Annotated in this window: 48 protein-coding genes (1 of these 48 cut by a window edge); 29 read left to right on the top strand and 19 right to left on the bottom strand. The window is 48.4% G+C overall.

Features of this window, described 5'->3' with window-relative positions; genetic code table 11:
* The first annotated feature begins 259 nt into the window (after positions 1-259).
* The 10 genes from A3848_RS32760 (at position 260) to A3848_RS03875 (ending at position 14,943) form a co-directional block, all read left to right on the top strand.
* Entirely contained in the window at positions 260-361 is a 102-nt protein-coding gene (locus A3848_RS32760) for a hypothetical protein (RefSeq protein ID WP_256702132.1), read from the top strand.
* Positions 362-400: 39 nt separating this feature from the next.
* The gene (locus A3848_RS03920; RefSeq protein ID WP_178381899.1) at positions 401-1,399 is read left to right on the top strand and encodes a DUF4179 domain-containing protein; all 999 of its coding nucleotides are present in this window, start codon (positions 401-403) and stop codon (positions 1,397-1,399) included.
* A gap of 220 nt (positions 1,400-1,619) precedes the next feature.
* On the top strand, positions 1,620-2,549 hold the full coding sequence (locus A3848_RS03915) for a formylglycine-generating enzyme family protein (RefSeq protein ID WP_483874428.1): 930 nt from the start codon (positions 1,620-1,622) through the stop codon (positions 2,547-2,549).
* Positions 2,550-2,716: 167 nt separating this feature from the next.
* Positions 2,717-4,657 carry a stalk domain-containing protein gene (locus A3848_RS03910; RefSeq protein WP_074083623.1) on the top strand — a complete coding sequence of 647 codons (1,941 nt, stop codon included), beginning with the start codon at positions 2,717-2,719 and terminating at the stop codon, positions 4,655-4,657.
* A gap of 377 nt (positions 4,658-5,034) precedes the next feature.
* A complete protein-coding gene (locus A3848_RS03900; RefSeq protein ID WP_074083621.1) occupies positions 5,035-6,276 on the top strand; it encodes a sugar ABC transporter substrate-binding protein in 1,242 nt (413 codons plus the stop codon).
* Positions 6,277-6,439: 163 nt separating this feature from the next.
* A complete protein-coding gene (locus tag A3848_RS03895; protein ID WP_178381902.1) occupies positions 6,440-7,294 on the top strand; it encodes a carbohydrate ABC transporter permease in 855 nt (284 codons plus the stop codon).
* Between the two features lie 42 nt (positions 7,295-7,336).
* The gene (locus tag A3848_RS03890; protein ID WP_074083620.1) at positions 7,337-8,161 is read left to right on the top strand and encodes a carbohydrate ABC transporter permease; all 825 of its coding nucleotides are present in this window, start codon (positions 7,337-7,339) and stop codon (positions 8,159-8,161) included.
* 43 nt (positions 8,162-8,204) lie between these two features.
* Positions 8,205-9,197 (top strand): LacI family DNA-binding transcriptional regulator, encoded by a 993-nt coding sequence (locus tag A3848_RS03885; RefSeq protein WP_074083619.1) that lies wholly within the window; start codon positions 8,205-8,207, stop codon positions 9,195-9,197.
* A 141-nt stretch (positions 9,198-9,338) separates the two neighbouring features.
* Complete coding sequence (locus tag A3848_RS03880) at positions 9,339-11,504, top strand: glycoside hydrolase family 3 N-terminal domain-containing protein (RefSeq protein ID WP_074083618.1); 2,166 nt, start codon at positions 9,339-9,341, stop codon at positions 11,502-11,504.
* A gap of 52 nt (positions 11,505-11,556) precedes the next feature.
* On the top strand, positions 11,557-14,943 hold the full coding sequence (locus A3848_RS03875; RefSeq protein WP_074083617.1) for a GH36-type glycosyl hydrolase domain-containing protein: 3,387 nt from the start codon (positions 11,557-11,559) through the stop codon (positions 14,941-14,943).
* Positions 14,944-15,100: 157 nt separating this feature from the next.
* Here the strand turns inward: A3848_RS03875 and A3848_RS32110 are convergent, their stop codons facing one another.
* The 4 genes from A3848_RS32110 to A3848_RS03860 form a co-directional block, all read right to left on the bottom strand.
* Positions 15,101-15,238, bottom strand: a complete 138-nt coding sequence (locus tag A3848_RS32110; RefSeq protein ID WP_167374612.1) for a hypothetical protein — start codon at positions 15,236-15,238, stop codon at positions 15,101-15,103.
* Positions 15,238-16,254, bottom strand: coding sequence for a tryptophan--tRNA ligase (gene trpS / locus A3848_RS03870; protein ID WP_074083616.1), 1,017 nt, complete (start codon positions 16,252-16,254; stop codon positions 15,238-15,240). Before trpS ends, A3848_RS32110 begins: the two co-directional genes overlap by 1 nt.
* A 696-nt stretch (positions 16,255-16,950) precedes the next feature.
* Positions 16,951-18,216, bottom strand: a complete 1,266-nt coding sequence (locus tag A3848_RS03865; protein WP_074083615.1) for an MFS transporter — start codon at positions 18,214-18,216, stop codon at positions 16,951-16,953.
* Between the two features lie 49 nt (positions 18,217-18,265).
* Positions 18,266-19,177 (bottom strand): LacI family DNA-binding transcriptional regulator, encoded by a 912-nt coding sequence (locus A3848_RS03860; RefSeq protein ID WP_074083614.1) that lies wholly within the window; start codon positions 19,175-19,177, stop codon positions 18,266-18,268.
* Positions 19,178-19,376: 199 nt separating this feature from the next.
* Between A3848_RS03860 and A3848_RS03855 the strand changes: the two genes are divergently transcribed.
* The 7 genes from A3848_RS03855 to aroA are packed head-to-tail and all read left to right on the top strand — an operon-like array spanning position 19,377 to position 27,958.
* Positions 19,377-20,519: a DUF1611 domain-containing protein gene (locus A3848_RS03855; protein WP_074083613.1), complete on the top strand. Its 1,143-nt coding sequence runs from the start codon at positions 19,377-19,379 to the stop codon at positions 20,517-20,519.
* Positions 20,520-20,539: 20 nt separating this feature from the next.
* Positions 20,540-21,679, top strand: a complete 1,140-nt coding sequence (locus A3848_RS03850) for a DUF1611 domain-containing protein (RefSeq protein ID WP_074083684.1) — start codon at positions 20,540-20,542, stop codon at positions 21,677-21,679.
* A 2-nt stretch (positions 21,680-21,681) separates the two neighbouring features.
* On the top strand, positions 21,682-23,694 hold the full coding sequence (locus A3848_RS03845) for an alpha-amylase family glycosyl hydrolase (protein WP_074083612.1): 2,013 nt from the start codon (positions 21,682-21,684) through the stop codon (positions 23,692-23,694).
* Positions 23,695-23,739: 45 nt separating this feature from the next.
* Positions 23,740-24,174, top strand: coding sequence for a hypothetical protein (locus tag A3848_RS03840; protein WP_074083611.1), 435 nt, complete (start codon positions 23,740-23,742; stop codon positions 24,172-24,174).
* A gap of 21 nt (positions 24,175-24,195) precedes the next feature.
* The gene (locus A3848_RS03835) at positions 24,196-25,374 is read left to right on the top strand and encodes a glycosyltransferase family 4 protein (RefSeq protein WP_074083610.1); all 1,179 of its coding nucleotides are present in this window, start codon (positions 24,196-24,198) and stop codon (positions 25,372-25,374) included.
* 18 nt (positions 25,375-25,392) lie between these two features.
* On the top strand, positions 25,393-26,631 hold the full coding sequence (locus A3848_RS03830) for a Coenzyme F420 hydrogenase/dehydrogenase, beta subunit C-terminal domain (protein WP_074083609.1): 1,239 nt from the start codon (positions 25,393-25,395) through the stop codon (positions 26,629-26,631).
* Positions 26,588-27,958 carry a 3-phosphoshikimate 1-carboxyvinyltransferase gene (gene aroA, locus A3848_RS03825; RefSeq protein ID WP_256702131.1) on the top strand — a complete coding sequence of 457 codons (1,371 nt, stop codon included), beginning with the start codon at positions 26,588-26,590 and terminating at the stop codon, positions 27,956-27,958. The genes A3848_RS03830 and aroA overlap by 44 nt, the downstream gene beginning before the upstream one ends.
* Before the next feature lie 78 nt (positions 27,959-28,036).
* On the opposite strand, the gene A3848_RS03820 is transcribed toward aroA, so the two are convergent.
* The 5 genes from A3848_RS03820 to A3848_RS03800 all read right to left on the bottom strand — a co-directional run bounded on the left by A3848_RS03820 (position 28,037) and on the right by A3848_RS03800 (position 34,368).
* Positions 28,037-29,344 carry a DUF5050 domain-containing protein gene (locus A3848_RS03820; protein WP_074083608.1) on the bottom strand — a complete coding sequence of 436 codons (1,308 nt, stop codon included), beginning with the start codon at positions 29,342-29,344 and terminating at the stop codon, positions 28,037-28,039.
* Positions 29,345-29,561: 217 nt separating this feature from the next.
* On the bottom strand, positions 29,562-30,614 hold the full coding sequence (locus tag A3848_RS03815; protein WP_074083607.1) for a suppressor of fused domain protein: 1,053 nt from the start codon (positions 30,612-30,614) through the stop codon (positions 29,562-29,564).
* Between the two features lie 21 nt (positions 30,615-30,635).
* Positions 30,636-31,775, bottom strand: coding sequence for a toxic anion resistance protein (locus A3848_RS03810; protein ID WP_074083606.1), 1,140 nt, complete (start codon positions 31,773-31,775; stop codon positions 30,636-30,638).
* A gap of 95 nt (positions 31,776-31,870) precedes the next feature.
* Positions 31,871-33,559 (bottom strand): vWA domain-containing protein, encoded by a 1,689-nt coding sequence (locus A3848_RS03805; protein ID WP_074083605.1) that lies wholly within the window; start codon positions 33,557-33,559, stop codon positions 31,871-31,873.
* 14 nt (positions 33,560-33,573) lie between these two features.
* Positions 33,574-34,368, bottom strand: a complete 795-nt coding sequence (locus A3848_RS03800) for a hypothetical protein (RefSeq protein ID WP_256702130.1) — start codon at positions 34,366-34,368, stop codon at positions 33,574-33,576.
* A 319-nt stretch (positions 34,369-34,687) separates the two neighbouring features.
* Here A3848_RS03800 and A3848_RS03795 point away from each other — a divergent pair, with 319 nt between their 5' ends.
* The 4 genes from A3848_RS03795 (at position 34,688) to A3848_RS03780 (ending at position 38,518) form a co-directional block, all read left to right on the top strand.
* A complete protein-coding gene (locus tag A3848_RS03795; RefSeq protein WP_083606630.1) occupies positions 34,688-35,650 on the top strand; it encodes an EamA family transporter in 963 nt (320 codons plus the stop codon).
* 238 nt (positions 35,651-35,888) lie between these two features.
* A complete protein-coding gene (locus A3848_RS32600) occupies positions 35,889-36,668 on the top strand; it encodes a hypothetical protein (RefSeq protein ID WP_083606629.1) in 780 nt (259 codons plus the stop codon).
* 379 nt (positions 36,669-37,047) lie between these two features.
* A complete protein-coding gene (locus A3848_RS03785; protein ID WP_074083604.1) occupies positions 37,048-37,782 on the top strand; it encodes a helix-turn-helix transcriptional regulator in 735 nt (244 codons plus the stop codon).
* A gap of 94 nt (positions 37,783-37,876) precedes the next feature.
* Entirely contained in the window at positions 37,877-38,518 is a 642-nt protein-coding gene (locus A3848_RS03780) for a hypothetical protein (RefSeq protein WP_244169657.1), read from the top strand.
* Positions 38,519-38,957: 439 nt separating this feature from the next.
* Here A3848_RS03780 and A3848_RS03775 read toward each other — a convergent pair whose 3' ends face one another.
* On the bottom strand, positions 38,958-39,335 hold the full coding sequence (locus A3848_RS03775) for a PilZ domain-containing protein (RefSeq protein WP_074083603.1): 378 nt from the start codon (positions 39,333-39,335) through the stop codon (positions 38,958-38,960).
* Between the two features lie 242 nt (positions 39,336-39,577).
* Here A3848_RS03775 and A3848_RS03770 point away from each other — a divergent pair, with 242 nt between their 5' ends.
* On the top strand, positions 39,578-41,167 hold the full coding sequence (locus A3848_RS03770) for an ABC transporter substrate-binding protein (protein ID WP_305953379.1): 1,590 nt from the start codon (positions 39,578-39,580) through the stop codon (positions 41,165-41,167).
* A 141-nt stretch (positions 41,168-41,308) separates the two neighbouring features.
* On the opposite strand, the gene A3848_RS03765 is transcribed toward A3848_RS03770, so the two are convergent.
* The 5 genes from A3848_RS03765 to A3848_RS03745 are packed head-to-tail and all read right to left on the bottom strand — an operon-like array spanning position 41,309 to position 45,536.
* A complete protein-coding gene (locus tag A3848_RS03765; RefSeq protein WP_143192330.1) occupies positions 41,309-42,226 on the bottom strand; it encodes an MBL fold metallo-hydrolase in 918 nt (305 codons plus the stop codon).
* A gap of 15 nt (positions 42,227-42,241) precedes the next feature.
* Positions 42,242-43,267: an ABC transporter substrate-binding protein gene (locus A3848_RS03760; RefSeq protein ID WP_074083601.1), complete on the bottom strand. Its 1,026-nt coding sequence runs from the start codon at positions 43,265-43,267 to the stop codon at positions 42,242-42,244.
* Between the two features lie 37 nt (positions 43,268-43,304).
* Positions 43,305-44,069 (bottom strand): ABC transporter permease, encoded by a 765-nt coding sequence (locus tag A3848_RS03755; protein ID WP_256701561.1) that lies wholly within the window; start codon positions 44,067-44,069, stop codon positions 43,305-43,307.
* Positions 44,053-44,841: an ABC transporter ATP-binding protein gene (locus A3848_RS03750; RefSeq protein WP_074083600.1), complete on the bottom strand. Its 789-nt coding sequence runs from the start codon at positions 44,839-44,841 to the stop codon at positions 44,053-44,055. Before A3848_RS03750 ends, A3848_RS03755 begins: the two co-directional genes overlap by 17 nt.
* Positions 44,842-44,870: 29 nt before the next feature.
* A complete protein-coding gene (locus A3848_RS03745; protein ID WP_074083599.1) occupies positions 44,871-45,536 on the bottom strand; it encodes a Crp/Fnr family transcriptional regulator in 666 nt (221 codons plus the stop codon).
* 262 nt (positions 45,537-45,798) lie between these two features.
* Between A3848_RS03745 and A3848_RS03740 the strand changes: the two genes are divergently transcribed.
* The 7 genes from A3848_RS03740 to A3848_RS03710 all read left to right on the top strand — a co-directional run bounded on the left by A3848_RS03740 (position 45,799) and on the right by A3848_RS03710 (position 53,705).
* Positions 45,799-46,383 (top strand): TetR/AcrR family transcriptional regulator, encoded by a 585-nt coding sequence (locus tag A3848_RS03740; RefSeq protein ID WP_074083676.1) that lies wholly within the window; start codon positions 45,799-45,801, stop codon positions 46,381-46,383.
* A 20-nt stretch (positions 46,384-46,403) separates the two neighbouring features.
* Positions 46,404-47,225 (top strand): substrate-binding periplasmic protein, encoded by an 822-nt coding sequence (locus tag A3848_RS03735; protein WP_074083598.1) that lies wholly within the window; start codon positions 46,404-46,406, stop codon positions 47,223-47,225.
* A gap of 42 nt (positions 47,226-47,267) precedes the next feature.
* A complete protein-coding gene (locus A3848_RS03730; protein WP_074083597.1) occupies positions 47,268-47,912 on the top strand; it encodes an amino acid ABC transporter permease in 645 nt (214 codons plus the stop codon).
* Between the two features lie 19 nt (positions 47,913-47,931).
* Entirely contained in the window at positions 47,932-48,678 is a 747-nt protein-coding gene (locus A3848_RS03725; protein WP_074083596.1) for an amino acid ABC transporter ATP-binding protein, read from the top strand.
* A gap of 17 nt (positions 48,679-48,695) precedes the next feature.
* Positions 48,696-49,130, top strand: a complete 435-nt coding sequence (locus A3848_RS03720; protein WP_074083595.1) for an OsmC family protein — start codon at positions 48,696-48,698, stop codon at positions 49,128-49,130.
* A gap of 322 nt (positions 49,131-49,452) precedes the next feature.
* Positions 49,453-51,516, top strand: a complete 2,064-nt coding sequence (locus A3848_RS03715; RefSeq protein ID WP_074083594.1) for a methyl-accepting chemotaxis protein — start codon at positions 49,453-49,455, stop codon at positions 51,514-51,516.
* A 320-nt stretch (positions 51,517-51,836) separates the two neighbouring features.
* Positions 51,837-53,705 carry a serine hydrolase domain-containing protein gene (locus tag A3848_RS03710; RefSeq protein WP_074083593.1) on the top strand — a complete coding sequence of 623 codons (1,869 nt, stop codon included), beginning with the start codon at positions 51,837-51,839 and terminating at the stop codon, positions 53,703-53,705.
* 273 nt (positions 53,706-53,978) lie between these two features.
* On the opposite strand, the gene A3848_RS03705 is transcribed toward A3848_RS03710, so the two are convergent.
* The 4 genes from A3848_RS03705 to A3848_RS03690 all read right to left on the bottom strand — a co-directional run.
* On the bottom strand, positions 53,979-54,740 hold the full coding sequence (locus tag A3848_RS03705) for a DUF975 family protein (protein ID WP_074083592.1): 762 nt from the start codon (positions 54,738-54,740) through the stop codon (positions 53,979-53,981).
* Between the two features lie 149 nt (positions 54,741-54,889).
* Complete coding sequence (locus A3848_RS03700) at positions 54,890-55,375, bottom strand: (2Fe-2S)-binding protein (protein WP_074083591.1); 486 nt, start codon at positions 55,373-55,375, stop codon at positions 54,890-54,892.
* Positions 55,350-56,411, bottom strand: a complete 1,062-nt coding sequence (locus A3848_RS03695; RefSeq protein WP_074083590.1) for a helix-turn-helix domain-containing protein — start codon at positions 56,409-56,411, stop codon at positions 55,350-55,352. The genes A3848_RS03700 and A3848_RS03695 overlap by 26 nt, the downstream gene beginning before the upstream one ends.
* 277 nt (positions 56,412-56,688) lie before the next feature.
* On the bottom strand, positions 56,689-57,671 hold the 3' end of the coding sequence (locus tag A3848_RS03690; RefSeq protein WP_074083589.1) for a preprotein translocase subunit SecA. 1,294 nt of this gene lie beyond the right edge of the window; 983 of the gene's 2,277 nt are visible here — the last part of the coding sequence; the start codon falls outside the window, past its right edge — the gene reads right to left on this strand; its stop codon occupies positions 56,689-56,691.

The raw sequence follows: 57,671 nt of genomic DNA, 5'->3' as shown, positions 1-57,671 counted from the left end.
CCGTTATGGAACACAGTGACCAGCTATACCATATTGCCTAAGAGCCGCTGGCATTCAAATCATGGATGATCCGGATTCTGATCTATGTTTGCATCGATGAGCAAAGAAGAAGGAAGAAGTTTGTGCCGACACCGGAGGAAGCGATGCAGGAACCTGTCATGCAGGACAGCAGCAGCAAGCTGGAAATTCTGCGGGCCGTGGAGCAGGTGAAGCCGAAATACCGCCATGTGCTGCTCTGAAGTACTACAACGATATGACTTTGACAGAAATCGCAGAATTGCTCAGAAAACCGGAAGGAACGATCAAAACCTGGCAGCACAAAGGGCTGAAGCAGCTTAGAACCATTGAAGAATCGGGGTGAATGGAATGAATGGTAGCAGTGAAGAGCAATCCTTGCTCAATGATGCGGTCCGTATGCAGGAAGAAATGTACAGGGATGGAGCGGGGGCAGCAAAGGCTGAAGTACCGTTTTTTCTCCAGAAGCATGGGGTTGGGAATCGCCGCAGCCGTGATAGCCGCAGCTATACTGTTTGTCCTTCCATATCTTCAGTCCGTCCCGCAGCCTGCAAGCACAGTACAGTCCGTCGATTGGGGGGAGCTAGAGGTCTTTAAAGAAAACGCCATATTCAGCATAGATGAGTATACGCTAGATTCTGTGATCCGGAGCGGGTACGTTCAGATGGTGAACCAGACGGTGAACCAGACGGCTGAAGCTGATGGCTATGCGATAACATTAAATGCCATTACGGCAGACGAAAATAAGATTATGTACTTGTATACGGCAACCACCGATGAGAAGCAGGAGATATACAGCATTAACAGTGCGAAGATGAAGAACCGTGCCACTGACAGTTATCTGAACACGACGTTGCTCGACCGTTCACAACCTTTTCCGCAGCAGCTGGAAGCCGAATTCAGGATCGCTTCCGTGAATCCCGGGAAAATGGCCGAGCCCAAAACAGGAACGATCATGGAGGATATGCACTATTCCCCGATCCTGAAGGTAAGCTTTGCGCTTGATTCGAAATTTAAGAAATATAAGACACAGATTGTGAAGCCGAATTTGCCGTTTACACTTAACGGGCATGAGGTTGTACTCAATCAGGTTGAAATGTCTCCAATGCTGATCCACGCAAGAGTAGCGCTGAAGAATCCGGAGGACAATGACTGGGAGACCAGAGTAGATATCTTCGATAATGCCCTCTTTCTGGGAGTACTGTCGAAAATTCATGGAAAATCCGTACAGCTCAGCCCGGTTTCAGGCGGTGGTACGGTGGATGGATATGAATATGCGTTTGCCAGCAACTGGCTGGATGATCCCGGGTCGCTGGTGCTGAAGATCAAAGAGCGGACGGGAAGTAAGCTGGAGGAAATTAATCTGAAAGTTTATACAAAATAATAAGCGATGCGCTTAAAGCCAATTTTATCGGAGCTAAAAAACAGACATCCGGGTGAGTTTCTGGAAGAGAGCGCTGCTGCACAGCAAGCGATTGAGCAAGCACTAATGCAGAAGATATTCCCGCTCAGAAGGAAGTAATGCCAGATAAGGAGGTCTCATTTTAGATAAACATCAAGAGAAAAGCTGTTGCGCCGCTAGATGGCAGCCAACTTCCGAATATCTGGAGACTCGAATACTATATCCGGAGACTCAGGCGCCGGGTCCCGCGGCACACATGAACCCATTTCCTGATCTGTCACAGAGTGTGCGACTTGGAGGAAGCACCTTTCTAATGGGTACGAACAGTCAGGAGGCGTTCCCTTTTGATGGAGAAGGACCAGAGCGCGAGGTCTATGTCGCTCCCTTCTATATCGAGAAATATGCAGTTACAAACGCCCAATTCAAGACATTCATTGAATCCACGGGATATGTCACAGAGGCGGAGCGATTCGGCTGGTCATTTGTATTCCATGCTTTTGTATCGGATGAGTTAAAGAAGCAGCCGCTGCAATTTCCGGTCCAAACGCCGTGGTGGCTGGTCATGGAGGGCGCCTCGTGGCATTCCCCGGCTGGTCTCGGTACGAACATCCAGGACAGATTGAACCATCCTGTTGCACATGTATCATGGAATGATGCGGAGGCCTATTGCAGATGGGCGGGCAAACGGCTGCCAACAGAGGCGGAATGGGAGCTCGCTGCACGGGGTGCTCTTTCCAGCAAGAGATACCCTTGTGGAGATCAACTTAAGCAGGGGAGCAGAAATCTCTGCAACATTTGGCACGGAGAGTTCCCGAAAGTCCACACGGCACCTGATGGTTACTTCGGCACTTGTCCCGTGGATGCTTATCCTCCCAACGGGTATGGATTGTACAATATGACCGGCAACGTATGGGAATGGTGCTCTGACTGGTTCAGTTCAAGCTATCATCAAATCAGTTCATCCATTAACCCGCAGGGGCCAGCAGTTGGCAAGGCTCGAACGATGAAAGGCGGCTCTTACCTCTGCCACCATTCCTACTGCAACCGTTACCGTGTTGCGGCGCGCAGTTCGAACACGCCGGACAGTTCTACAGGTAGTATCGGATTTCGCTGTGCCGTTGATGCTGAATGAGCATTGAACAGGAAATAGTGGTGAAGATTGGTCCCTGAACGAGTACGGTGTGATTCAGTCTACCTGTTCAGTAAACCCTGATGAGACCTTCTCCCATTCCTCTCTGGAAAATAAAATAATTTGTGATAAAGTGGAGATGTAACAACTCTGGAGGGGGATTTTGGAAAATGAGAGGGTATAAGTTGGGAATTGCAGCAGCTGTGATTGCAGTGGCGCTCCTAGGGAATTTCAGCAAGGCGGAGGCGGCGGGAGCTACGCTGGTTGATTTCGAAGACGGCAATCGTCTGATGAGTGACGGCACAGTCTGGACGCAAGATATGAATGTTGAGGAAACCTTGTTGACAGACTACAACATTGTAGATCTGGATGGGGAGTACGGCTTGACCAAGGATGGACAGCTGGTGAGATTCTCGTTATTTGATGCGAAAGTGGTGAAGGGGACATCAGGTATTGTTCAGATCTCCGGAACCTATTATCTGAAACAGGACGGCACCGTGTGGGATATGGATGGCAAGCAGTTGAAGGAATATTCTGATATCGCCATGATCAATGCCAACCGGCATACGAATATACTGGTAACCTTATCCCGTTCTGGAGAACTGCGGTGCGCATATGGCTTCCAAGGCCCGATGGACCAGCTGGGCTCCGCTTCAGAGGTTTCGGCGGTTCTGTCCGGCGACCTTAATGAGGCGGCTGTAGTGTTGAAGTCCGGCAAGGTGCTGGTCTATTCCAAATACCAGGCAGACAAGGCCAATCCGGCCAAATATGTGCCTACAACGTTGACGGAGCAGGCGGCGGGCGCGCTGTACAATGACAGTGGAAATCTCTTTGTCCTCCTTCAAGACGGGACAATCGTAGTGAAGAGATCACAAGTGCCCGGCACCTATGAATTGGAGCAGACTGAGTCTCAGCCGGGACATGTCACTGCCTTGGTTACCGAGTGGCGCGGCTCGTTGATCATCAAGCTCCAGGACGGCACACTCCGGAGCTATAGTCCCCAGTCCGGTGAATTGCAGGAGATTTCCGTTCCGGTTATTGAAGATTTGAATCTGCGGATTGAGTCTAAAGAACTGAAGGTTGGCAGCAAAGTATCAGTACAGATTGACGAAATCTGGAGCAATGACACGACGAAGCGCATCCCGCTGTCCGAAGCTGAGCTTGAGATCGAGAAGCCTTATCTGCTGCAAAAGATGCCGGACGGTACGGTAAAAGCCCTTGCGGTGGGCCAGACCAAACTGACAGCCCGCTCCGGTTCGTTCTCCAAAACGATCAGCGTCTCCATCAGCGATACATCGCTGATGGACCAGGGAGCTTACATAGGGGGGACGATGTACCTTCCGGTACAGCCTGTGTTCCATAAGCTGGGTGCCTCCATTCAAGCGGATATGGCCGCCAAAACCTTCACCATCCGGCTTGGCGAACTGCCGATTCAGCTACAGCTGGGCAGTGATACAGCGATCATAAATGGCGAAAAGGTTAAAATGAGCGATAAAGTGCAAACCGTGAACGGAACCGCAGTATTTCCGGCATCCCTACTCAAAACCGCACTTGGAGCCGGTCTGGCCTGGGATGGCACTTACCAGAAGATGACGGTTAGTTTCGGGAGCGCGAAACTGACGGTGCAGACCAAACAGACGGCCCAGATCGTCAAAACGAAATCACAAGGTTACCTCGCCAAGCTCATTGGGAAAAGCTACTGGGTTAACTTTTTTGATGAGAATTACCGCTTTCAGAAGGTGACGATTGTGGATATTATTCCGAACAATAACGGCTACTTTGCAGCAGCCTTTAAGTTTCCTTCGGGTAAGGTTCTGAACACCCGTAAGATGAGTGGTGATGAATTAATATCTACCCTTGCGGACAGACAAGAGTTCTTCACAGCCGATCCTTACAAGACCTATAAATGGCCGGATGCCATCTGGGCGAAGATCAAGGATGGACGGGTTACAACCGGTATGACCAAGCAACAGGTGGAATTAAGCTGGGGCTCGCCCATCGATGCCTCGGCTATGGAAGGCAGCGGTGTTCGGGTAGAGACCTGGTCGTATGGCAATTTTAATTATGTAACCTTTACGAACGGCGTTGTTACGATGATCTATACCAACTAAGCGGATATAAGCAAGGCTGCAGCTTTACTCAAAGGACACTCTGGATCAGCAGAGTGTCCTTTTTTGCAACATTTTTGGATAGCCTACTTGAAATCGCTAACAGCAAGTCATATAATAGGGCTATCGAAACGATTCGAATCACGCAATCGATAAACGGGCAACATGCTGAGGGGAAGATCTCCTTTTCGAGGAAGAATGTAGAAAAAGTAGTTTTGGATCTCAAAAAATGGGTAAATATGGACTATGAGGTCTGAAATTCGTACTATGTTTCACAGAAAAACTCGAAATTTTTTTCGAAAAAAATCGAAACGTTTCGATGTATGGGCTTTATTCATAGTTTTCGAAGTTTGGCTAACACTAAATTAGGGGTGAAAGAAATGAAGAAAAAGACAGGTTTAGTAGCTACAGCAGTATTGATGAGTTTCTCTTTGGTCGCTGCAGGTTGTGGGAATTCCAATAATTCAGCATCCGGTGACAGCAAAACATTAAAGGTGTGGTTCATGGGTACTGCAGATACCGTAGAACCGATTGCCAAGATGTATGAAGAAAAAAATCCCGGTATTAAAGTAGAAGTTCAAGCGATTCCTTGGGATAATGCACATGACAAATTACTGACAGCCGTAGCTTCCAAAAACGGTCCGGACGTAGTCCAAATGGGTACAACCTGGATTCCTGAATTTGCAGCTGCCGGTGCGCTGAAGGATATGGCACCTTATATCGAAAAATACCCAAGCATGAAAGCGGAAAACTTTTTCGACGGTGCCGTTCAAACGACGAAATATGAAGACAAGACGGTAGCGATTCCTTTCTATGTTGAAACACGCGCCATGTTCTACCGTACAGATCTGCTAGGTGACGTAGGCTATCCGGAAGGTCCTAAGACTTGGGATGAACTGAAGGATGCGAGCAAGAAGCTGGTAGCCAAAGGCGGAGCCGGACATTATGCGTTGCCTATCGAGGCAAAGGATTCAATCTATACTGCAATCTTCGCCTGGCAGAACGGAAGCGAGCTGATTGACAGCAACCGTAAGCCACAGTTCAACCAACCTCCTTATGTGGAAACCATTAATTTTCTAAAGAGCTTCTATGATGAAGGTTTGTCCCCTAAGGGTACAGATCTGGATACGGTAGCTGCATTCAAAGATGGCACTATGGGGATGTTCATCAGCGGTCCGTGGATGATTAAGACCGTTAAGGAAAAAGCGCCGGAGATTGACGGCAAATGGGCTGTTACAACACTGCCTGCGAAGAAAACCAATACCTCCTCCATTGGTGGTGCAGACCTATCTATTTTCAACTACAGCAAAAATCCGGATGAAGCCGCGAAGTTCATTGCATTTATGGCTGAACAGGAAGCACAACTGAAATTCTTTGAAACTTCGAATTCATTGCCTGCTCTTAAGTCTGCCTGGAAGAATGATGCTCTGAAGGACCCGATGATCCAAGCCTTCGGCAAACAGCTTGAGAACAGCCGTCCTGCTCCAATGGTTACTGAATATGAAGAGATTGCAAAAGCGGCTATGGCTTCGTTCGAACAGATTACGGTGGGCGGTGCAGATACGCAAACTGAACTCGACAAGTTGAACGCCAAGGCAAATGAACTTCTCGGCAACAAGTAAGTAAGTATCATACTTGCCAGACATACTGCCGGTATCTCCCGATAAGAGGTCCCGGCAGTATGTACGTTCGTTCTTAATTAGGAAGAAAGTGCAAGAAAGCGAAGGGATGTGAGCAATTGTGAGTTCATTTGTGAAGCAATGGAATAAAAATAAATACCCTTATATGTTTATCGCGCCTGCCGTAATCCTGCTGACCTTATTTTCCATAATTCCGATTATTATTGCGCTGGTCATCAGCTTTACCAATATGGATTTGGTTGGACTTGCAGATTATTCGAATATCAGCAGTGCGGGTTTCGACAATTACATTAATATTTTTAAAGACCCGATCTTCCTGAAATCGATGTATAACACACTGATCTATGTAGTTATCGGTGTACCGCTTGTAGTGCTCGCATCCATGGGAGTGGCCCTGCTGCTTAATTACGGAACAAGCTGGCTGTTCAAAAGCTTCCGTGTCATCTATTACATGCCGTCCATTACCAACATTGTAGCGGTGGCAGTGGTTTGGGGATATCTGTATAACGGCAGTTATGGTCTGTTCAACTACATTCTGTCCATCTTCGGCCTTCCGGCACAGGAATGGCTTCAGGACCCGACTCTTGCGAAACTGTCCCTGATCTTGTTGGCGTTCTGGAAATCCATCGGGCTTAATATGATTATTTTCCTGGCGGCCCTGCAGGGTATTCCCCGTTCCTATTATGAAGCGGCTGAAATTGACGGAGCAACAGGCTGGAAGAAGCTGCGCTTCATTACAGTTCCTCTGCTGGGATTCGCTACTTTCTTTGTGACCATTACGACCTTGATTGGCTGGATTCAATTCTTCGAAGAACCGCTGGTTATGACCAAGGGCGGACCGCTCAATGCAACGATGTCGATGGCACTCTTCATTTACAACAACGGTTTCCAGCTCAGTAAGTTTGGCTATGCGGCTGCTGGCTCGTTTGTGCTGTTTATCATTATCATTGTGGTGACGCTCATTCAATTCGCGGTCAAAAAGAAAGAAGTGGAATATTAAGTTTCAGCTTCTGCGCTGCAGCTTAAAGAGGAGGATACTTTCATGGCATTGAAAATGAAACATATGGAAAAAGGCTTGATGATCGCACTGCTCATTATCGGAGGACTGCTGATGATGGTGCCGTTCATCTGGATGATCGGCTCTTCCTTTAAACCTGAGAATGAATTTACTGTGATTCCGCCAACACTCATTCCGAACCACCCGACGTTCTCCAACTACCGGGATTTGTTCGTGAAGATGGACTTTTTAATTTATTTGAAAAATACACTGATCATCGTGCTGTGCTCTTTTGTGGGACTGTTTCTAAACGCGATGGCCGGTTATGCTTTTGCTAAATTTGATTTTCCGGGTAAAAACAAGTTTTTCTATATTATTTTGGCGACGATGATGATCCCCTCGCAGGTGACGATGATTCCTACCTATCTGATTATTAACCAGATGCATTTGGTGAATACGATGGCGGGTATTGTGTTGCCTGGTTTGGTCGGCGCTTTTGCGATCTTCCTGTTCCGCCAGTTCATGACGACGATTCCAATGGATTTGCTAGAGGCAGCAAGACTGGACGGGGCCGGGGAACTGCGGATCTTTTTCCAACTGATGGTTCCGATCGTCAAGCCGGTTTTTGCGGTACAAGGTATTCTGACCTTTATTGGGGCTTGGAACAGCTTCCTCTGGCCGCTCATTATTGCCAATGACGAGAGACTGTACACCTTATCGGTAGGTTTGTCACTGCTAAAAGGACAATATGGTACTGAGTTCGGACTGCAAATGGCAGGGGCTGCCTTCATGGTTGTGCCAATCATCATTATATTTATCTTCTTCCAGAAGCATATCATAGAAGGATATACCATCTCCGGCATAAAATAATATAGAGAAGCATATTGCATGTCTCGGGAAGGATTGAACAAACATGGCAACAATCAAAGATGTGGCAAAGCTGGCAGGGGTAGCCTTATCAACAGCATCCTATGCCATGAGCGGCGACAGCAAGGTGAGCGCCAAAACCAGGGAAAAGGTGCTTGAAGCCGCCAGACAGCTGAATTATCAGAAAAATGGCTTTGCCATGGATTTGAAAAGAAGCCGCACGAATACTATTGCTCTAATCTTGACGGATTTGTCCGGTCCCTATTATTCGGAGCTGATCCGGAGCATTCAGGATGTGGCCTTGTCCAATTCCTATGATCTAATCGCATGCAGTTCAATGGGCGGGAAGGATTCCACGGCAGTAAGATTTCTTTTGGAAAAAAGAGTGGATGGAGCCATTGTGCTGGCACACAACATTACCGATGAAATTTTGCAGGCTGCCGGAAGCGATAGGTTTCCCATCATTGTTATGGACCGGCTGATTACCGGTAGTGGCCTCATTAACGTTGTGGTTGATGGAGAGCAGGGAGGCTACAGTGCTACCCGTTATTTGATCGATAAAGGCCATGAGCATATTGCATACATCAGCGGACCGGCTAATTCCTATGACAATGCGCTGCGCTACCAAGGGTTTCAGCGGGCCATGCGGGAAGCGGGCTTGGAGGAAAAAGCCAAATGGAAGCTAAACGGGGGATTCATCCGTGAAGGCGGATATAAGTCGACCAAAATGATGCTGATGCAAGGAGAACTGCCTACCGCTGTCTTTTATGCGAACGATGAAATGGCTGTAGGAGGAATGAAGGCTCTGGAAGAAGGCGGTATCAAGGTTCCTGATGATATTTCAGTGATCGGCTTTGATGATATCCAGTTGGCCGAGTACATTCAGCCCCCGATGACCACGATCCGGCAGCCCATGTACGAATCCGGATCACTGGCGGGACATCTGCTATTCCAGATGCTGAACGGTGACACCGTCAATGATTTCTATAAGCTCAAGATTGAGCTGGTTGAACGTAAATCGGTCAAACCCCGGAGCTAACCGCCCTGGGGAATGATAGCGGTAGTATATCGAAATAAAGTGAAACGTTTATGAAATTACAGTGATTTAATAATTATAAATCCATATTATAAAAGGTATAGAACAAAAGAAACGTTTCGTTTCATTGGGGGGTAGGCAGCTATGACTGAACATCTGTATAACAAATATGTGCAACATATGACCCTTGAAGAGAAGATAGCCCAACTGCTTCAGCTGGCAGCTCCTTTTTATGATGAACCCGGTGATGATTCAGAGATTACCGGCCCTATGGAAGAGCTCGGAATTGATTCCAACACCAAACGGGCTGCCGGTTCTGTACTTGGTATTGCTGGTGCGGAGAAAATGATGGCTGTCCAGAAGGGGCACCTGGCCGGCAACAGATTGGGTATTCCACTGCTGTTCATGGCGGATATTGTCCATGGCTTCAAAACGATATTCCCCATTCCGCTGGCGATCGGCTGTTCCTGGGATCTTAAGCTTGCTGAACAAAGTGCTGAGATTGCTGCACGTGAGGCAGCCGTATCCGGTCTGCATGTGACGTTTGCCCCGATGGTTGATTTGGTTCGTGACGCCCGCTGGGGCCGTGTGATGGAATCTACCGGGGAAGATACCTATCTGAATGCTGAGTTTGGGAAGGCGTTTGTCCAAGGTTTCCAAGGAGACAATCTTAAGGACGACAAGTCCCGTGTAGCGGCATGTGTGAAGCACTTTGCAGCATACGGACTGGCCGAAGGCGGCCGTGATTATAACACTGTGGATCTCTCGGAGCGTCAGCTGCGTGAATATTATCTGCCGGCCTACAAAGCGGCCATCGATGCAGGCGCTGAGATAGTTATGACTTCTTTTAATATCGTAAATGGCATTCCGGCAACAGCTAACCAGAGATTAATGCGCGGTCTGCTGCGTGACGAATGGGGATTCGACGGGGTTGTGATCTCCGATTGGGCGGCGATTAAGGAAGTTATTGCCCATGGTGCAGCGGAAGATGACAAAGAAGCTGCTTTCAAGGCGATTCACAGCGGTGTCGATATTGATATGATGACTACAAGTTATGTGAATCATTTACCGGAGCTTGTGGCTGAAGGGCTTGTCGACGAAGCAATGATTGACGAAGCCGTACTGCGGATTCTGAAGCTGAAGGAGAAGCTGGGCTTGTTCGAGAACCCTATGCGCGGAGCTGACCCTGAGCTGGAACAGCAAATTGTGTTCAGTCAGGAGCACCGTCAGGTCTCCCAGAGACTGGCGGAGAAGTCGAGTGTATTGCTCAAGAATGAAAATGTTCTGCCGCTTCAGGCTGACCAGCGGGTTGCCTTGATTGGTCCGTTCGCTGACAGCGGTGATATTCTTGGCTGGTGGTCCTGGACAGGGTCTAAGGAAACTGCGGTGAAGCTTGGTGAGTCCATGCAGAAGGTAAGCGGTGATCCCGGCAATGTGGTAATTGCGAAGGGATGCGGTATCGATACTCTCTCAGAGTCTGATCTTGCTGAAGCGCTGGATGCTGCGTCGGCAGCCGAGGTTATTGTACTGGCTCTTGGCGAAGCCTCGGACATGAGCGGAGAGGGGGGCAGCCGCAGTGATATCCGGCTTCCGGAAGCTCAGCTTGAGCTGGTCCGCGAGATGAAGAAGCTTGGGAAACCGCTGGCTGTTGTTCTTTTCAACGGGCGTCCGCTTGATCTGCACGGAATCTTTGATGTGGCAGATGCGGTGCTGGAAGCCTGGTTCCCAGGCAGTGAAGGCGGGGCGGCGCTGGCGGATATTCTGTACGGCAAAGTGAACCCTTCCGGAAGATTGTCTATGTCCTTCCCTTATTCTGTTGGACAAATTCCTGTATACTACAATGCTTATAGTACCGGCCGGCCGAAACCGGAGGAAGAAACAGACAACCGTTATATTTCTCAATATATTGATATTCCTAATGAACCGCTGCTGCCGTTCGGTTTTGGCCTAAGTTATACAACTTTTGCCTACGCGGATTTCTCCCTGTCCTCGGATACCATGACAGCAACCCGTCCACTGGAAGCCAAGGTGACCGTCACGAATACCGGCAGCCAAGCCGGTACGGAGACCGTTCAGCTCTACATCCGTGATATGTCCGGTGAGACTGTGCGTCCGGTTAAAGAGCTTAAGGATTTCAGACAGGTGCAGCTGTCTCCGGGAGAGAGCAGAGAGGTTGTTTTCCACATCGAGGAATCCCAGCTTTGCTATCACCACAGTGATTTGTCCTATACCAGTGATCCCGGCCGATTCACTGTATATGTCGGCGCCAGCAGTCGTGACACTCAATCCGCAATGTTTCGATTGGTATAATATGTATATCATTAGCGCCCTCATACCTAATCAGATAAGGAAGTGAAATGAAATGACAATTGAATCTAGTACCAGGCTATCGTTACAAAAGGGTAATTTAGCCTTTACATTTCTGGAGAGTGGTGATCTTTACCAGGCTCTAGGCGGCAAAATGATGATTAATCAGCTCCTGTCGAGCAGTGTCGACGGTGCACTGGGCAATCTATATGCAAGGCTTCATACTTCGAACGGAATTCAGGCATTTCCGCTGCTTGGTGTGAAATCAGCCAGCCGTTTCCGCAAGGACGGCGACCGCTTGATATGGCAAGGCGATATTCCAGCAGAGCAGGCCGGACCAGGAGTAGAAGATGCTATACGTTATCAGGTAGTCTTTTCCATGACAGATCTGGGTGTCTGGTTCTGGGATGTCTCCATTGAAGGCAGCGGCGTTCTTCTGGACGTGATCTATACTCAGGATGTGGGTATTGCGTCTCCTGGAGCTGTTACAAGCAATGAGGCTTATCTGTCCCAATACATCGATCATGCCGTATTTGAAAGCAAAGAGAATGGGTATGTTGTATGCTCCCGCCAGAACCAGCCGCAGGACGGAAAGTTCCCTTATCTTCAGCAGGGTTTGCTTGAAGGTGCTACGGGATATTCGACCGACGGCTTTCAATTCTTCGGCTTATCCTACAAGGAAACCAATCAGCCGGAGGCATTGTCCCAGGACAAGCTTGCCAATGAGATTTATCAGTATGAATTTGCTCACACGGCGCTGCAATCCGCAAAAGTTCAGATGGATGGGGAAGCGCGGTTTACGTTCTATGGACTGTTCCGGGAAGATCATCCGGCTGCAATTACGGAGCTTGAGTATGAAGAGGCAGTCCAAGAGGCCTGGCAGCAAATACAGTCTTTGGGAAGCGTCTCTGCAAATGGGGAGTGGCTGAATCAGGTATCGGTTAAACCACAGATCGGTGAACCATTGCAGACACTTCCTTTGACAGGGGGCGAACTCGATAAGCTGTTCCCTCATAAGTTCCAGGAGGAACGTGAGGATGGAAAACTGCTGGCTTTCTTTACTGACGGCTACGAGCATGTGGTGCTCAAGGATAAGGAGCTGCTTGTCGAGCGTCCGCATGGACAGATCCTAATGAGCGGTGATAATGCCCGGCTGAATCCTGAGGTAATGACTACAACCTCCTATATGTATGGTATTTTCAATTCCCAGGTGGTCGTCGGCAATACCAATTTTAATAAAATGATGTCCAATCCCCGCAGCGCATTAAACGTCTACAAGACCTCGGGGCAACGTATTTATGTCTTTTCCGAAGGTCAATATCATCTGCTAACGATGCCTTCGCTGTTCGAAATCGGTTTTAACTATGTACGCTGGTATTATAAAACGGCCACGGATACCCTGGTGATTACTAATTACACCACTATGGATGAACCGGAGGTTAGACTGCATGTCCGTTCTGCTGGCGGTATCGCTTACCGTTTCCTGATCACGAACCAGATTACCATGAATGTGGCTGAATATGAGGTTCCCTATGAAATGTCTCAGGATGCGGCAGATGGAACGCTGACCTTCCGGGCTGCGAAGTCAGGTACAAGCGCGAAGGTGTACCCTGAACTGGCCTACCGGATGCATCTGGACGGTGCGGCTTACGAGTTGGGCGATGAGTCCTTCCTGGTAGAAGGCCGGGTTCAAGGCAGTGCATCCCTTGTGGTGATGGAGCTGCAAGAGAGTGCTGAATGGACCTTAACTCTACAGGGACTGCTGGATGGCAAGGCGCGTCCACTTAGCTCCACTTCGGTTAAGGCCGAGGTTGACCGGTACCGCGAGTTTTTGTCAGGAGTCATGAATGGGTTCAAGCTGACAGAGAAGGGGGGTACCGAAGGTGAGTTGTTCAAGGTAAATGCACTGGCCTGGTGGTATACCCATAACATGCTGGTTCATTATTCCGTACCTCACGGTCTGGAACAATATGGCGGCGCTGCATGGGGAACCCGCGATGTCTGTCAAGGTCCGGTAGAATATTTCCTGGCTACCCATAAGTATGAACAGGTTCGAGAAATCCTGCTTACCGTGTTCGCCCATCAGTATGAGGATGACGGCAGCTGGCCGCAATGGTTCATGTTCGATAAGTATACGCATATTCAGCAGGAGGAGAGCCACGGGGATATTATTGTCTGGCCGCTGAAGGTGCTTGGCGATTATCTGCGGGCGACCCGGGATTACGAAGTTCTGGATGTGCAGCTTCCGTACACCCGCAGACACCATTTTGACTTTACAGAAGGAACGGCTTCCCTGCGGGAACATGCGGTCAAGGAACTGAATTATATCAAAACGAACTTCCTGCATGATACGTTCCTCTCCTCCTATGGTGACGGGGATTGGGATGACACCTTGCAGCCGGCCAATGCTCAGCTGAAGCAATACATGGTCAGCAGCTGGACAGTCGCATTAACGTATCAGACGGTTCTTGGACTGTCGGGCGTATTGGAGGAAGCCGATCGTGCATGGTCCGGGGAGCTGAAGGAACTGGCGGCAGGAATCAAAGGTGACTTCAACCGCTATATGCTGGGAACTGATGTGATCCCGGGCTTCCTTTACTTCGAAGATCCTGCCCATGCCAAGCTGCTGCTGCATCCCGAAGACAAGGAGACCGGTATCCAGTACCGGCTGCTGCCGATGACCAGAAGCATGATTGGTGAGCTGCTGACTCCGGAGCAGATGGAGGAGCATTACAAGCTGATTCAGGAGCAATTCTTGTGTCCTGACGGCGTGCGTCTCATGAATCATCCGGCTCAATATGCGGGTGGTGTCAGTCTCCATTTCAAACGGGCGGAGCAAGCGGCGAATTTCGGCCGCGAGATTGGTCTGCAGTATGTGCATGCGCATATCCGTTTTGTTGAGGCGATGGCGAAGATCGGCAAACGGGATCAGGTATGGAAAGGATTGGCCGTCATTAACCCGATTGGCATCCGCGATGCGGTGCCAAATGCGGAACTGCGTCAGAGCAACTCCTATTTCAGCAGCTCGGACGGAAAATTCTCCAACCGGTATGAAGCGCAGGAGCGTTTTGCAGAGCTGCGTGACGGTTCGGTTCCAGTCAAAGGCGGATGGAGAATCTACTCCAGCGGTCCTGGGATCTACATGAATCAGCTGATCTCGAACGTACTGGGCATCCGCGAAGATGGCGGCGATCTGATCATTGATCCTGTATTGCCGGATGAATTGGATGGTACCCGTTTGGACTTCGACTACGGCGGCAAACCAGCCACGTTTGTCTACCATTGCTCACAAGGTGAACTGACTTATGTTAAGGTAAATGGACAGGAAGTTCCGGCTGAACGGCTGGCGAATCCATACCGCTTAGGCGGACTGCGGATCAAGCGGGCTGATTTGGACCGGCTGCGCAGTTCAGAAGGCACGGTAGTGGACATTTATATGTAAGCTTTATTGAACAGTAGCAATTCAGTTGAAAAAGCGGTCAGTGATACGGGTATTCCAAACAGGATACCAAGTAATCACTGGCCGCTTATTTTAAATATATGGATTGATATGTTTCATACCATCAATCATCTTTCTGATTGAAGAAGGGGACTGCTTCTCAATCAATGAATGCAAGGATACGATTCAGCCGAACGATAAGAGTAGGTGCCGCTTTTGCGAGATCGAAGTATTGCTCCGCATCCTGGGTTCTAAGGATAGGAGTCTCATGGGTAATCAGCTCCGGCAAAGTCAGCATTAGAGCATCCCTCTTTCCATGGCGGAGAGGCTGAAATGATCAAGGCTCATCGCTTCACGGACTTCCTTCATCGTCGCACTGGCGATCCCCCGGGTGTACTTCGTTCCGGTCATTAGAATATCATCCACGAGGTGTGGCCGTGAGGCGTAAAAGGCCCGGCGCTCCCGCATGGGTGCAATCAACTTCTCCAATGTCAATGTGATGCGTTCTTTGCAAGCCGTGCATCCCATGGTTCCACGTTCACAGCCTTCGCGTATTTCCGTAAGCTGATCCGGCCCAAAAGCCCTATGATAAGCATAAATGGGGCAAATTTCCGGGTGCCCGGGATCATTTTTATGCACGCGGGCAGGGTCTGTGACCGCTCTTTTTATTCTGTAGGCGATATCCTCCGCAGAAGAATCAAGTTCGATGGCATTGCCCAGACTTTTACTCATCTTAGCATTTCCGTCTGTACCCACAAGTCTCGGAGTATTGCTGATTATCGCCTGAGGTTCTACAAGTATTGGCTGATACAACTCGTTGAACCGTCGCACAATCTTGCGGGCCAGCTCCAGATGCGGAAGCTGATCGTCACCAACAGGAATAATCGTTGCTTTGCAAATGGCAATATCAGCAGCCTGACTAACCGGGTACCCCAGAAATCCGTAATACAGCTCGTCTAGTCCACGTCCTTGGGATTCAGCCTTAATGGTTGGATTGTGGCGCAGTGTATTAACGGATACGAACATCGAGAAGTATACGGTGAGCTCAGCAATCTCGGGAATCATGGATTGAATGAAAATCGTAGACTTTTCAGGATCAATCCCTACGGATAAATAGTCCAGGGTCATCTCACGGATGTTGGTGCGAATCTGTTCCTGCCGTTCGAAATGGGTGGTCAGCGCCTGTACATCGGCCAGAAATACCAAGGATTCATACTGATCCTGTAAGAGCACCCGGTTCTGCAGACTGCCGGCATAATGGCCAAGGTGGAGCTTTCCGGTCACCCGGTCTCCAGTCAATACACGTTCTGTCATCAGTGAACATCCTCCTAAAATGGTTGTATACATATTTGTGAAGCTTGTGAAATTGAATTGTGAGCCGCCACCACCAGCCATCCTCCATGGCCATCACCCCCTTAAAAAACAAAATAACCCCGTCCGATAAGGACGAAGTTGTCGTTGTACCACCTTAATTGACTGCTCAGCCGCACTAAAGGTGCAGACCTTTCAGTCTTCGCAATACGGTGCGGAGATGCTGTAACCCTCATCCCGAGACCGTTCCCCTGATAACGGCGGGATTCCCGGCATTTCCCTACTGTACCCTCTAAGGATGGTTCGGAAAAGCAACTCCAAAGGCCATTCGATCATATCCTGGACACCGGTTCACAGCAACCACCGGCTCTCTGCAAGTCCACTGGGGAAATGTCTACTTACCCTTCTTCTGCGTTGTTTATTGTATATGGGGAATATTACCTTATGGTAGTTGGATTCGTCAAGCAGAGATGAAAAAGGCGCTGTCTCAAAATGATATGCTCCCCAACGTCTGGGCACTTATACTCATGGGCACTTATGCTCATGGGCAGGAATGACTCCAGGTCATGATGAGAGCGCCAGGGGAAAAACGATCAGTGAAGACGCGAAAAGGGAATAAACAAAAAGCGAAGTGCGCTGGTCGAATCGGCGCGAGCGGCAAGACGAAAAAAGAACACCTCCTATCGGCGCAATATCACCTTATCTATAACTCCGGATGACCTTGAGCTTAGTAGAAGCATATAAGGCGAACAGGAGCAGCAGCAATCCAATGGAACCCATGACTGGACCGGGAGTGAAATGATCCGAAAGGTAGGAGACAATGGTCAGACCGATCGACGGAGCTACACTCATAACGGACCCCAGTACGCCGAAGACTCTGCCCTGAAGCTCTTCCGAAATTTCCAGCCGGAGAACGGTATTGATCAGCAGTGTGCAGAACGAGAATATGAATCCAATCAACAGAATGACAGGAATAGCTATTGCTGCAGAAGGGATGAAAGATAACAGGATGTACATTGGGCCTAGACAGAGGAGACTGATCATAATCAATAAACCCCGCCGTTTGATTCGGGAACCGAGTATCATTATCAGGCCTGAGCCAATCATATAACCAAGCGGAATACAGGCTTCCATGAGTCCGAACTGGAACGGGCTGGACTTCCATACGTTGACGGCCATGACCTGGGTCAGCATCAGCGAAGGCATGAAGAATAGCGTGAGCGTCGGAAGCATGATGATGACTGCCTTGGCAAAAGGAAACTTCCAGATATACCGCATCCCATCTCCAAGATCCTGAATAAATTTCTTCTTCTCTTGGGGCTCATGATTGACGCGAGTCGGCATCGGCAGGGAACGGACAGCAAGAACGAGCAGGAAGGAGACGAGAAACGTGAATCCATCGAATAAAATGGCATCTGACGCACCAAAGGTTGCGACAAAGATTCCTCCTGCCGAAAAGCCTACCGTCCGGCAAATGTTCTCCGACAGATTAAGCATTCCAACCGCTTGCTGGACATGCTCTTTGCCAACAACGGTGATAATGGAAGACTGGTAGGCAGGAGACTGGAACAGGGCCGACACAGTGGTCAGCGCTGTAAGCACAGCCACAATAATGAAGGAAGAGGAAGGGACGGAGATGACCAAGGCAAGCACGATTACCAGCATGCAACTGATCAGATCTGTAATCAGCATAATCCTTCTACGGTTGGTCCGATCTGCGAACGTTCCTCCAATAGACCCGAGCAGTGAGCTCAGCAATAGGTTAATGATCGTCAATATAGCCATTAATTTGGCGCTGCCGGTGGTCTGGAGCACCCAAAGACTTAGAGCAATGCTGTGAAAGGTATTGCCAAACAGGGAAATGGAAAAGGAACAGAGCAGTAGTAGAAATTTTTTGTTGGCCCAAAGTCCCGGGTAAGTGGGTGCAGCCGTAACCGCCTGTCTAGCCAAAACCGGATCGGACATGGTATTCTCCCCTTTCAACTTAAGCGTTTAAGTTAATCCTCAAAAAAAATTAGTCGATAAAATAGCAGTTATTGTCTTGCTCAGAGTAGTCGGAATCGTGCAAAAGCTTAAGCATGAGTTCAAATGCGACTTCTGCCTTATCCCCTTGGAAGAGAAGCTTCTCCACACTTTCACCCAGCATTTGCGGAGAATTACAGGTACAGATTACAGTCAAGTGCTCGAAGCCGCCTGTCTTCTCGACGTGGCTGCCAATGAATTCATTGATCACGATTGCCTGCTTGAAGCGGTGGTGATCCATTGCTGAGTTCAAATCCTGTAGTTCGCGGATCTCAAAGACCGCGTCGTCAGCCAGAGGAACATTGCTGCGGATATAACGGGTTAGCAGCGAGTTGTTGAAGCTCTCCATAATCAAACAGACCTGCGACAGATCCTCCGGCAGGGCCTCTTCAAGCGCCGAGCGGTAATTGAACACCACCTGCTTGAACAGCTTATCTTCAATCATGCTGTCAATCAGAATCAGGGGAATACCCTCGACAAAGTGTCTGGAGATCGAGTAGAAGGATGCGTCCAGCACATCAATGAGAAACACGGCTTCCAGCTTGCGCTCGACAATAATGTCCAGCGAAGGGTTAGCTTCATCCAGTGAGTAGAGCAGCGTATGATAGCCGGCTGCTGTAAGCCGTTGCTCCAAGGCATGAATAAAGGCGAACTGGGCATGAAGCTTCCAATAAGGCATTTGCTCGGATTTGTAGACCAATACGCCTACCAGTCCGGTTTTTTGGTTCGCAAGTGAGCGGGCTGCCAGATTCGGAATATAGCGAAGTTCTTCGGCCAGCTGCATAATCTGGCGCCGTGTTTTCTCAGGAATAGTCTGATTATCCACACGATTCAGCACATAGCTAACGGTTGCAACGGATACGTTGGCCCTGATGGCGATGTCCTTCATAGTCGTTTTTTTCAACAATCAAATCTCCTATCATTCAATTTTCTAAAGATTAACATTAGAGCGGGTCACGAGTCAATTCCGGATATGGAATGTCATGAAAATACTTTTATTTCTTTGTATTGATATAATATGTAAAATATTGTAGTATCAGCTTAATCGGTTAAGTCTATCGATTGTTGTCTATCATTTTCTCTATCATAGGAGGCGGTTATGCATGGACAATGTGGTGTTGTATCCCTTTAATAAGATCACGCAAGGGATGGTCAGATTCAGGGATTTGACGGATTTCCGGATAGTGGCGGTTGTCGATTTTGTCCTGCATAAGGGTAAAGATGCGGCAGAGCTGGTTGCAGGCAGAGCGGCGGGTATTCCGATTACGGACAACATCGAAGAGGTGCTTGAGGCTGCTGATACCTTGATTCTGAATGATCCGGGAACTTCATTTGGCAATAACGAAAGCGTATACGGCGAGCATAATCTCACTCAGCTGTGGAGAATGTTGGTTATCCGTGCCCATGAGCGAAAGCTGCGGATCATCAGCGTGCATGAAATTATTGACGGCCCCACCCTGGAATGGCTACTTAAGAATGGAATTACCATTGAGGTGGAGCCGCAAATCCCCACAAGTCTGGAGCACCGGCTTCAAGCCGAATATGTATTTCCTTCCCCTGGTGATGAAGTAGCCACTTATCTATCTTATTTTGATGTAGACGCGCAGATAACCGCTTATAACCACAATATTTGCAAGGTAGGGATATTCGCAACAAGAGGCTGCCTGGGAAAGTTCACTGCCCAAATGTCATTATTCAGAGAACTTAAACAGGCAGGTGAGAAGGTCAAGGCGATTATAACCGAGCCTACAGCTTCACTGTTCAACCAACCGGGCGGGGATATTATGAAATTTATTGCCCGCAGGCCGCTGAATCAATACCCGTATTACATTCATGCAGCTGTCCGGGAGGCGGAGAGTGAAGGCTGTGATTATGTACTTTTGTCAGGGCAAGGTTCCCTGCTGCCGAATGAGAACTTCGTGATTGCAGCGACCAAGGTTTCTTATTTGCGGGCCTTCCGGCCGGATCTGACGATCCTGATTGCAGGTTATGATGATGATGAGCAGATCAGAGACAGCCTCGATATTCTTCGCATATACGGCAATGCCAGCCGACCTTTCGCCATTCTGATCCCGGATAAATACGAAGTTGATTTTGGAGAATACATCTGGAAGACCCCTGAAGAAATCGAACGACGCAAGGCAGAGATCCGCAGCCGCTTTGAAGCCGAGCATGTCGAATCCGTGCTGGACATTGGCAGACTAGCCGCCAAGCTGTCCCAGTATAAGAAGACTGTCAGATTATGAACCGGGCGGAGGCAGCGAATATGAAGAGAGTCGTGCTGTATCCATTCAATAAAATAACGCAGGGTCTGCTTCGCTTTCGTGACCTGCTGGACGTGGAGATTGTGTCGGTGATCGACTTCGTGCAGGAAGACGGACAAGATGCCGGAGAACAGGTAGACGGGAAACGTGCGGGGATTCTCATTCATAGATCTATGGAAGAAGGACTGAATGGTGCGGACACTCTGATCTTGAACGATCCGGGTACTACCTTTGGCGGGAATAAGGGGGTATTCGCCGAGCATGATTTGGCCGGGTTATGGCGCGAATTGGTCATGTACGCTTCAGACCGGGGCTTAAAGGTGGTTAGTGTGCATGAAATCTATGACCGGGATACGCTGAACTGGATGGCGGAGCAGCAAATAAAGATCGACGTGATTCACAGTCCACGGGAGCATCTTATTCAAGAGATGGACGAGCGTTACCCTACGTCCGAAACGGATATCGAGCGCTATCTGGAACAGTTCGAGAAGGAGGCGTTGATGTTCTCCCGCCCCCGAACGATTAAGAGGGTTGGGATTTTTGCCACCCGGGGATGCATCGGCAAGTTTACCGTGCAAATGAATCTCTATCGGAAATTTCGGGCGTGGGGCATTCCGGCGACAGCCTTCATCACGGAACCCACCGGCTTCCTCTTCCGGCAGCCCGAAGGGGATATCTTCAAATTTCTGGCACACCGTCCGCTTCAGCAGTATCCGTATTATATAGATTCCGTTATTCATCAGGCTCAGCGCAGTGGGAGCGAGTGGATCATCATGGCGGGGCAAAGCTCCATCCTTCCTACTATGAATATTGCATTCAACTCTCTGAGATACGCGATGCTACGGACCTTTGACCCGGAGTTTGTACTACTGATTGCCGGTTATGATGACGACGAGCATATTCACGATGCGATTGAAATACTAAGAATCTACTCCAGGCGGCCACTTGCCCTACTGCTTCCAGATAAGATGGAGACCTCTTACGGGCAATATGAGATTTATCCCCAGGAACAACGAACCGCCCGTAAGCTTGAACTGGAACTGAAATTCCAAACTCATGTACTTTTTATCGAACAGGCGGAAGAAACCATGAACCTCATGCTCGAAGCAGCGAATGCCGTCTCGGCCGGTTCAGGGATGTAAATATGCTGAATCCGGGCGAATGCATCTATCAGATTATCACCGACCGATTCTGCGAAGGCAATCCTGGCAACCGTCCACCGGCTGAGCTATTCAGTGCCGATTCAAGCAATCCGCGGAAATATCTTGGCGGCGATTGGGAAGGAATTATCGCCAGGATTGGGGACGGATATCTCACGGGAATGGGCATCTCTGCGATTCTGATCTCACAGCCGGCAGAGAACATTCATGTATGCATGGACGATGAAGCAGGCACGGCTTCCTATCATGGCTATTGGCCCAGAGATTTCCTTAGGCACAACCCGTATTTTGGTTCACTGGACACCTTCAGAGCTCTGGTGAACACTGCACATGAGCATGGACTGAAGGTCATCATTGATTTTACGCCCAACCATACATCCCCGGCACTGGAACTGCAGCCTGCTTACATGGAGAATGGCGCATTGTACCGCGCTGGAGAACTTGTGGCTGCGTACTCGGGAGATATGGAGCGTGTGTTCCTTCATAATGGGGGCACTTCTTTCCTGAATGCCGAGGATTCGCTGTATCGTAACCTGTATGACCTTGCCGGACTGGATCAGATGAATCCGCAGGCAGATGAGCTTTTACGCGAAGGCATTGCTTACTGGCTGGATCAAGGAGTCGACGGGGTCCGAATTGACGCAGCCAAACATATTCCTCCAGGCTGGCTAACCTCATTCACTGGATTCATTCATGCCAGAAAACCGGCTTATCTCTTCGGGGAATGGTTCCTGGAAGCACATGGAAGATCGCAGGATAATGCTGCGTTTGCCAATAACAGCGGGATGAGCCTGCTGCATTTCATGTTCACTCACTCGATGCGGGAGAGCTTTCACGGCTTAAGGGGATTCGAAGCGTTCGCTGATATGCTCTGTGAATCATCTGGATGCTATAAGCATTTGTTCGACCAGCTTATTTTTCTGGATAATCATGATATGAGCCGGTTTACACAGGACTCGGACCCTTCGCTTACGGATCTGGCGCTTGTACTGCTGTTGACTTCCGCGGGCATGCCGGTGGTGTACTATGGAACCGAGCAGTACATGAGTGGCGGGGATGACCCGCATAACCGTGCCATGATGAGCTCCTTCAGCAGGGAGACACCCGCCTACCGGATTCTGGCGGAGCTTAATCGTCTAAGGGCACGTAACCTTGCGATTGGTTATGGTAGTACGGAGCTGCTACATGTGAACTCCAAGGTACTGGCATTCGAGCGTAGGTACAGGGGAAATGTTGCTCTGGTCCTGCTCAATCTGGAAGAGAGAGAACATGTTCTGCCGCCACTGGTGACGTCGCTTCCGCAAGGCACGTATTCCAGCATCCTGAGGGACGTGTTCGCAGATTGTGAAGTGTCTCCAGAGGCTGAAGGGGATATACGGAATATGGTGATGGCTCCGCGGTCTGCTTACGTCTATACGTGTGAGTCTGATTCGGAGGAGCCAGCATCCTTGCACTTCTACCCTAAAGCGGCGGCGCCGGGAAGCGAGCTTATTATTCAGGGAAGATATTTGGGTGACACAGGCAGTCTGACGGTTGGCGGGTATGCAGCAACTGTTATCTCCTGGAAATCCGATAGGATCGTTGCTAAGGTTCCGGTGATACCAGCGGGCACACATCACATACAAGGGCTGAGGAACGGGGAGACGGAGTTTCTGCTGACGGAAGACCTGACCGTATGGACAGGAAAGCTGGTTACGGTAAGGCTGGTGGTCAAGAATATACTCACCGAATATGATTCACATGTCTTTGTGACAGGGAATGTGTACGAGCTTGGAGCATGGGAAGTGGACAGGGCCGCAGGACCATTCTATAACCATATCGTCTATCGGTACCCCACCTGGTACTGTGACATTAGTCTGCCAGCGGATTGCCGGATCGAATGCAAATTTCTGCTAAGAAGTGATTCCGGTATCGTGCGGTGGGAGCAGGGAGTGGCCCATAGCTGGCATACGCCTCCGGAGGGTGTATCCGAAATGATTGTGGAGTGGCAGGAGTGATGGCCGCCAAGAATTCATCCAGTTGCCCAAAAGGAGATGCTGCGTATGAATGAGAGATTGCAGTTTGATGGAGCGCGTCTGGTCTTCCAGACTACGCTGGGCGAAGATACAAGGAGCATGATTGCCTGGCATTTTAAAAGTGGATGGCATGAGCTGCAGCAGGCTGTCCGCCTTACCGCCCTCTCTGCCGACAATAAATTTGCACAGTTTCTGTTCCCGGTGGATAGGCCGCTTGGACAAGCGCTGGACATGCAAATTCCCAGGCCGGGAAACCGCTACTATTACGCAGATTTGGGGATTATCAAAAAAGTGCAAACGTTTGTACCGATTTCGAGGTCGAATATTTTATATATTTCTGAAGACCTCATGACCGAGTCTGTGGATTGGCTCTCTTTTCAAAGAGATCATTCCTCGCCACCGCTGCTGGAGCAAAATACATGGTGGGAATTCTTCACGGGTTATTCACTTATTGCACACTGAGAGATTCGGAGGGGACAACCTATGCAATCAAGCGTATCTGTCTTAATCCTGTCCTGGGAGTATCCGCCTTTGGTGATTGGAGGGATTGCCCCTCATGTCTATGAATTATCCAGGCATTTGCAGGCTGGGCGGACGGCAGTCCATGTAGTCACCAATACCGCGCCCGGGCGGCCCGTGCTGGAGGTGGAGAACGGCGTACACGTGCACCGTGTGAATTCTTATGAGAATTTGACTGACTTTGAGGATTGGGTGCTTCAATTCAATCTGGCGATTGTGGATTACGTTACCGCTCAGCTAAGCGGGAACATCAGGTTCGACCTAATTCACGCGCATGATTGGCTGGTCGGTTATGCGGCCCTTCTTCTGCGCCAGCGCCTTCACTTGCCGCTCGTTACGACGATCCATGCTACAGAGCATGGAAGAAATCAGGGATTATTCACGCCGCAGCAGCAAACGATCCATTCCATCGAACACGAACTGGTCTCCTCGTCGGACAAGGTTATTGTATGCAGTCTGCACATGCAAAGCGAAGTCTGCGCCGTGCATACCCTGGACAAGCAAAGGACAGAGGTGATTCCCAACGGCATTGATCTCCGTTCACTGGAGCTCATGCCTGCCCATTCTTTCAGAAGAGAACATTATGCGCAGAATGGCGGAAAGATTGTCTTGTTCATTGGAAGGCTGGTCAAGGAAAAAGGGGTGCAGGTGCTGCTGCAAAGTATGCATGAGGTGCTTCGGGAATTCCCGCACTGTACTTGCATTATCGCAGGCCGGGGCCCTATGCTGGCCGAACTTGAAGCAAGTGCGGCCGAGCTTGGTACAAGCATCCGGTTCACTGGCTTTGTGGACAGTCTGGAGAAAAGCTATCTGCTGGAGATTGCTGATGTCTGTGTATTTCCCAGTTTGTATGAGCCCTTCGGTATTGTAGCGCTTGAAGCGATGGGAAGCGGTACCCCGGTAATTGTGTCCGATATCGGTGGACTTGCTGAGATTGTGGAGCACGGGCGGACCGGGCTCATCAGCATTCCTGAAGATCCCCATATGCTTGCGGGCCGGATTCTGTATCTTCTCCGTGATCCTGAGGAGGGGGACCGGCTTGCGGAGGCAGCCCGGCGGGAAGCCCGGCTGCGGTATGACTGGCACCCTATTGCTGAGAGAACCAGAGAAGTCTATTCCGCGCTGAGCGGCGTGAGATTATGAGGAAGGCAAGGTGCTGAGATGACATCTTTTATCACCCTCAAAGAAGAGATTCTTGATCTATCGCTCTGTGCTTCCTGCGGATTATGCGCCGCAGTGTGCCCTCAAGGCCTGCTGGCAATGAACGGCGACTCCGTTCCGCTTCCCGTATTCCAAGGCATGGAGAGCCAGGCAGCGGACACCTGCGGAAGCTGCAATCTCTGCTCGGAAGTGTGCCCGGGGTATGACACAGGTGTGATGGAGTCCGAGCGCCGCATTTTCGGCCGCAACCGATCCGAGCTTGAACGCTGGACCGGTATTTACCTGTCCACCTATCAATTATCGGCAGCGGACCCGGAGATCCTGGGCCGGGCGGCAGCCGGTGGGGCGGCGACGATCCTGGCGATCACGGCGCTGGAGGAGAACTTGGCCGACGCGGTGATTGTGGTAGGGAGAGATCAAGAACGCCCCTGGGTGCCGAAGGCGTACCTTGCCGATTCGGTGGACCGGATTATCGAGTGCGCACAGACCAGCTACTGCATTACGCCGAATCTGGATCTGTTAAAGGACGGCAGATATGACAAGGTAGGCATTATAGGTGTGCCGTGCCAGATTCAAGGAATCAACAAGCTGCTGAATCTCCCGGAGCATCTGCCTTCCTCTATGTTGGCAGACAAGGTAGCGTTTACAATTGAGCTGGGATGTGCTTCTAATACCTCCCTTGGCGGTACTGAACATCTGATTACAGAGATCCTCGGGATCGATTTGGCTGATGTTGTCTTTATGCGCTACCGGGAAGGGCAATATCCTGGACAATTCGTGGTCAGGACACGGCAGGGTCAGGAACATTTTCTCCCCTTTTATAGGCTGGTGGAGGAGTTCAAGAAGTTCAAGACGTTTCGCTGCCTCGTTTGCCCGGATTGGTGGTCAGGTGTTGCCGATATCTCGATTTCGGATGGGGACCCCAACATTTTTGATTCCAGCAAGGCCGGAGTATCCGCCAAAGCTTCATCCACGGTAATGGTGCGTACGAGGATGGGAGCTGATCTACTTGCGCTTGCGCTGCGCCGGAACGCGGTGGAGCTAGTCGATTATACCTTCGAGAACAACCTTGGACTGGAGCGCAAAAGGCAGCGTTACCGCAGCTACGCGGCGAAGGGCGACCGGCGGATTCCGCTGGCTCCCGGAAGAGATATGGACTATTCGCAAATACTCTCGGATGACGAGGTGATCAGAATTGGAATTGGTACAGAACAGGGTCGAGCTACCGGCCAAGTGTGACTTGCGAATCAGAGCGAAGCGGGATGTAGGCTCTTTGGTGTTCAATTCGATTCCCGGAGACAAATCCATCTCCCAGCGGGCCATTGTCCTGAACGCTATCGCCGAAGGCAGAGGCAACGTACAGGGTGTGCTGCGTTCCCGTGACACTCAGAGCTGCATCGCTATTTTGCGCCAATTAGGTGTAACGTTTGCATGGAATGGTGATGACCTGTCTGTCTATGGGAGAGGGCTGCGGGGCTTGCGGGTACCAGAGGGCAGGCTTGAGATTGGGAATACGGCCACATCGGCCCGGCTGATCTTGTCTGTGCTGGCAGGACAGCCCTTTGCAGCGGAACTCGGCGGGAACGCACTGCTCTCGGCAAGGCCGATGGATTGGGTGGTTCAGCCGCTGATGGACATGGGGGCCTCTATTGAATATCTTGGTGTGAAGGGCTGTCTGCCTTTGCGGGTTCAGGGAGTATCGCCATTGTCTCCCATAGACATGGAAGCCACCGTATTCAGCGCACAGGAAAAGTCAGCTCTGCTATTCGCGGGATTGTACGCGGAGGGGATCACACGTTATCGGCAAAGCTGCCAAAGCCGGGATCATACCGAACGCCTGATGCGATATTTCGGCATAGATATTCAGGCCGATGGCGATGTTACTTCCCTGAGGGGAGGTAGTTTCTTTTCCGCCAAGGATGTGATTGTTCCAGGCGACCTGTCCTCAGCGGCTTTTCTGCTGGCCGCATACGCTATTCGGGGAGTGGGGCACAAAGGCAGCCTGTCGATTAAACGAGTGGGTGTCAATCCGACCCGGATGGGGTTCTTTCACCTGCTTAGAGAGATGGGACTTCACTTGATGCTGCAAAAGGAAGAGGATCTACTATCCGGGGAGCCGATTGCAGATATCTATTGCCCGCAAGCAGCCCGGTTGTCCCCTGTCCTTGCTGAAGGTAACGAGCGGATACAGAGCTTGATTGACGAGGTTCCTTTGCTAGCCGCGGTATCGGCGTTTGCCGAAGGGGATTCAGTGATTAGGAACTGCCGGGAATTACGAGACAAGGATACGAACCGGATTCAGACTACTGCGGGGGTACTAAGAGCTTTTGGCATAGAAACCTCATGTAGTGAAGACGATATGGTCATTCACGGCGGCAAGCGTCTATCACCTGCTATTGTAGACAGCTCTGGGGATCACCGGATCGCCATGACCGCCGCTGTGCTCGCCAGCAGTATGGATGAGCCTTCGATTATCCGCAACTGCGGCTGTATCGACGTATCCTACCCGGGTTTTGTTGAGGACCTTTCGCAGCTTGCTCATATTGATATTTTGCGTTCAGAATGATTATCGGTACGTTTTGCTGAAAAAGCCCACAGCACCGCATGATGCAGTGCTGTGGGCTTCTGTGATTTTCGAGTAATATTATTTAGTGGTAACTGTATAGATTTCTGACACAGGTCCATCGGTGAGCTTCAGCTTCGTTTTACCGTCAGCGCTCATTTTATAGAGGCTCTGATTATCCTCTGCGTTATAATAGTAGATTCCTGATACATCGTTAAAGATGGAGCTATTATCCCAAGTCACGCCATTCAATTTAGTTAAGGACAGATTCGCATTTACAGCATAAGCCCCGCCGCTTGCATAAAATATGATTTGTCCGTCGGCTGTACCATTCTTCAGGTTATAGACATTTGTCACCTGGCTTAGTGCAAGTGTTTTTGTACTGGTTACTTTACCATTGGCAATGGTACTGATGTAGGCTTTTCCGTTGCTGCCGACGTATGCCAGCTTGTTTCCGCCCATATCGGCAAGGCTGACAACCGCGCTTTGATTAAGCTGAAACGATTTACCGCTTTTATCTATCGCATAGCTTTTGCTCTTGGAATACACGTAATCATCATTATCGTCTACTGTAACCCCTTTGTTATAGATGTAATAATCATTGGACCAGAAGCCTGAATAGGTTGCATTCGCATCCAGCGGGCTTTTGGCATTGGCTGCTTTGGGATTTCCGCCATTCACCGGAAGGGTGTACAGAACCATGGAGTTCAGAGAATAATACGTTTCTGCAGGTTTGATATCTACCATTACAGAAACCGTAGAAGAACCCGGATGAATATAGGAATAGGATGGAATGGCGCCTTGCGCTATATATTGCACATTTCCACTGCCATCGCGGGACTTCGAGGCTGCCCAGGTGTTTGTTCCGTTCTTCAAAACATTGTAGTAAATGCGGCCATTCTCCACGGAGAAGCCTGGAAATTCTGTATCTGCGTTATTCGCAATTTGCTTGATCTGGGTGTCATCAGCCGCATCAGCCAACGAGCGGTAGATCACGCCATTGTCATCCATGAAATAGATGAACTCCCCTTCGATTTGGTAAAATAAAATATCCTTGTCGCCGGCAAAGTTGCTGATCAGCGCACCTGGTTCGGTCAGAGACAAACGCTGCAGCTTGCTAGTGTCCTCATTATCAAAGAAATACAAATACTTGCTGGTTGCGTTCAGATAGGATCCCTCGAAATTCTCAGAGATCATTTGAGCAGTACCCCCGGCAGTGGGTGCACGATATAATGATCCATCTTCCGAGCTATAGTACACATACCCTTTCTCCGCAGCCGCTGCGGATGCGTGTGGAGTCAGCTTTCCTGCCCCTAGAGCAGAGCTGATCAATACACCTGCAAGCAGGATGCACCCTAATCTTTTAGTTAACCTCTGAATCTTCTTCATTTGACGACTCCTCTGTAGATGAAATGGTATGAGTATAAAACTATACCTTACTAAGATATCGGATTAAACCAAGGAAAATATATGAAGCGAAAGAACCATTATTATCCTCCTGAATCATGAATTGAATGAATTTGGTAAGGGCTAAATGGCATGCATAAATATGCAAACAAGAAAAATCCCCATAAGCGAGAGTAACGGCCTATGGGGTTGTGAATGATTATCCTATGGTTTTCACAACAGTTCCTTCATTGTCGGTGATATGAGTGGGTACGATCCTCACTGCAAACTCCGGCCAGTCAGTGAGATGATACAGCCCTGCTACCGGACGGAGAATTTCTGATATAGCTTCCGAGGCAGCCTCATCCAGCTTAAGGACAACATTATCATTATGAATTTCGATGCTGCGATTGACGCCTGTCTCGAAGCTGACCGTAACCTCTGGACCGGCCAAAGTTAAGGTTCGTCCTTTTAGGAGTCTCCCATGCAGCAGCTTGCCTACGATCTCGGCCTGCTTAGCTCCCAGCTGCAGAGTCTGGATGGAATCGTCTTCCGGGTTCTCCCAAGCTAATTGATCGACGTATAGTGCACCTGTATTGGAGCCTTCACTTTCACTGCCCAGCCTTACGGCTTCGGCGATTGCAGGGAGCTTGAGGAGTGAATTCCGATGTAGATCAGTTATATATAGCGGAATGTGCTCTGACATTTCCATCAAAACGCCCAGAGTATTCCAGACCTGCATTGCCAACAGTTCATCATTGGTGATGCCCACCAGTTGGAGGAATTCTACTCGGCCATTAGGGGTGTCTATCGCCGGAAGCAGAGGGTCTGTAATAAAAGCCAATGCTGTCAGCACCGTCTCCGACTCAAGGGCAATCGGCCCATTCGCATCCATATAATCCCCGGAACGGAACACATTCCCGCTGTTAAACACATAACGGCCCAGATTCTGCAGCAGATTCAATGCCCAAGCCGGAGGCTCATCTTCTGCAGCGGATTTGGATAGCCGGAAGGTCAATTCGAAGCCATATCCGCTGTACCCGGGATCTTCTGTTTCTTTTTCATATAGCTCCGAAAATCCGTAGGTTACAAAATGCCAATGTGGCAGGGGTTCACGCGCTTCGTATACACTGATTCCATTCAGCGGATCTGGTCCACCAAGCATGTAGGGTATGGCGGTTCCGTAATGCTTCTGCTCCTGTTCTCCATAGAGCTGCTCCAGAGCTTCATCTATGGCTTCCCAGCCATCTGCGTTCAATTCTTCTTCGCTCATATGTTTTCCCTCCCAGAATGTTTATAGCCCGAGCGAGTTGCCCCTCTCCAGACGCTGGATCTGCTGCTCGCCATTGTCGGCCAGTTCGCGGAACTGATTGATGGTCTCGCGCATTCTCGGCAGTGCCTCCTGCTTGTAGGTGCTGATGGAATCCAGGGCGGACAACACGTCGGTAAAGGCCTGTTTTAGCGTGTCTGGAGAGATGGAGGTTTCCATCGATTGTTTTTGAATCGCTGCCCCTTGCTCTTTAAGCATTTTTGAGGTGCCGCTGATCAGATGATCTGTCGTTTGATTTAGCAGCTCGATTTTTTTGAGTACGATTTTTTGATGATATAGTGCGCTTGCGACGGTGACGGAGATTTTCAGTGCAGATACGGTTACGTTTCGGGCTCTGTCAACGCCCCGGATCAGTTCTTTATTATTTCTGATCACTACTTCGATAGCCATGATGCCTTGTTGATTGACTACTTGCATCTGCTGCAGATCCATGACCCGCTGACGGAGAGGGAAGAGGACTTCTTCGGTGATGAACCTGATTTTGTCCTCGGACTCACTGCGCACCTTAGCAGCTTCAATCTGATGCTCGATTTCCCGGTCCATCAGCATGCCGAGCTGAATTTCCTTCTGCAGCTTTTTGGTGAGCTCCCGCAGGGTCTGCTGTTCGATCTCAAGGGTGGTGTTGTCGTTCTTCAAAATGGATTTGCCTTTATCCAGGGATTGGATGATATCGGAAATGACAGCGTCTGCTTTCTGGTACTTGGCGAAATACGTACGCAGGGGATTGAAGAATTTGCCCAGAATCCCGTTTTTAGCAAAATCGACAGCACTCGGGTCCAGATCCTTCAACTGCAAATGGAGCTCCGTCAATCCCTTGGCGACCTGGCCGCCTTCATCGCCTGTTTTGGACAGATTGCCTACGGACACCTGAAGCAGGGAGTTTTTATCGGAAGAGGAGCGCATGGTATTCATTCCGAACATGTCGATCGATTGCAGCACAGATCTCCGTTTTTCCAGTGAGTCTATATCCAGGTCCAGAATACTTGCTACATTGCTCGCGGCCAGCTCTTTCAGCTGCGAAACCTCTGCAGGCTCCGGCTGTACCTGTTCTTCGATAACCGCTTTGAGCGTTTCCGTACTAGGGATTTCCATGGTAAATGACATCACAAACCTCCTAAAGTTTTATCGAAGCTGCACTTCTTCGACTGTGCCCGTAATATAACTAGCTTCGATAGCATATGCCCGAATGGTAGGCTGAGCTACATTTGCACGTTGAGCAGATTGCCGATTTTGTACACGACGTCATCCGTATCTGCATTGATATTTGCAGCCTCATTAATACTGGAAATGCTCTCCAGTGCCTTGATGTTCGCATTGTAGCCTATGGTGTAGACGGGGATTTTATAAGTCTCGATTAAGCCTCTAATCTCATCTAATGAATGCCCTTCATTCGTTTCACCGTCACTGAGGACGAAAATCACCGGCTTAATATCAGGATTCAAGGCAATTTGGTCCTGAAGCATTTTCATGGCTACAATGATTCCGTCGAACGTAGCGGTGCCCCCGGTAGCCTGCAGGCTGTTAATGGCCCCTACGAACATGGACTGCTGATTGGTGTCATATTTGGCGATGGGCAGATTAATAGTCACATCACTGGAGTAGGAGACAAAGCCAATGCTGTTGTCTTTACCCAGGAATTTCTGTCCTTTGAGCAGCGATTCCTTCAGATGATTGAGAGGTTCCCCGGCCATGCTTCCTGACACATCCGCTACGAATACAGCTGCAATCGGTTTGCTGCCATCCTTTTTCTCTTTCCAGAGCTTCTGGGCTGAAGACAGGAGGTTGCCTTCAATAGGGGCAAGTTCAGAGACGTATTCATTCATGCCGTTGAAGCCTTTGTCCGATGCCAGCTGTTGATATCGGTCCTGCTCAGTGAATTCGGCAAATTTCTTGATAATGTCCAGCTTCTCCTTGGGTAAATTTCCAAGCGCGTAGAGCGGACTATCATGTCGTACGCCAAACGGTGTGAAGACATAGCCGCTTTTCAGATCAGGCGCATTCACATAGGTTTGATACTCCAGAACAAAAGCATCCAGTGCCCCTGTTTTAGCCGCATCCCGCATTTGCAGCGTGGTCGAGGCGATGAACGGCACATTGGCCTGGAACCGCTCAAAGCCCTGCACAGCCTTATCACTTAACAGATCGGAGCTGTCAAAAGTGCTGAGTGCGGTCACGAGGAAGTTCAGTCCGGTGGAGCTGGCGAACGGGTCGGTGTAGCCCATGGACAGCTCATTCGCTGCGATAGCATCCGTTATGGTTTTGACATTCAGCGAGCCGTACTTGCCTACCAGTTCGTCATACTTTTTCTTGTTGGTTACCACGCCCGCCACATTGCCAGTAATACGTTTCGAGATAAGCACGGTAGGGGTTCCGTTTGCCTTGACCATCTCGCCCCATAGCTCGTTGGAAGGGGTAAAAGCATCTGGTATATACTTACCGGACCGGATATAGTCTGTGGCCGTGCCTGAGGCGATATTACGGATCTTTACGGAAGCCTGTTTACCGCCGATCATGATTTTCGCATCATTGAAGGCAGTGGCTACTTCATTCAGCCAGCCGTCATTTCCTGTCCCGGATTTCTCGGTGGAAGAGAAGATTTCCACGAAGCTGTCCGTTGTATTCTCTACAGAAATAGGAAATTTGGAGATGTCGGGCAGGGATTCGCCGATATCTGCGGGGTTCAGGTCGATTTGCCCCTTTACAGTATCTGCGACTGTTACATTAACATTACTGTAGAGTTTGTTCAGCTTTTTACCGGCGTCTTCCGCAGAGATCTCCTTATCGGATTTGCCTAAATTTGCAGTCAGCGTGATTCCGAAGTAGACCAGAGCAAATACGCATGCTGCAATCACTGCGAGTATGATCCCTTTTTTGCCACTCCCGGCCATGTGCATCTTCCTTTCTAATTCTGATAGAGCTTGGTCTGCCCGATCAGGGCGTTAAGCTCTTTCATGCAAGGCATTTCATCAACTGCTCTGTAGTCCGTATTATCCAGCAGGGAAATTTCCAGCAGCAGCTGATCCAGCTTAAGCAGAATCTCCTCATTCGCCCCCAGATAGCCAGTCACATGGGCAAAATATTCGTTATACAGCTCGTTTTTTCTCTGCACCAGCGTATCGGAGAAGGGCTTCGGCCTTTGCCGGCTGGTGAACAGGTTGAATTCAGAGGCATCGAATACACTGAGCTTGTTCAGAATCCCCCGCACATTCAGATACAAGAGCTTTTCAACCTCAACAATGACGGTCTGGAACTTTCGGAAGCTTAATTCCGTGGGCTCAAACCGCTCCCCTAATATATTCATCAAGGTGGATTTCTTTTTATCGATCCGCTCCAACTGCTCAAGGGCAAGCAGAACATCTTTTTGGAGCGCCTTCACATTCCGGTAGCGGCTCAACCCTGCGATGTAATCATCACGGGTTTCCAAATTACGGACAGAGGGAGTGGCCGGAGTTTTGAAGAGGAGGGTATAGCTCCCGTACAGCACGACAAGCAAACTAGTGAATAGCAGAGTAACGCCAGAAGCGGTCTCAAGTGTACTTCCGCCAACAATTTGAAGGCCAAGTAGTCCAGGAGAAAGTACAGCTATATTCGACAGCGCAATTCCGGCAATAAGTCCTATCAGTTTGACGGGTCCAGAACGGTTCAGAATGTGCACCTCCTCTGCAGGTATTTTTTTACAAGACGACTTTGGATCCATTTTATCAGAGAAAAGAAGGTTTAGCTCCGAAATATTACCAAATCGGTCCCCAGTCATTTGAATCCTTAAATTTTAAGAATTAAGGGTTGACAGCAACTTACTTGCCATGTAACATATGAACAGTCGTTATGCATATAATTACATACTGTTCTCGTATAACCTCGCAGCCTTATGGGCATCAACAGGGCGAGGGTTTCTACAGGAAGCCTACTCTTCCTAACTACGATGGCAAGGATCATGCGCTTATGTTCCTCGTCCCCGGAGTTAGGTTTATTTGCGTATTGCGGCCGATTTAATAGATTCAGGAGGCATAAATGAAATGAAAGATTTGAAATATTTGTTATCGGTATTAATTGGGGCCATGAGCTATGGAATTCTATCTACGATCGTCGTATTGGCTTACGGAGAGGGGTACCAGCTTGGGGAAGTGGTCGGTACGCAGCTGCTGACTGGCTGCATTCTTGCCTGGCTGCTGGCATTATATACAAAGGTTAGACAGGCGCGTAAACAACGCAGCCAAGGCATTCGTCCAGCTGCAGCACAGCAGGCATCGCCTGCACTTACCTGGAAGCAGCGGCTGCTGCTGATGATGGCTGGAGCGCCTACTGTGGTGACAGGATTAGTCTATTACCAGTCACTGCGCTATATTCCAGCTTCGCTGGCTATCATCCTGCTGTTCCAGTTCACCTGGATCAGTGTACTGATCCAGGCTGTCAGCAAGCGGCAGCGGCCCGACAAGGTAACCCTGCTGACGCTGTTGCTTCTCTTCGGCGGAACGCTGCTTGCAGCAGGAATTATAGATCAGGGTGCAGCGCATTTCAATGCTCTTGGACTTACTCTGGGCCTGTTGTCAGCTGTAAGTTATTCCATGTTCATCATTTTCAGCGGCAAAGCGGTTCCCTCTGCACATCCGGCGTACCGGAGCGCATGGATGGTTACCGGAGGCTTGTTGCTATTGTTCGTTATTTTCCCGCCGTATTTCCTTTTCAACGGACTTTTGTGGGGACAGCTGCTGCTGTTTGGATTTTTATTGGGTTTGTTCGGAGCCTTTATTCCGCCGGTATTATTTGCCATTGGTGTTCCGCATATCGGGGGCGGCATGGCTGGCATTCTCGGTGCTGCCGAGCTTCCGGTTGCTGTATTGCTCTCCTCATTCGTGCTGCATGAGCAGGTAAGCGGACTGCAGTGGACCGGGGTTGTCCTGGTGCTCCTGGGGGTTGTGCTCCCTGAGCTGTACAAGCTGCGGTGGGGGATATCCGACAGGGCAGCTTCACAGGTCTAGCTGCCTGCCATCTAGAGATGATTATTTATAAGGGATTAGTAAAATAACCAGCATAAACAGCGCGTACCGGCATCAGACGGTACGCGTTGTTTTTTTGCCCTTCTATAACCGTATCCATGAAGAACATATCTTTAGGAGTATTGTTTCAATTCCCGATATCTCCGGCTGAAACTAATGGTTGATGAATGGAGCATAGAAATGAGAGGATGGAGATAACGGGAGGAAGGGGGAAGTACATATGAATGGTGAGTTACATCAGATGTTATTAATCACAGCGCTGGGAAATGGGAATTTGATTAGTGGTGCGGATGCCTCTAATACTGAATTAGAGCATACGGAATACATAGAAGTGCGATTCATAGAGGAGGGAGGAGGGAAGGCTTGGAGCTGGCCCGAGTGGCTTGCAGAGCTGAAGAATAATGGCTGCCGGCGGCTTATGTTAAACGGTATGCCTTCGGCAACTTCCTGGAGCACTGGTATTCTTCAGAGTAATGGGATGCCCAATGGAGTGACCTCCCTAGGAACAACAGGTGAATCCTTGTGGAAGGCTGATTGGCACATGGATCAGTATGGCTCGCGGACAAAGTGGAAAGTTACCTATACTGAACAAAAGCTTTACGATGGACAGAAAGGTGATCGCGAATTCCTTCCATTATCTGTTTTGTCAGAGAAGCTGGACGTGGCGCTAAGGCAGATTGGAGATCTGGCCTATACAATAGAAGAGAGTTTCTGGAGTGACCATTTCTTTGAGCCTGCTAAGAGTGTTCTGAACGGAACAGGTACAGCTGCGCAGCTGTCTTTTCACTTACCGGATATTTATAAGGACCAGGCACGAACGCTGCTGAATGCAGTCTACAAAGCCTGGGTATTCGGTGGCATGGGTTCCTGGAATGACAGTCCTCCATATTCTGCCTATCAGCATGACCGGGAGCAGGAGTTCAATACGATATCGGCCCGGTTATACGAAACCCTGGTACAATGTGCGCGGGGAGCCGTGAATTCCGTAGTGCTGCTATGAACCTAAGCGGGATATGATACTTTGAGTAATAATAAATAACGGAGAGCTATGATGAAACTGAACGATCTAATTAAGCTATGGAATCATGCGTTCTTGAACGGAGCACCATAAAAATAGTATAAAAGTAACAGCTATCGAATTATTGGAGATTTCAAGCACTATTTGTATGTATTTATTGACCCGGAATATAGGGTGGGAATCCCATTTATAGATGAGATAGCTCTTTTATTTAAGCTTAATGTGCCAAAAGTCGTATATTCAAAGATTCAGAAGTAAAGAGCTTAATTTTGTGAAATTCAATATTCCCTTCATTTATTCCGATAAGGATAAAGGATCCTCCAGAATCTGGATGGTCTTATGTGGAAGGAGAAATGTTGGAATGATTACAACCATCGATACATCTGGCCAGCTTGAAAAAGAAGACTACTTGTTATCGAATACGCAGCAACTTACCCGAAAAGATACCTCCGATCAACTATTAATTGAAGTTTTTCAGCACTGCATATTCAATATAAAAGATCATCTTACCGGACCCTATTTATTTCTGCTTACGGATAAGGAGGGAGTTCTGCTCGCGATGGATTACAGTCGTAATCTGGAGAGTGCAGTAAGTAAATCTCCTATCCATATAGGAATGTTTTTTACTGAAAAATGCTGCGGGGTCAATGCGATTTCAGAGGCCATTGCGCAGGGCTGTCCCGTGTATTTACCGCCTGAGGATCATGAAAGTCCTTTTTTTAATAATTGGCATTGCTTTTCGGTCCCTCTAGTGGTCGGTCATGAAATTATTGGTTATCTGGATGTCTCAACGATTAATGCGGCTATGAAAAGCGAACTGATCGCCATTGCCAAGCTGATTCCGGCAGATATGCTGATCAGTTACCAGGTCCAGCTTGCAAGCCAGGCCGCTGGGCAGCTTCCGGCACAACTGAGTGAACGTCAACTAAAAGTACTCAAGCTCATTTCTCAAGGACTAACCGGTAAAGCAATTGCCTCAAAATTAAAGATAAAAGAATGTACAGTGAATCATCATAAGAAAATTATTTTTGATAAGTTGGGGGTTCAATCCAGCTCGGAGGCTGTTTCTGTCGCGACAAGGATGTTATTGTTTTAGCCATGGCCTATAGTTTTATATAGGTGGTAAAGATAACATTACATGTTAAACTTTTCTGGTGTACAAAAAAAGAGAGAAACATCAGGAGGGTATTATGAAGAAAAAAGTTGGATTATTATCAATGGTGATGGTGTTAATGCTGATGGTGGTTACAGCATGCGGAGGAAAAGACAAGGAAGTTAGCTTAGGTGTGACTGAAAGTGGTACATACACAAATGACTATTTCGGATTGTCCCTTAACTTTCCCAAAGAGTGGGTCTTCCAGAACGCAGACCAGATGATGAAGCTTATGGAAGCCGGTCAGCAAGTTGTTGCCGGTGGTAATGAAGCCAAGAATAAAATGCTGGATCTGGCAAAGACCAAAACGCTGAACCTGCTGATGGCTTCGGAATTTCCATTAGACTCAGGTAAAAGCGGGCCTTCCGCTATCGCAGTTGCCGAGAAAGTAAGTATGCTCCAAGGTATTAAGACTGGGAAGGACTATCTGGAATCTTCAAAAAAATTGATGAAGGACAGCAAACTTCCGTATGAATTTGAAGACATCAAGACCGTTAAAGTCGGGGGAAAAGATATGGACCTGATGAAGGCTTCCATTAATACTGGAGCTGCTGTAGTCACGCAAGAATATTACAGCACCATTATTGACGGGTATGCATTTAACCTCATTCTTTCCTACGTAGACGAGAAGTCAAAAGCTGAAACGGATAAAATTTTGGAATCTGTATCGTTTAAATAAGGATCAAAAAGAAGCTGACCCAAAAGCCATGAAATGGCTGCTTGGGTCAGCCCTTTTTATACGTAGGAGATACGTAAGCTACTTGGGTGGACGCTCCGCGAACGGACCGTTGTTCCAATCGCTTTCGTTATTGCCTGGGCTAAGCCCTGCCCAAGCTACGAAGAGCGGTTTCCTCTAGTAGTTCTAAAAAGATTTTAGAAACTTTATCCGCTTAAACAGCGGAGAGAACGAAATGATTGTGGAAAAGCGGTAGCGGTCGCCTTGGTCTCCGGATTTTCACCGCTAAGGAGAATGAAAAAAATCTGGAGAGCACAGCGATTGGAACAACGTTTCGTTCGCGGAGCGTACACCCAAGTTCTCACGTTAATCCTACTTAAAAACAGAGGGCGATCCCAAGCAGCCATTTCATGGCTTTGGGAATGCCCCTTTGGTATATCTCTCAACGAACTAATATTTTACCTTCACCGGCCAGTGTGCGCAGCATTTTTGGAAGGCGATCCTTGTCCGCTTCAGGGATGTCCAATTGAATACCGTAGTGAAAGGTGTCGGAGTCCTCCTTATACCATTTCAATGTTCCTTCTATGTACATAGATTCAGAGGAGAGGGCCATCTCCATGCCTACACGTACCAGATTTGCGTCCGGATTGACATTCAAAGGAATCGACAACCGGCATCCCGAACGGCTAATGTCATACAGTACGGCACTTACGGGTTTGGGGGGAACTGGGATTCCGTTAATGGTAAGAATATGCAGATCTAATGTAGCAGGTTCTTTTAGAGTGTAGCGAAAGGGTTCAGTTCTGCGGTTACTGTTCATATACTCCTCCATACTTTTCCATGTGTATTCTAAATTTATCGACATAGTAGCAGGATTAGTGAAGAGCTGGGAGCTTGTTCACCCCAGTAGAATTCGTAATAGTGGTGTTGGTTTTCAGCCTTCAGACGAGAAGTCGTTGCAAAAGTATGTATAATCGTTGACGGCCTGCATTCTATGGAGAGAAACTTTTCTTTATACTGTGTATGTAAACGATTACAAATACTGATGGGGGGCATCATCTATTGAATAAAAAAAGAGGAATGACACTGCTGTCCGGAGTGATAATGTTGTCGCTGCTAAGTGCGTGTGGGAATAATAATGGTAACGGCGGAGGGAACGTGGCGGATCCGCAGGCTTCAGCAGCCGCAACTCAGGCGGCGGGAGACAATACGAAAGCTGCCGGAGATTCCAGCACAGTGGATACCTCCCAGCCTGTCGCACTGAAAATGATCTTTGTGGGGCCTAAGCCGGTCGACTACGATACGGTATTCGGGGAGATTAACAAGAAGCTGAAGGAGAAAATCAACGCTACCGTAGAAGGCGAGTTCTTGGACTGGTCAGACTGGGCGCAGAAATATCCGCTTAAGCTTGCGGCCAACGAGGATTTTGACCTCATTTACGCTGCGAACTGGGCAGGCTACAACGATCAGGCGCTCAAAGGCGGTTTCCTGGAACTGACCGACGAGATGCTGCAGAAGTACACTCCCATGACTTGGAAAGCGATGCCGGAGGTAAGCTGGGGTCAGGCGAAGGTGAACGGTAAGCTCTACATGGTGCCCCAGAACCGCGGGGAAACAGTCGAGAAGCTGATTCTATACCGGGAGGACCTTCGCAAGAAATACAACCTGCCGGAGATTAACAGCCCGGAAGCCTATGCTAACTACCTCAAGACCATCGCTGAGAAAGAGAAGGGAGTCACTCCGTTTGTACCGGAGACCGGAGACTGGAAGCTTCATAATCTGGACCGGGTGCTCCTGAAGCAGCAGAACGAATGGAACATGCTTGACTTTGATCTGCCGATTGGCTTCAAGCTCGACGATCCTACTGGTAAAGTGTTCAATGTATACGAAACGCCAGAATTTAAGGACCTGATCTACTATTATAAAGATCTGGCCGATAATAACGCCTGGTCGAAGAGTGCATTGAACAGCAAGCTGGATCACCAACAGGAGTTCCGGGCTGGCAAGGCGGCGTCAATTACACACAATCTGGGTACGCTTGGCGCCTTGATGACCGATATGCGGGAAAAGAAGTCGCCTTATGAATTGGCGCTGGCAGACATTACGCCGGACAAGAAAAAATCGGTAGCTGTCTCTACACAGAACGGGATCGCCATTCACGCGACTTCCAAGAATCCCGAACGGGCACTGATGATGGTCGATTTGCTGCAGAACGACAAGGAACTGCATGATCTGATCATGAACGGTATCCCATCCGTTCATTATAATCCGGTCGGAGATGACAAGTACACGAACGCTGAAAAGAACGCTAACTATACCGGTTTTTCCAACTGGGGCTTTAACTCGCCGCTCAACCGGGACAACGCTTCCTTCCCGGAAGAAGCTAACGCGTTAACCGACAAGTGGGAAGGGGAGGTTTATCACTATCCTCTGGAAACCTTTGCGTTTAATAACAGCAATGTAAAAACAGAAGTCGCTAATGTCGGCAATGTGATGCTCCAATACGGTATTCCGCTGGAGTATGGAACAGTGAAGGATGTAGACAAGGGGCTGGCCACTCTTCAAAAGCAGGTAAAGGCTGCCGGAATTGACAAAATAATTGCGGAAGTACAGCGTCAGATCGATGAATTTTTGGCCAAATCGGGAAAATGATTTTTTCAGGGACGAAGTAATTCATTCCCGCCTATTCTAATACTAAAAGCCGAAAGAGCCCGCATAGTCAGCGGGCTCTTTGTTATATATATCCCTTCTCCTTACAGCAGGCTGTAACATGACCACAGATTAAATGTTAAATCACAATTCGAACTCCATTAAATCACGGCCCATGGTGATGGGACCTTTATAGATCTCCTGCATGCCTATACTATATTCAGCTTCAGCTTCTGCCGTTTCTGCCGGCGCGGGGATGTGATGGGTAAGCACGAGGTGTTTAACCCCAGCCTGTCGGGCCATTTCAGCTACTTCGTGTGTAGTGGAGTGATATTTGGCAGGGTTGGACAGGGAGGCTGCTTGATCCGGGAATTTCTCAATCAAGGCATCCAGCCATTTCTTGTTATAGGATTCATGGATTAGTAGATCCACTCCCCGGCTATATTTAACCATGTTCTCAACGGGAATGGTGTCACCGGAAATGACCACCGCCTTCCCGTTATATTCAAACTTATAGGCGATCGCCGGATAGACGGGTCTATGATCGACTTCAAAGGCAGTAATCTTAATGCCATTCTGCTCATAAATAACGCCCTCGTTACTTTCAAAATAATGAATATTAGCTCCTTCGTCAGCGGAGAGGTTATAGTGAATTCGCAAATTGACATCAAAATCAAAGGCCGAACGCATTTTGCCGATAATCTCTTGAGTGGTGGCAGGTCCATAAACATTCATTGGCGTGGAGCGTCCAGGAAATACCTGATGGGCATTGACATGGGTACGCCAGCTGGAGATGAATACATCGAAGAATCCCGAGTTATGATCACTGTGATGGTGGGTGAAGAAAATGTCTGATATCCGCTGAGGCATGACACCCGCTTTTAGTAGCTGATCTACAGTGGCACCACCGCAATCCACCAAGAAGGTATGATTTCCGGCAAGAACGACAACACCTGCTTTGGCCCGGCCCTGAAAAGCCCGTGGCGTGCCTGTGCCGAGTAAAATAACTTTTAAGTTTTCATGAAAGCCTGGTAATTGTCTGGTCTGATCTTGTATTTGCATGTAGGTTATACCTCCTTATCTGTCCTTTTTCACTTCATCTAATAACGATAAATCGATAAACTTGCTTAAGTCGAGCTTATCCTCTGTAATATTCTTGATATACCCGGCGTCAAAAGACACCTTAGCCATGCTCTCGATGACCTCCAGATTGACCTCATCCGTTAGATTCAAATGCTCTATGGCCCCTTTAATTAATTTAACATCCATGCCTTTACCGCTGAGCTCCTTGAGTTCTGCGCTGATTAATTTATAGGCCTCTTCAGGATGTGATTTGATAAAGTCAATTCCGTCCAGATTGGCCTTTATCGCTTGTTTGGCCAGATCACGATGCTTTTGAAGAAATTTGTCGCTGGCCACTAGCAGGGTTAATGGATAGTTGCCGTTATTGGGCGGGATTTTGTCCCAATCGACCAAGACCTCGCCAGTGCCTTCTTCTACCAGTTGTATTCCCCAAGGTTCTGGAATTAAGGTAGCATCGACTTCTTTTTGCCGCATGGCGACCAATGTGTCTGCCGGAGCACGGGTGATAATCTGTACGCCGGAGGTATCCGTCGATACCTTCAAGCCTTCCTGCCCTAACAGTAAACGCAACGAGATTTCATTAGTGCTGCCTTTGGTGGGAATAGCTACTGTTTTGCCCACTAAGTCCTTCACGGAATGGATGCCGGCATCTTTGCGGGCAATAAAGACCGCACCCCCATTATTCGAACCGGAAATGATCCGAAAGTTCTCACTCTTCAGAAATTGGTTGATTGCAGGACCTGGACCCACAAAGCCCAGATCAATCTGGTGGGTTGCGATGGCGGTGGAGAAGTCGGAGCCGTTGTCAAAGGCCGTGACTTCAATCTTAACATTGGCCCCGAAGGCATCCTGAAAATAGCCGTTCTTCAAGGCGATAAATCCCGGGGCATGGGTCACATTTTTCAAAAGCCCAATATGAACCGTCAGATTATCTGTTGTTGAAGCGTTCCCGCCATTATTTCCGCAAGCTGAAAGAACCAGAGTGAATACTACTATCAGGACGATCGTTAATTTTCTCATGAGGATTCCCCTTTACCTTGGAGTGGATGATTTCAACTTATCTTTTGGCTGAATCTAAGCCGTAGCGGAGCATAATGCGATCCTCCAGTCTTTTGAAGCACAAATGATCCGACAGGGTGCCGATCACGGCGATGATAATGACAACACACAGGATCGTTGCGGTATCGCCTATACTGCGGCTGTCCTGTAGCGTCTGGCCTAGCCCCAGTCCTCTCGCAATAAGCTCACCAGCGGTAAGTGCGCGCCAGGCAAATGCCCAAGCTACACGAACTCCGGTGATGAGATGAGGAAATGCTGCGGGAAGCATCACTTGAAAAAACATCCGAAACCCGCTGCCCGTACCCATCATCCGTGCCGCCCGTAAGTGGATGGTGGAAATATTCATAATGCCGGTTCGACTGGCAATAGACATGGTCCAGGTGGCACCAATGGTGGTGATGAAAATGACGGAGGTATCGTTAAGTCCGAACCAGATGATGGCAAACGGCAGCCAGGCGATACTGGGAACGGTCTGCAGCGCAACAACCAGGAACCCAAAGGTTTCATCGAAATAACGAAAACGGGCGAACAAGAATCCCAGCAGTGTACCGATTCCAATCGCAAGCACAAACGAAATCAATAAGCGGCGAAGACTGGAAAGGGTGGCCTCCAGCAAATTCCCCTTCGTAAATCCATCGTAAAAGGCTTGATAGGTCTGTAAGGGAGAGGGGAATTTCCAGCCCCATTGAAAAATCCGATAACCCAGCTCCCACGCAATCACTAGGATAATCAGAAATATTATTCTTCTAAATGCTGTATTCATGATCGATCTCCCCTTGGACGATCTTATCCAGTTCATCTGTCAGAACTGCCAGAATTTTAGTTTCGAGAGAATGAATCAAGGGATCCTCCAGCGCATGAGGGCGGGCGGCCTGAACGGAGAACTCCTGCCTAATCCGGCCCGGCTGTGTAGACATGACTAGCACACGTTCAGACAGAAGGATAGCCTCACGAATATTGTGAGTGATGAACAAGATGGTTTTCCGCGTTTTCTGCCAGATCTCCTCCAAATCCTTTTGCAAAATATAGCGGGTCTGCTCATCTAAGGCGGCAAAGGGCTCATCCATTAATAAAATCTCCGGGTCCATGACCAGCGCTCTGGCGATGGCAACCCGTTGCTTCATCCCGCCGGAGAGCTCATGAGGATAACGTTCCACGAACTTACTTAAATGCACGGCTTTAATCTGCTCATAGGCCAGCTCATAACGGGCTTTTTTGGATAAGCCCCGCTGCTTTAATCCAAAGGCAACATTGTCGAGTACGGTTAACCAGGGAAATAGTCCATGCTCTTGAAAGACGACAACGCGGTCGGGGCCAGGAGACGTAATGCTCTGCCCGTTGACGGTAATTGAACCTTCATACGAAGTTTCAAACCCGGCGATCAGATTTAATAAGGTGGATTTTCCGCAGCCGGAGGGACCCAGCAAGGACACAAATTGCCCGCGTTCAACGTGGAAGGATACCTGATCTAGTACCGTGTAGGGTTCTCCTTTTCGCTGCATGAACGTTTTGCTGACATTGTTGATATCGATCATGTGCACACCTTCCTGACCCAAGCGCTTCTTTAAATATCTGTGAAAAAGCGGTTTGGATGATAAATGATAATTTTCTTATGGTTGTAGTCTATAAGTGCTTTCTCACGCCACTTATTCAAGGTCTCGGTAACCGTCTGTCTGCTGCAGCCAATTACATAAGAAATCTCTTCATGACTTAGCTGCAGTTGCAGATGGATCTGCTCATCTTTCTGAGTGCCCATCTGGAATATTAACCAAGCCAATCTCCATGCCACAGGCCGGCTGATTAGCGTCTCAACCATGTTTTGGGTCTGCAATAGCCGATGGGCGCCGATAACCGCTAAGGAGTATGCAAACTCAGCGTTGCTTTTGGCTAAATCCAGAAAAATCTGCCCGTCTAACGTGATCATCTGACAGTCTACCAGGCACTTGGCATATCGTTTGCGTTGAAGGTTCGCCAGCAGCTCCGCATTCCCGAAGATCTCACCGGCATAACGAAGAAAGAGGGTAATGCCTTGACCTTCCTGGGAGGACTGTGAAATTTTCACTAAGCCTGTGTCTACATAAAAGACCGCATTGGCGGGATCATTCTCTAAAAAAATGAATTCGTTTTTCTTATAGGATTTTGGGGTTCCGTATTCTTGAAAGACACGAAGAAGGACCTCCTTAATCTGCTGCTTCTCTAATAAATCCCCGGGATTGCCGATTGAATCCATGGATAGGTCACCTCTTATCAGCTGAGTTTTGTAGGATAATAAAACACAGTAATCTTATGCGATATATGTATATTAGCACAATCCATTAGTAAAAAATGTCGTGTAGCTGACAATAGGAAGAAATATCAAGAATCTATTGACAATAACACAGTTATCCTATAGGATTTAAAAAAAGACAACTGACTGACGAATCAATCGGGGGGAGGAAGATGGATTGCCCATAGATGACAACAACGGAAACATAGATCGCAGAACTCAGCTGATGCAGATCGCTCTGGAGAAGTTTGCCAGGCTGGGATATCATCAGACGAAAATATCGGACATCGTTCAGGAAGCGGGTGTAGCGCAAGGAACCTTTTACTGGCACTTTAAGAGCAAGGAAGCCATTGCGCTGGAGATTATCGAAACGGGCAAGGAACAGCTACTGCAAGTGATTGCCCAAGGTTATCGTCAAGATCCGGGAGATATAACGGACATGGTAGAAGCTTCAGAAGCACTGTTCCACCGGTTGTTCAATTTCGCCGCAGAGAACCGCCATCTTATGGAGATCCTCCTGATGGGAAATGGAGCCGACCAAACGATAAGGAAGCGTATTTCGGCTACCCGGAATGCAATGGAGCAAGCTTTTCGCCGCAATATAGAAAGAGCGATAGAGCTGCAAATGCTGCCTGAGGGTATAGAGGTTGAGCTTCGCGCTGCTCTGTTAATGAGTATGTGTGACGGGTTGCTCTCACGTTGGTTATTTGGCTCCGAAGACATTCATTCTAAGGTTGCAGAGGCCTCTGCACAGCAATTAGCGAGTGAATTGGCCAATTTCGAATTTTACGGATTGTTGGGAAAACTATAGATAAAGGGAGAGAAACAATAATGATAAAACGTAAATTTGCTATGGTTACAATAACAGCGCTGGCTGTGTTCGGTCTGGTTCTAAGCGCTTGCGGCGGGAAATCAGATTCGGGAACTACAGCGGCGAATGAACTGGAACAAATTAAAAAAGCGGGCGTGATCAAGGTCGGTACAATGGGAACCTATCCGCCGTATACCTTTTTGAATGATAAGAAAGAAGTAGACGGCTTTGACCCTGATATCGCCAAGGAAATTGCCAAACGTCTTGGAGTAACAGCAGAATTCACAACTCAGGATTTCTCCGGGCTGATCCCAAGTCTGCAAGCGAAGAAATTCGATATCGTGATTAGCCAGGTTACGATAACTGATGAACGTAAGAAGCAAATTGATTTCACGGATTCTTACATCACCAACAATGTCAAAATCATCGTCAATACCAAAAATACAGATATCACGAAGCTGGAAGACTTCAAAGGGAAGACGATTGGGGTGGGGCTCGGAACGAACGATGAAACCTATCTTCGTACCGAAGTGCTGCCAAAAGTAGGTGATTTCAAGATCAAGACGTATGATGATGTCATTACCTCACTGAAGGATCTGGATGCAGGACGGATTGATGCGACCATTAATAATCTGTATGCCTTGAAGCCGGTTGTAGATGAGAATGGCTTTCAGATTAAAGCGGTGGGCGAACCGATCAAATCCGATATGGCGGGTGTAGCTCTCCGCAAGGATAATGCAGAGCTTCGTGATGCCATGAATAAAGCCTTGGCCGATATGAAGGCAGATGGCACTTACGACACTCTTTTTCAGAAATGGTTCAATGAGACACCTGCAAAATAAATGTTGGAGCGTGCGCCCTATGGCGGGAAGGGGGTAGTATCTATGCAACTCGTATTCGACAATCTGCCCTTCTTGCTGAAGGGCGCCGGTTACACTTTACTGTTGACGATTGTCTCTATGTTCTTCGGTCTGATCATCGGCCTCGTGGTGGCAATCGCCCGTCTCAAAGGGAATCCGCCGATTCGGTGGATTGCCCGTTTCTATGTATCGGTCATCCGCGGGACACCACTCCTAGTACAGATTGTTATCATATATTATGGGCTTGTAGATTATGGGATTACGCTTGGTTCCCTGACAGCAGCCTATATTGCGCTCAGTGTAAATGCTGGGGCTTACTTGTCTGAGACGTTCCGTGGAGCCATTCTGTCGGTTCCGAAGGGACAATTGGAGGCTGCTTATTCAACCGGAATGACGCCATGGCAGGCGATGCGCAGAATTGTGCTGCCGCAGGCCATGCGTATTGCTATTCCACCTATGGGAAATACGTTCATTGGTATGCTGAAGGAGACCTCACTCGTTTCAGTAATCACGGTCAGCGAACTTCTGCGTCAAGCACAGCTCCTCATTGCCCAGTATTATCAATATATGCCTTTTTATCTGGGGATCGGTGTGATGTATTGGATTATGAGTACTGGGCTGGCCTTCATCCTGGAGCGGTTCGAACGCAGATTGGCCAAAGCTTATTGAACATGGAGATGACGTTAACATGATAACGACTACAGGCTTATCGAAGCATTTTCAGGATCATGAAGTGCTGAAGGGCATTAATATACAGGTGGCAGCACAGGATATTGTCGTTGTCCTGGGACCGAGCGGTTCAGGCAAAAGCACATTGCTTCGCTGCTTAAATGGTCTGGAGGACATCTCAGGCGGCAGTTTTGAGGTGAATGGGATTGTAGTAGATGCTACTGCCTCCAGGCGTTTGCGTCAGCAGGCTACCCGGAATATCCGTAAGCAGAGCGGGATGGTGTTCCAGCAATTCAATCTATATCCACACAAAACAGCGCTCGGCAATGTGATTGAAGGTCTGATCACCGTGAAGAAGCTGCCGAAGGAACAGGCTGTAGCTATAGGCCGGAAGCTTCTGGACCGCGTTGGACTGGCAGATCGTGAAGAATATTATCCTTCCCGGCTCTCCGGCGGGCAGCAACAAAGAGTGGCGATTGCCCGTTCTCTGGCTATGGAACCCGCAGTAATGTTATTCGATGAACCCACTTCTGCGCTTGATCCCGAGCTTGTCGGTGAGGTGCTCAGTGTGATGCGTGAGCTGGCTCAGGAGGGCATGACGATGCTGGTCGTGTCACATGAGATGAAGTTTGCCCGTGAAGTGGCGACCAAAATCATTTTTATGGCAGATGGTAATATTATCGAAGAAGCGGCTCCGCAGCGGTTTTTTGAAGATCCCCGAGAGGAACGGACACGCAGATTCTTGCGTCAAATCAACGAAGTTTAAGGAAGAAGGTAAAGATAATGAAAGTATCGACCATTTGGAAAGGTAAACGGATGTTTGATTCAACAGGGCCTTCCGGCTATTCCGTGGGGATGGATGCAACTCCTAAATACGGTGGTAACGGCGAAGGCATGACTCCGATGGAATTGCTGCTGGCCGGGTTGGGAGGCTGTATGGGCATCGATATCACGATGATTCTGGATCGGTTCCTGCCAGAAATCACACGACTTGAGATTGAAGCAGATGGAACCCGCAAGGAAGCGAATCCTTCCGGATTTACAGCAATTGATCTGTTTTTTCATATTGATGGGAATGTCCCCGATTACCGGCTCTGGAAAGCCATCCTGATGGCTGAGGAGAAGTACTGTGCCGTCTCGGATTCGCTTAAGGCAGACATCCGCTTGCATCTAATTCTTAATGGAGTAGAGGTAGAGAAACCAGAGAAAAAAAGCTAAGGCTTGGATTGGACTGAACTATTCATATCAAAAATAAAGTTATCGGTAAGCGGCCTTGGTCCTGAATTCTATGGGACTAAGGTCGTTTTGTTTTGCTTATAACCGTTCACTGTTGAAAATGGCATCTAGCATTTCAACATCTAAGCAATAGTAATGCACCCGAAAAAATATAAAATGAACTGTATTTTATAATTTTTATGCTGTAAACCTTAAAATTTGACATCAAAATATTTATTATCGAAAACTACTCTATCGAATGATCGACAAATATCCGAAATATTATTATGAGCTAATTACACAAAAGCGAAATGGGGGGGTTCTAATGTCACAGCAATTAAAGAAAAGACGATTCAATTTATCGAGTATTGCAAATACATTATCAATTGTTCTCTTAGTTATTATCGTTGTCGTCTTTTCGATCTTGGGTACATTTGTATTTTCTAGCACTCGAAACATACTTGTGAAGAACCAAGAGTCCATGCTTCAGACTAAAACACAGGCACTCGTTAGTCAGTTCGATGCTTTATTTAAGGAAAAGGGTTCACTTGTCAAGCAGATGTCAACGAATAATCTATTTAAACAATATCTCGAATCTACGGAATCTCCTGGATTGGCCAAAACTTCTCCGCATGCGGCTGAAGTAACAAAAACCTTGGCAGCCATTGTTAAGGGAGAGCCCGCTTTTGCAGATGCTTGGGTAGCAAGTACTACAGGCAAAGGCTTTTACATCCTGAACGATGGCAGTGTATCGGAGCCTACCTTTACTATTGAACAACGCCCGTATTACAAACCGGCAGTCGCAGCAGACGGCTTGTACTACTCCGATCCTTACAATGATATTATTACGGGTGATTTGTTGATGGGTATTTTTTATCCGATTAAGAATGACAACAATGCGATAATTGGTTTTGTGGTAGTTGATATAGCGTTTAAGGATATTCCTTCTATCATGCAAAGCTATAAGCTTGGCAGCACAGGTTATTCCATTCTCGCCACAAAAACTGGAGAGATTATGTATCACCCTGATAAGACTAAAATATTAAAGGAAAAGATTAACGAGAGCCCGGGTGATCTAGGGAAGATCGGAAAGAAAATGTTAGCTGGCGAATCCGGAGTAGAACTGATTAACGACAATGGAGAGAGCCGTTACATCGGGTACGCCACAAGTAAAGATACTGGGTGGTCAGTAGGATTGACCATTTCAAAGCGTGAAGTACTCTCAGAATTAGTGAACTTCACATGGCTTACCATTATCGGGTTCACTGCAGCTGCGTTCCTGCTCATTTTATTTTCATATATCACACTCCGTTATCTGCTCAGATCCATACCTATACTTCTTACCAAGATCAAGCGGGTGGAAAACGGGGATTTGACTGTTGAGTTCGATGCTAATTCTAAAAATGAAATTGGACAAATTTCAATCGGAATCTTCAATATGGTCCGGAAAATTCAAAATATGATTCAGATGGTTGGCGCCTCCGCAGAGGTATTAAATCAGTCTTCCAAGGATCTGCAATCTATATCTTCCCGAACGGCTGTGACAATGAACGATATGGCTGTGGCCATTACTGAGATTGCTAACGCAACTAATTATCAGTCAATCGAAACGGATACGATTCTTCACAAAACAGGGTCATTATCCGGTCAAATCGACGAAATCACGAATGATACCAAAGCCATAGAAGGGATGGTGCAAGCTTCTGCAGACCAAAGCGGACTAGGGTTAGACGTTTTGGATCAGTTATCCAGATGGGCTCAAGAAAATCACAACTCCACACAGGCGATTTCGTCTGCGATTCAAGATATTGATCTTAGCCGTAATGAGATATCGGGCATCGTAGATACGGTACATCAAATTGCCACACAAACCAATCTGTTAGCACTTAACGCGTCTATCGAAGCAGCACGTGCAGGAGAACAGGGCCGCGGGTTTGCTGTTGTGGCAGGAGAGGTCCGGAAATTGGCGGAACAGACTGCACGGGCTACACAGGAGATCGCCAGAAAGGTTCATGATATCGCGGAGAAAACCACGGCATCCGTTGAACACACAACGCAGGGCCTTGAAATAGCTGGAGAAACCGCGAAATCCGTTGAAGCTACGAAGCAGGTGTTCCTCAGTATTAACAAGGATTTAGAAGGCTTGAAATTACGCATGATTCAAATCAGCGATAACACTTCCAATGTTCATACCCACAAGGAAGAAATTTTACAGGCACTGGAAGTGATTTCTTCGACGACAGAAGAGAATTCTGCTTCGACGGAAGAGGTAAGTGCAAGTACTCAGGAGCAACTGGACAGCATACAGCATGTTGCAGCACTATCCCAGCAACTCAGCCTTTTGTCGAAAAAGCTACAGGATGAATTGAATCAGTTCCAGGTCGAATAGCACACGTAAATAAAAGTCCATTGTTATCAATACGAATCGAGTAAACTTAAAGGGAATTTTTTTATAGCCAGAAGTGTATATCTGTAGAAATAGTAATTAGAGCAAAACGGGCGGCGGTTCTCCGGTAACGGGGGCCGCTGTTTGTTATGTGGAGGAAATATGTGGAGCTGAAATCACGCTTAATTTACTTTTGACAAAATTATACGGTTATGTGTGAGGATTCTTGATAGAATAGGAGAGCTGCAGGAATTTACTCAACTAAAGGAGAGGTCTTATTGTTAGGAAGAGGATTTATACTTGTGTTCTCATTACTATTATTTATGTCCAGTAGTATCACAGCATTTGCGGCGGAAAAAGTTAGCGCGGGTGCAGAGGCAGCTACCCCCTCCGGGATTCCGCTGGCCGGTTTGGAAGATTTTGTCGACAATTATGTAAAAGAGTACATAGGACAACAATCCGTAGGCGCGTCTGTTGTTATGGTGAAGGATGGCCGGGTGGTTCTGTCCAAGGGTTACGGCTACGCCGACGTGGAACAGCAGATCCCTGTCTCGCCGGATACGGTAATGGAGTGGGGCTCGATCAGTAAACTTACTGTATGGACGTCCGTGATGCAGCTGGAGGAACAAGGTAAAATTGACCTGAATGAAGATATTCGTAACTATTTACCTGAGAATTTCCTAACCAAGCTGAAATATGATGATCCCATAACAATGCTTAATCTCATGAACCACAATGCCGGATTCGAAGAGTATATGTTCGATATGGCCTATCAATCCCCTGGCGAAGTGCGGTCGCTGGAAGAGGGACTGCAGCTTGCCCAACCTGCACAGATATACAGACCTGGTGAGGCTGTAGCCTATTCGAATTATGGTAACTCACTGGCTGCGTATATAGTGGAGAGAATCAGCGGTCAGCATTACCGTGAATACGTTCAGCAGCATATTTTCGATCCCCTTGGCATGAAGGATTCCATTGCATATTCTGTTGTAGAGGAGCGCCCGGAGCTGCTGAAGCATAAAGCTAAGGGTTATTTCTTTGAGGGAAAAGGTTCCTTTAAGCAGGGATCATGGAATTATATGTCCATGTACCCCAATGGCGGCAATAACGGCACTGCGGAGGATCTGGCTAAGTTTGCGATGGCGTTCCTGCCTGCAGCCGGAGAGCAATCCCCTCTGTTTGAGAAGCCCGGGACCCTGGGCAAGATGCTGACCCAAAGTTATACCTCAGCTGAAGGAATGCCTGGTATTGCGCATGGATTCTGGGAATATCCCGGACGGCACCGGACACTCGGCCACGGCGGGAATACGATTGCCTTTGCCACCAATCTTCAGATCGTGCCTGAAGACCGGTTCGCGATCGTAATTATGACCAATCAGGCTAGCGAATCCAATATTGTTCATGGTCTGACCAAAGCAATCGTGGGTACGCGTGAGCAGGCGGATGCAGTTGACCTGCCGGACGCGTCAGAGGTCCAAGGTGAGTTCGTGGCTGCGCGCCGCCCTGGACATGGCTTCATGAATCTATTCCCCTATCTCACGCTGATGAAGCTTGAGCCGCAGGGAGCGGATCAGCTCCGTGTGTCACTTGCAGGCATGACCGGAAGCTATAAGCAGGTTCAGCCATATCTCTATGAGAAAATAAGCGGAGACTCGGCGCTCGATGCCTGGCCCATGCTGCATGCAACAGTCAATGATGGTAAGGTTAAGGCGATCTCGGTGTATACGACTGATTATTTGCCATTGCCTGCTGATAAATCAATGCCGGTGCTGCTCTTGAGTGCAGCGCTTGCGGTTCTGGCTGTCGTCTATTTTATTATCGCCCCGTTTGTATTGCTGGTTCAGACGATCTTGAACAAGCGGAGAGCCAGAACACGCCCTGCTTCTAGTGCCGCCAGCCGCAAGTTGGTGGTTGGCCTAACCTTATCAGGCACTGGCATTGTGGTGAACAATCTGGTTCTGGCTTTGCGGATGCTCAGCAACAATGAGCGTGCCTATGCCGAAGTGTATCCGCAGATTTTGGTTAACTATGGTCTGACTGGACTGGCGATATTGTTTTTGGCGGCACTTCTTGTATTGAAGAAGAAAAAGCGGTCTGCTTCAACTGCCCGTGACAAGTGGTCGGCCATTCTGTCCGGGGCGATGATGTTAGTTCTGGTAGGACTGCTTGTATTCTGGCAATTCTACAGTTAAGCAGGCAGTTCTGAACTGATCCCATCAAGTAGACAGCGCGGATATGATCCTTAAGCGGCCTTAGTCCTGAATTCAATGGGACTGAGGCTTTTAATTTTGCTGCTTAACGGAGGAATCGGTCGAGTGGTGCGCTTTCCGCCGGAGAGGGGCCTTTGATAAAATTGAGAAGTTCATGCCTGCCTATTCATCTGTACAATCCCAGCACAAAAAGCCCGCACCAAGCGCAGGCTCATCATGTTGACTATTCATCAGCAGCAATCTAGCGGTACGATTCTAAAAATAGGGTGTCGGTGCTAGTCGGAGTTCATATTCTGTTGTCAATTTATATGTAAGTGCAGTATGGCGTAAATCCAAGTAAAGCTCTGCCTTTGTGGCATTAATGTAGGGCTGAACGAATAAGACGCCGATGCCGAGTGCCAGCAGGCCAAGCAGAATCCATCCAAGAAAGCTCAGATCAAGCACAAACATGCGGAACTTATGTCCCTGTGTCATTTGCTTGCTTAATTTTACTGCACGGTTATATCCGATATTCGGATTGTCTGCAAGGATGTAAGGTACCTGACTATATGCATAGGCTTTTACTATTCCTGGAATGATCAGTAACAGGAACCATAAGAAATTCAAAAAACCTCTCCAAAGCATAGTTAGAACTATAGCCCAATACCGTTCTTTATGAAACGCATAGCCGATATTGCCCATACGGACTTCACCCTCGGCAGCCTGTTTGAAGTAACGCAATGAACCTACTGTGAGAGGAGAACCAATCAGGATATGAAATGCAATTCCAATTACTGCGAATAAGCCAACTATGAATACTACGATAATAAGGAAGGGGCCTAAAATCCCCCAATCCATGTCATGAACAGAGTTGGACCATTCTGAACGAAATGGCGAGGAACCCATTCTTTGAGTTAAGCTTGGGATACCCATGCCTTCTCCAAGTAAAACCAGTATTAAACTCACCACAAAAGCCTTCCAATACGAGATTCGGAGCACATCCTTAGCCCTTCGCTTTATTTCCTTACGATCCCACATCAAAACCTCTCCCTTTGTTTTGCATTTTGTTCTTCGACTTACAATAGATACCATAGATTATGCCAAAAAGAAACAATTAAATGCCATTCGCACAAAAAAACCGCGTGGACCGCGGCCTCATCCTGCAGACTATTTACCAGTAGCTCCGTTTACTCCGGTGGCAGTATAGGACAGCTGCTGCAGTATCCATGATCCGGTCTAAGCTGATAGGCCAGACAGCAGGTGGCCTTAATAGATATAGTGTTGTGTGGAGGGTTGGGGTCTGTTCTGAATTTGGGTATGATGCGGAACGGATTGCTGTGAAGTCCGAATACCTCCGGTTCGATTTCCCAGGTGATGGATTTGAATTGCTCGATGATAAGGTTGCGGGTGCTGTCATCTGCCGCATCCCGGGATTCCTCTTCCATATAGGTATATAGCTGATTATAAATATGCTTCCATAGCATCACTGCTTTAGTCTGTGCGGCTTTGGCAAGAGCAAGAATAATCGGACTGACATCATTCTTATAAAACAAACCAAGCTCATCTAGTAATCCTTTCCCGGAAACACTTTTGTGGCAGAGGCCGTCCCGATTTTCATGGACATGAAAGGAGAATACGGGGAACCCCTCAGTGCGGATGAGCTGTACAGACATGTTGCTTAGACACAAGGCATGAGCCATCGGGTGTGCCCTTTCCCCGATCGATCTGATCCCCATAGAGGATGAGGCTGTTAGGGAGGTAATATTCAGTCCAAGGATGGTCAGCCGGAGCTGCGCAGGGAATAATGTTCAGAGTAAGCAGTGCCCCAATCAGGCTGCCGTGGTAAGCAACCATTTTCAGCTGGGCATTTCGCATGAATGTTGCCGGAGCTACGCCGGTAATTTGCTTGAATTTGCGCCGGAAATAAGGGATGTCCTTATAACCAACGTAAGCGGCAATATCCTTCAATTCATAATTCGTTTGCGGCAACATAAGGCTCCTTGCTTGTCTAATCCGGTACTCGGTCAGGTATTCAATCGCGCTGATACCATATTTCTGCTTGAACAGTCTGATGAAATGCCTTTCGCTAGTGCCTGCCTCGCCTGCCAGCAGGCGGATGGAGAGCTCTTCGCGGTAGTGTTGCTCTATATATGATTTGACCCGCTCTATCACAGCATCTGTATCGCTCAATTGCAACTGGCCGACATCGCTCAGCAGCTCATAGAATCTGCTCTGGGCATGCAGTCGCTGCAAGGGATTTATGTTTCCCATGGAAGCGGCGATGGCCTCACAGTGTTTGCTGTAAGTAATAGTTGATGCAATCGCTGCTTCTCCTTCCATGGGGAAGGGGATATGAAGCTCCGATGAGCTTGTCTGTTCCTGATCTTCAGGCAGATCACGCTGACCAAATACATCAAACCGAAGAATGTATATCCTCTGGTCTCCTGAACCCTCTAGACGGGCTTCGATCAACTTCCCTGGTAGGCAAATAAAAGCAAATCCCGCTCTGAGTTCAGCATATTTTCCATCTACCGTTATCCAACCCCGGCCAAATATTGGAATCAGGAGCATATGCGATTCAAGAAATTGTAGCCGAAGTGACCACTCTCCCTTGGGATTGTTGTTCTGTGTGATGCTTCGAAGCCTGAACCACATTTGATCAATCTGTCCGAATGTTCCCGTAGGGGGGATGCCATCCTTACTAATCATTCATCGTACCACCTTCCGGTATGCAGCAACACGCAAATACTTGCATCTGAGGCCGCGGGTCACTGGGATAAAGTATCCTGTGGGGGGATATGAAGCTGGAGTGACTGGGTTAGCTATGAAGGGAATGTTCGTAATGATTGAATACATCGCCAAGCGGCTAATAAGCATCAGCGATGTATTTTTGTGCCCCGAAGTCAACACGGAGTCAACGTTTCGCTTCGGAAAACATTTTCAGTGTAGGCGGCAACGCAATTTTTCTTCAAAAAGCTACGCTGCATCAATATTTTGACAGCTTGAATACCGGCTTCATAATCATGCGAATCCAAAAAGCAAATACAGTCGTTCCGGTCCATGAGCTGCGCATATTCTGGCTGTATTGATCGTTGATAATATACGTCCGAGTGGAAGTAGGGCTCTTCAGATCGAACTTTTCCCACTCCGCCGGGTCATTCGAACCTCCGAGCCTTTCAAGCATATTTTCCGATGCACTATTTACTTTGGAAGGAATTTGCTCGTAGGCTTCGGTGATTTGCGCATGAAATTCGTCGATAGGATTACGGCTGGCAAGGCTCTCCAAGTGGATGCTTTCGCGAAGGTAAGAAATGTACGCAAGATGTTCAGCCCAGAACTCGTCGATATAAAAAAGCCGTACCCGCTGCTCCGCAGGGCTCATCGACTGTTCGCCTTTCAAAATGCGGAGTCGCTCTGCGTGTAGAATTCGCCTCTGATCCTCTACCATATCTGAATAACAGTTCAGTTCCTTGTGGATATCGAAGTTTTGGCCCATAACAATACGCTGAATACTTGTGATCTTGCTGCTTAGTAATGTCTCTTCAAGAGCCTCATCCTGCTTTGGAGCTCGAGCCGCTTTATGGATGCCGAAGCGATGCAGCAACTCGTCCTCCAAGCATACATAAAAAACGGAATCTCCCGGGTCGCCTTGGCGGCCAGAACGCCCGCGAAGTTGGTCGTCGATTCGCATGCTTTCGTTTACATGTGTGCCAATCACATATAACCCGCCCAGTTTAGCGACTACCTCTGCTTGCGCGGGGTCACCGCCGCCGAGCCGTATGTCGACGCCGCGTCCCGCCATATTCGTTGACACCGTCACGGCGCCAGTTTCTCCCGCTTTGGCGATGATCCCGGCTTCTTCTGCGTCGTTTTTTGCATTCAAAACATGGCAAGGTACACCGGCAACCGCTAGCGCCTTCGCCAGCATGTCAGACTCCTCAACACTTGATGTACCAATGAGAATGGGAC

Origin of the sequence: Paenibacillus sp. P32E (genome assembly GCF_001909085.1) — a bacterium.
Taxonomy (GTDB): Bacteria; Bacillota; Bacilli; order Paenibacillales; family Paenibacillaceae; genus Paenibacillus_AQ; species Paenibacillus_AQ helianthi.
This window is presented reverse-complemented; position numbering and strand designations above follow the sequence as displayed.

Bases quoted from the DNA above. Each gene is read 5' to 3' on its own strand.
- A3848_RS03745 (WP_074083599.1), bottom strand. From the start codon at position 45,536: ATGGATTCAATCGGCAATCCCGGGGATTTATTAGAGAAGCAGCAGATT.
- A3848_RS03890 (WP_074083620.1), top strand. From the start codon at position 7,337: ATGGCATTGAAAATGAAACATATGGAAAAAGGCTTGATGATCGCACTG.
- A3848_RS03850 (WP_074083684.1), top strand. From the start codon at position 20,540: ATGAAGAGAGTCGTGCTGTATCCATTCAATAAAATAACGCAGGGTCTG.
- A3848_RS03700 (WP_074083591.1), bottom strand. From the start codon at position 55,375: ATGTCTGTACAGCTCATCCGCACTGAGGGGTTCCCCGTATTCTCCTTT.
- A3848_RS03760 (WP_074083601.1), bottom strand. From the start codon at position 43,267: ATGAGAAAATTAACGATCGTCCTGATAGTAGTATTCACTCTGGTTCTT.
- A3848_RS03820 (WP_074083608.1), bottom strand. From the start codon at position 29,344: ATGAAGAAGATTCAGAGGTTAACTAAAAGATTAGGGTGCATCCTGCTT.
- A3848_RS03840 (WP_074083611.1), top strand. From the start codon at position 23,740: ATGAATGAGAGATTGCAGTTTGATGGAGCGCGTCTGGTCTTCCAGACT.
- A3848_RS03845 (WP_074083612.1), top strand. From the start codon at position 21,682: ATGCTGAATCCGGGCGAATGCATCTATCAGATTATCACCGACCGATTC.
- A3848_RS03895 (WP_178381902.1), top strand. From the start codon at position 6,440: ATGTTTATCGCGCCTGCCGTAATCCTGCTGACCTTATTTTCCATAATT.
- A3848_RS03910 (WP_074083623.1), top strand. From the start codon at position 2,717: ATGAGAGGGTATAAGTTGGGAATTGCAGCAGCTGTGATTGCAGTGGCG.
- A3848_RS32600 (WP_083606629.1), top strand. From the start codon at position 35,889: ATGAATGGTGAGTTACATCAGATGTTATTAATCACAGCGCTGGGAAAT.
- A3848_RS03835 (WP_074083610.1), top strand. From the start codon at position 24,196: ATGCAATCAAGCGTATCTGTCTTAATCCTGTCCTGGGAGTATCCGCCT.
- A3848_RS03780 (WP_244169657.1), top strand. From the start codon at position 37,877: ATGAAGAAAAAAGTTGGATTATTATCAATGGTGATGGTGTTAATGCTG.
- A3848_RS03765 (WP_143192330.1), bottom strand. From the start codon at position 42,226: ATGCAAATACAAGATCAGACCAGACAATTACCAGGCTTTCATGAAAAC.
- A3848_RS03730 (WP_074083597.1), top strand. From the start codon at position 47,268: ATGCAACTCGTATTCGACAATCTGCCCTTCTTGCTGAAGGGCGCCGGT.
- A3848_RS03725 (WP_074083596.1), top strand. From the start codon at position 47,932: ATGATAACGACTACAGGCTTATCGAAGCATTTTCAGGATCATGAAGTG.
- A3848_RS03900 (WP_074083621.1), top strand. From the start codon at position 5,035: ATGAAGAAAAAGACAGGTTTAGTAGCTACAGCAGTATTGATGAGTTTC.
- A3848_RS03865 (WP_074083615.1), bottom strand. From the start codon at position 18,216: ATGTCCGATCCGGTTTTGGCTAGACAGGCGGTTACGGCTGCACCCACT.
- A3848_RS03810 (WP_074083606.1), bottom strand. From the start codon at position 31,775: ATGTCATTTACCATGGAAATCCCTAGTACGGAAACGCTCAAAGCGGTT.
- A3848_RS03720 (WP_074083595.1), top strand. From the start codon at position 48,696: ATGAAAGTATCGACCATTTGGAAAGGTAAACGGATGTTTGATTCAACA.
- A3848_RS03880 (WP_074083618.1), top strand. From the start codon at position 9,339: ATGACTGAACATCTGTATAACAAATATGTGCAACATATGACCCTTGAA.
- A3848_RS03855 (WP_074083613.1), top strand. From the start codon at position 19,377: ATGGACAATGTGGTGTTGTATCCCTTTAATAAGATCACGCAAGGGATG.
- A3848_RS03800 (WP_256702130.1), bottom strand. From the start codon at position 34,368: ATGGATCCAAAGTCGTCTTGTAAAAAAATACCTGCAGAGGAGGTGCAC.
- A3848_RS03775 (WP_074083603.1), bottom strand. From the start codon at position 39,335: ATGAACAGTAACCGCAGAACTGAACCCTTTCGCTACACTCTAAAAGAA.
- A3848_RS32110 (WP_167374612.1), bottom strand. From the start codon at position 15,238: ATGCTGACTTTGCCGGAGCTGATTACCCATGAGACTCCTATCCTTAGA.
- A3848_RS03755 (WP_256701561.1), bottom strand. From the start codon at position 44,069: ATGAATACAGCATTTAGAAGAATAATATTTCTGATTATCCTAGTGATT.
- A3848_RS03735 (WP_074083598.1), top strand. From the start codon at position 46,404: ATGATAAAACGTAAATTTGCTATGGTTACAATAACAGCGCTGGCTGTG.
- A3848_RS03740 (WP_074083676.1), top strand. From the start codon at position 45,799: ATGCAGATCGCTCTGGAGAAGTTTGCCAGGCTGGGATATCATCAGACG.
- A3848_RS03815 (WP_074083607.1), bottom strand. From the start codon at position 30,614: ATGAGCGAAGAAGAATTGAACGCAGATGGCTGGGAAGCCATAGATGAA.
- A3848_RS03885 (WP_074083619.1), top strand. From the start codon at position 8,205: ATGGCAACAATCAAAGATGTGGCAAAGCTGGCAGGGGTAGCCTTATCA.
- A3848_RS03920 (WP_178381899.1), top strand. From the start codon at position 401: ATGATGCGGTCCGTATGCAGGAAGAAATGTACAGGGATGGAGCGGGGG.
- A3848_RS03805 (WP_074083605.1), bottom strand. From the start codon at position 33,559: ATGGCCGGGAGTGGCAAAAAAGGGATCATACTCGCAGTGATTGCAGCA.
- A3848_RS03785 (WP_074083604.1), top strand. From the start codon at position 37,048: ATGATTACAACCATCGATACATCTGGCCAGCTTGAAAAAGAAGACTAC.
- A3848_RS03795 (WP_083606630.1), top strand. From the start codon at position 34,688: ATGAAAGATTTGAAATATTTGTTATCGGTATTAATTGGGGCCATGAGC.
- A3848_RS03710 (WP_074083593.1), top strand. From the start codon at position 51,837: ATGTCCAGTAGTATCACAGCATTTGCGGCGGAAAAAGTTAGCGCGGGT.
- A3848_RS03705 (WP_074083592.1), bottom strand. From the start codon at position 54,740: ATGTGGGATCGTAAGGAAATAAAGCGAAGGGCTAAGGATGTGCTCCGA.
- A3848_RS03875 (WP_074083617.1), top strand. From the start codon at position 11,557: ATGACAATTGAATCTAGTACCAGGCTATCGTTACAAAAGGGTAATTTA.
- A3848_RS03695 (WP_074083590.1), bottom strand. From the start codon at position 56,411: ATGATTAGTAAGGATGGCATCCCCCCTACGGGAACATTCGGACAGATT.
- trpS (WP_074083616.1), bottom strand. From the start codon at position 16,254: ATGACAGAACGTGTATTGACTGGAGACCGGGTGACCGGAAAGCTCCAC.
- A3848_RS03715 (WP_074083594.1), top strand. From the start codon at position 49,453: ATGTCACAGCAATTAAAGAAAAGACGATTCAATTTATCGAGTATTGCA.
- A3848_RS03750 (WP_074083600.1), bottom strand. From the start codon at position 44,841: ATGATCGATATCAACAATGTCAGCAAAACGTTCATGCAGCGAAAAGGA.
- A3848_RS03830 (WP_074083609.1), top strand. From the start codon at position 25,393: ATGACATCTTTTATCACCCTCAAAGAAGAGATTCTTGATCTATCGCTC.